Consider the following 57,671-nt stretch of genomic DNA (forward strand, 5'->3'; position numbering starts at 1 on the left):
TAGCCTCGCGCTTTCATGAAGTGGGCTGTCCGGCAGGCGGTCAGGAAAGCAGAAAGTGCCTCTGACCAGCAAGAATGAGGATTGTCGAGGTCCTTGTTCCTGCCATCGCCGGAGGCACTTCCCAGGTGAAGCACTCTACCGGGCCCTACCCCCGCGTCCGTGTCCAGGACGACGGCCGCCAGGTCGTCTCCCAGGCCGGGTCGGTCCTGCTCGTCGAAACGGTCCGCAAGACCGGTCTTGACCAGGCCATATCCGCAGCTCTGGCACCGTGGCGCAAACCGCGGGCCGTCCACGATCCCGGCAAGGTCCTTCTGGACGTCGCCCTGGCGGTCGCTCTGGGCGGAGACTGCCTCGCGGACGTTGCGGTGCTGCGGTGTGAGCCGGCCCTCTTCGGGCCGGTCGCCTCCGACCCGACCGTCTCCCGTCTGATCGACACCCTCGCCGCCTCCGGCGAGAAGGCCCTGACCGCCATCCGCGCCGCACGGTCCGAAGCCCGGCAGCGGGTCTGGTCGTTGGCCGGCGAGAACGCCCCGGACGCCGACGACCAGGTCACGGTCGATCTCGACGGCGTCCTCGTGGTCGCCCACTCCGACAAACAGGACGCGGCCGCGACTTGGAAGAAGACCTACGGCCACCACCCGCTGACGGCCTTCGTCGACCACGGCCCGGGCGGAACCGGAGAGCCGGTCGCCGCCCTGCTCAGGCCGGGGAACGCGGGCTCGAACACCGCTGCCGACCACATCACCACCGCCCAACTGGCCCTGGCCCAGCTGCCCAAGCAATACCGGCGAGGGCGCCGGACCCTGGTCCGCACCGACTCCGCGGGCGGCACCCACGACTTCGTGTCCTGGCTCGCCCGGCGAGGGCGGTGGCTGTCCTACTCAGTCGGCATGACGGTCACCGACGCGATCCACGAACACGTGCTGAAGGCCCCCGCCTCAGCCTGGACGGCGGCCGTCGAGACCGGCGGCGAGATCCGCGACGGGGCCTGGGTCGCCGAGCTCACCGGCAAGCTCCTGGACGGATGGCCCAAGGGCATGCGGCTGATCGTCCGCAAGGAAAGACCGCACCCCGGCGCCCAGCTGCGGCTCACCGACGCCGACGGCATGCGGATCACGTGTTTCGCGACCAACACCCCTGACCGGCCGATCGCCGAGCTCGAGCTCCGTCACCGGCTGCGGGCCCGGGCCGAGGACCGCATCCGGGCCGCCCGCACGACCGGCCTGCGCAACCTGCCCCTGCACACCACCGCCCAGAACAAGGTCTGGCTCGAGATCGTCCAGATAGCCCTCGACCTGCTGGCCTGGATGCCCATGCTCGCCCTCACCGGCACCGCCCGCCTCTGGGAACCCCGCCGCCTGCGGCTGCGCCTGTTCACCGCGGCCGGCCAGCTCGTCACCACCGGCCGCCGCCGCATCCTCCGCCTCGCCCGGCACTGGCCCTGGACCGGCCACATCACCGCCGCCCTCGAACGGCTCGCCCTCCTGCCCAACCCCGGCTGACCAGCGGATCCGCCTGTTCCTGCGAGCAGCACCACCCCGACCCGGAGCAGTGGAACCCGGCGCCCACCCGACGCGACAGCCGGGCCCTCGGCCTGCCCGGACTCAGAAACAGCACGCGTGAGGGCCCGCCGACTCCGTCGGCGGACCCTCACGAAAGATCGAGGCTAGACGGTGTCCCGTAAATTCTCAGGAACGTGTCGGCTGACCTGCTTGTTTGCTCGTCATCCGGCGAGGGTGAGGTTGTGCAGGCGGGCGATGCCGAGCATGGCGTGGTGGACGCCGTCGCCTCTGAGGCGGCAGTCGCGCAGGATCTTCCAGGCCTTCATGCGGGCGAAGGTGTGCTCGACGCGGGCGCGGACCCGGCGGTGGGAGGCGTTGTGCTCTTCCTTCCAGACGGGCAGGTCCTCGTCCTGGTGCCGGCGGTAGTGCGGGATGGTCAGGCCGGTGCCGCGGTAGCCGCCGTCGGCGATCACTGTGGGGGTGGTGCCGACGGCGTCCTCGGCGCCGGATTCCTCCCAGGCCCGGCAGTCGTTGCGGTTGCCCGGCAGCGGCCGCCCGACGGCGACGACCAGGCGGGTGTCGGCATCGATGACGACCTGGTGGTTGGTGGAGTAGCGGTAGTTCTTGCTGGAGGCGGCCACGTTCCGGTCGCGGGTGGGGACCAGGGTGCCGTCCACGATGAGCACGGTGTTCTTGCGGTACCGCTTGCGGGGCTGGAGCGCGAGGGCCGGACCGAGGTGGTCGACGATCCGGTCGGCGGCCGACTTGGAGATCCCGAAGAGCGGGGCGAGCTGGCGCAGGGTGAGGTTGGTGCGCCAGTACGCGGCCACCAGCAGCACCCGGTCCTCCAACGGAAGCGACCACGGCCGGCCCCGACGCACCGGATCGGCGCCCTCGCGCCGCAGCGCGGTGACCAGCTTGGCGAACTGCCGCGGGCTCAGCCCGGTGAACGGGGCTATCCAGGACGGCTCCGACGCCGTGATCACACCAGCCACCACAAGATCATCTCATCCGCGACCAGCGGTTACGGGACAGCCCTTAGGACGCACCTGACGGGGCTTCATATTTGCGGTCGCTCACTCCGATCCGAGTCGCATCAGACGATCACGACGCGACCCAATTCAAAGCGGCGGGGAACTCGATTATCCCGTTACCAGCTCACGCATTCGCGTGACGAGATCGCGAGATCCAAGATCTTCCGACAGCCAGACAAGCCGCTCGTAGTACTCCTCGCTAATCGACAACTCGTCCTCGTAAATCCATGAGCACATGGTGTCGAAAGCTAGGGCAAACTCTCCGGCCGTCAGAAGGTCGCGCACGTCGACTGCAACCGAAGGCGCAGTGATGGGAGATTCCTCTAGTAGTTCTTCGATCTTGGCGGCGTACTCTACAGCTTCCACGGTGCCTCCATCAGGGCCGGTACGGGAAACCGGTCACAATCCGGTCCGTTGCAGGTTCATAAATGACCCTGATGTTCACGCCGTCCACTACTCCTTCAACCTTCCACCGCGACGGATCCCCGTTCCTCGTGTACAGGGCTCCAGCTCGGCCTGTCTGCTGCGTCCTAACGCTGTTGGGACTAGTCGCCACGTCGACAATGCTGTCGAGAATTTTGTCGGTGTCCCAACCGCGCGGAAACACGGTCTTCCCAGGCTGTCCCGGCCACTTATGACCGCCACCCGTTCTGTCACCGTGAATGATATGGAACTGCTCTTGCCCACCAATCAATTCGCGGCCGATGCCGGGGCAGTTGCTGTTGTGAACGAGGACCGGTGTGGCGCCTGCCAGCACATAGTACGTGTGCGCGCTGGGTAGACGTCACCTGCGTTTTTGCAGGTCAGCGAAAGTTTGCTGGTCCGCTGGCGTCCATGGAAGTGTGCTGGGGTGCGTCTCGGTTGCCGTCATCGTTGCCGTCAGAACCGTGCATGGGCTGGAGACCATGCGTCAGCCTTCGGCAAGGTCGGCGGAGCGGGTTTGGGCGGTGTCCTGCCTGGGCTGGGGTCGGGCATGACCAGGGGGCCGTACGCTGGTTGGCAACTCGGGCAGGCTTTGGACCTGCCCGCAATGTGTCCGAGTGGCCCCCTGGGCTTGCCCGACGCGGGTCCCGGACCGGGCAGGTGCGTAAAGCCGTCGGAGCCGACCCCCAGCCACGACGGCGCCTGGTCAGCAACCCGGGGGCTGGCTGTTGGTGCGCGGCCGGCGGACGCCGGGGCGGAGCGGGACGAAGGCAGGAGCGCAGGCCCGGCGGGGAGCCGGGCCGCGCGCGGCGAGCGGAGCGAGCCGCACTTGACCGCCACCCTGCTCCTGGAACAAGGCGTCGAACTCGTCGTCATCAAAGAACTCCTCGGCCACGCCCACATCGGCGTCACCGCCACCGTCTACGCCCACGTCCGACTCCGCCTCCAGCGAGACGCCATCAACACCCTCAGCACCGCCCTTGACGGCCCCGCCAACAACGAGTCGACCCGCGACGACGGCAACGACCCGCCGCTGTGCGGAGCCACCGTCCACTGACGTTGCCGTCAACTACTGCCGTCACCCACCGCAGAAGCCCCGCCAGGACGTACCTGACGGGGCTTCAACTTTGCTGCTGCTATCCAGCGCGCGGGTTGCGGGATCGGGCAGCGGGGCTACACCTCACCCTCCAGCCAACGTTCGAATGGTGCGACCTCCGACAGTTCGGAATTGATCGCCTTCAACCCTCTGGCGAAGTCTTCGGCCAACTTGGAGAGCATCGCGACTAGCCCACTCTGTGCAATGCTCTCGCGCTCCGGGTTTGGAACCCAATTGGTCCGCGACTCGCAGTGAATCATCACGAGATCCCCGCTTGGGCGGAAAGTCAAAGTCCTCTCGATACCCTGTGTGTAGAGATCCACCTCGACTTCGCGACGGTCGCGTACACCCACCAGAAGCGACGGGAGTTGCTCCATGAAGGCAGACAAGTCATACGCGACATCGAGCGGCCACTCATCACTCCCGAAGCCGCCAATGTGGAATGTGCTGCCTCCAGCGTCAGACAGGACGCTACACGCCTCCATGACAAGGGTCTCGTAATCGTCACCCGGCTCCAGACTCGCTGAAGCAGGAGACACAGCGCCTGACGGCACGGCCGGATTGAACGACACAGAGAAGCTCATCTCTCCAGCCTCCTAGTTCGGGCCAATGATCGGGAATCCCGTCTTGTACAGCCCATTTGGACTCGGGACGATGGTAGCTGCCCGCGCTTGGACGATACTCCCATCCGGCATGATCACCTGCCCCAATCCATCCGGAATACGCACCGACCTGGGGCCGGCTCCTTCGACATGGAGGCCCTTCAAGAAATCTGCAGCGGCGTCATTATTCAGCCATTGACCCTGCTGATTCCCGGTGCTACGAGCGCGATCGGTCAGAGCCTTCGTGTTCTTCGCTCCGGCACCATGAGTCTTAAATGTGTGACCCCACGTTTTCACGCTGTTGGACGCCCAATTTATGCAGCCGTTGCTGTTGTGAACGAGGACCGGCGTCTGCCCCGCGAGCACATAGTACGTGTGGATGCCCTGGACAGTGAGGTCGTGGGTGCGCTGGCGCTTGGTGAAGGAGCGGACCTCGTCGACGGTGACAGTGGCCCCGTCGGGAGCGCGCAGGGACATGCCGGGGGTGAGTTCGCCGGCGTCCAGCCACTTCTCTTCGCTCTCCACCCAGAAGGGGTGGGTGGTGGTGGAGACGAGGGAGGCGGGGCCGTCTTCGGTGGTGATGGTGAGGTCGACGAAGTGCTTGTCGTCCTCGGTGAGGATGGTGGCGACGACCTCACGGGTGGCCGTCTCACCGGTCTCGGGATCGGTGACGACGACCTTGTCGCCTATCTCGACGTCTTCGATGTTCTTGGTGGTGCCGTCAGCGAGGAGTACGTCGGTTCCCGGGAGGAAGCTGTGTTTTCTCACGCATGACGCCGCATCGGCTGCCTCGTCGCCGTACTTGATCAGCTTGGCGGCCTTGGCAGCCGGCAGAAGACTGATGGCGCCGATGGCGCAGTCCATGCTGGCGATGTCCGCGCAGTCTTGTGGATCGAATACCAAGAATTTGAAAGCTTCTTTCGCCTTCGTCCACAAGTGGTGCTCCCCTACAGGAACTTCGTAGGGGATAAAACGCTTACTCTCCGGGAGGAAGGTCAAATGACTGACCGTCTTCTCCCCGCCCTCGGTATAGGTGTAGGTCCAGAGGGTGGTCCCATCGCTCCGGCCGCTGACTTGCGTCGTGACGGTGTGCTGGGTCCACGTTCCGTCGTCGTTCTGACTGAACCATTCGTCGACCTCTGTGTTATCCGTGTCGCAACCGACGAAGCCCTGACACATGCCCACCGGTATGAGGCCGGTGGGGTCGGACCAGGTGAAGGGGTTGTTGTTGGCGTAGGTGTAGCCGTGGATCTGCTGGGGGTCAGCGAGGTCCATGATCGGGTCGACGGAGATGAAACGACCGATCGCGGGGTCGTACTCGCGGGCGCCGAGGTGGGTCAGGCCGGTGGCAGTGTCGGTGGTGCCGCCGACGAAGCCCTTGGTGCCGGGCCAGACCTCCGGTTGCTCGCCGCGCGGGCCGCCGAAGGGCAGGCTGCGGCGCTGGGTCATCGACAGGTCGCTCGCGTCGATGGCGAGGTGGCCGGTGCCGTGGTGGTCGGCGATGGTAAAGGAGACCGTGCCGTCGTCCTCGATGACGGCCTGGTGGCCGCCGGGGAGGCCGACGTAGCGGGTGGCCTTCGGCTCCGTGGTGCCCTTGGCGAGGGTGATCTCGGTGTGGCCGAGGTAGAGGGTGGTCTCGGTCGGGGTCCGACCGATGAGCCGGTTGCCGTCGGCGTCGTAGAGGTACTCGATGACCTGGTCGTCCTCGCCCTCGACGGGTTCGGTGACCTTGGCCAGGTGTCCCTCGGGGTCCCAGGTCAGCCGCTGGGTGTCGCCGCCGAGGGTGCGGGCGGTGGTGTTGCCGGACTCGTCGTAGCCGTAGCTGTCGCGGGCCGTGCCGGTCGGTCCGGTGGTGGTCACCGAGGCCAGTGTGTGCGGCTGCGGGCTGCCGGGCGCGGGGTAGTCGTAGGCCCGCTCGATGTCCTTGGCGGTGTCGCCGGTGATGTCGTGCTGAGTTTCGGTCAGCCGGTTGCCGGTCTTGTCGTAGGAGTAGGAGTGCCAGTAGGGGGCCGGGCCGCCGAGCACTCCGGCGCTCGGGGCGTCGGCGCAGGTCTGGGTGGGCTGTGCCCACGCTTGGGTGAGGCGGCGCAGGTAGTCGTAGGTGAAGCACTGGTTGTCAGTGCCGGAGCGGGAGACGTCGGTGATGGACAGGACGTTGCCGGCCTCGTCGTAGCGGTAGGTGTTGTGCCGGTCGACACCGTTGATGTCCTGCCGCTCCACACGGGAGGTGGCCAGGCGCTGGGTGCCCTGCTCGTAGGTGTTGGTGATCTCGGTTCTCGGGCTGCTGCCGGATGCACCGAGTGAGTACACCAGCGGTTTGCCTGTGAGGCTGTAGGTGACGTCGGCGTCGTAGCCGCGCCCGTACACCGAGGTCGTGCGCAGGGTGCGGTTGTCGTAGAGGTAGGTGGAGCCGCCCCCGGGCAGGGAGCCCGCGGCCGAGTAGCTGACGCCTCCGATCAGACCGGAGGGCCTGTAGGAGGTGGCGGTGTGGTAAGTGCCCGCCAGGGCTCCCTCGGCGGAGGGGATCTCGACAGCGGTCCTGGCGGGCCGGTAGTGCCGGTCGTACATCGTCACCTTGGAGGTGTACGCGTTCCCGTCGTGGTAGCGGATGGCCTCGGCCAGGTGCCCCTTGGCGCCGCTGATGGTGTCGTAGACCCACTTGGCGCGCAGTGTGCCCGTGGCCGAGTCCTCGCGCAGTTCGGTCTGGCGGCCCAAGCCGTCGTAGACATGGGCAAGGGTGGTGTCGCGGGCGTCGGTGGTCGACGTGAGCTGGCTGCGGTCGTCGTAGCGGCTTGTCGTGGTGCCCTTGTCTGGGTCCTTGGCCGTGATCTGTCGGCCGAGCTGGTCGTAGGTGTACTCCCAGGTGTTGCCCTCGGGGTCGATGACCTTCGACAGCTCGCCCCGGGGGGTGTAGCGGTAAGCGGTGGTGTCGTGAGGGGCGTCGGCCGCGCGGTGGTGGTGCTGGCGCAGTTCGGTGGCCTGCCCGCGAGCGTCGGTGAGGGTGGTGGTGGCCGTCCCTCCGGCGGGCGGGATGACGGTGATGCGGTCGCCCCCGTACAGGGTCTTGGTGGTGTTCAGGACGGTGGTGTCGTCGCCGCTGCCCGCGATCTGCTGGACCTCGGTCTCCCGGCCGAGTCCGTCGTAGAAGTGGCGTGACTGGGTCTCCACCATCAGTGCGTTGTCGGGTGCGAAGAGGTTGATGCTCGGGTTGCCTTCGGCGTGGTAGGGGGCATAGGTCTTGGTGACCAGGCCGCGCTCGTCGTAGAAGGTGTCCGTGATGATCCGTCCGGCCTCGGGGCCGGGGGCCTGGGCCTGGCGTTCGCGCAGGAAGCCGTCGTAGATCGTGTAGGTGATGTACTGGCCGCCGCTGTGGTTGGGGATCCTGTTGGCCACTGCGACCGGCTGGTTCTCGTTGACGTAGTAGACGAACTCGTGGTCGGGGATGGACCCGGTGAGCTTGCCGGCCAGCCAAACCTTGCTGGAGCGGCCCAGTGCGTCGTAGGCGAAGGCTGTGCGGACGTTGTTGGCGTCGTAGACGGCGCTGGGCTGGCCGCGCAGCGGTTCCAGTTCCGTGGTCGTGGTCAGTGCCGAGGTGCTGTTCCCCTCGACCGCGGGCGGTCCTGTCTCGGTCAGCTTCGTCGGGATGCCGGTGGCCGGGCTGTACTCCTTGGTCGTGGTGCGGCCGTCGGTGCGCGGGGTGCGGACCAGTGTGCCGTCGCCGGTGACGGTGAGGTTCGCGGTCAGGTCGGTGGTGGTCAGTTCACGACCGTAGGAGTCGAAGGTCGCGCCGGATTCCAGGTAGGTGGCCGTGGTGCCGTCGTGCTTCTTCAGCACCGCGCTCGCGGTGGCGTCGCCCTTGGTGGGGGCGTCGCCGTAGCCACCACCGTCGTAGGCGGTGCGGATGTCGGAGATGACGTCACTGGAGCGGTCGGGCGTGGTGGCGCAGTCCTTGGTGACGGTCTCCACCCGGGAGGGCAGGGTGAGGATGTTCTTCTCGGTGTTGGTGGCGTAGGTGGTGCGGGTGCACCGGTTGTCGGCGGCGGTGGTGTTGTCGGCCCGGTCGTCCACTTCGGTGATGCGTCCGGCGACGGTGTCGTACGTCTTCGACGAGGAGGTGATGCGCCACTGGCTGCCGGCGCCGTCGTCCAGGGAGGTCCAGGTCCTGGTGTGGGAGGTGCCGGTGAGGTTGGCGGTCACCGTGCCCCAGTCTCGGACTTTCCTGGCGGTTTCGTGGCGCCAGGGCCGGTTGACCGTCTTGCCGAGGACCTTTCCGCCGGGCGCGGAGTAGGTGACGGTCTTGTAGGCGAACCCGCTGGCCGCCTCGTGGTCGGTGATGGGGTCGCCCTCGCCTTCGCCGAGGGAGACGGTGACGATCTTGGTGGTGTCCCCGGAGGTGTCCTTGCGGTCGCCGTGCATGCCGCGCAGGAAGTAGGTGTCCTGCTGCGTCTCCATGCTGTCGGCGTCCTGCCCGCCGGTCTGCACCCGCACGCGCCCGTAACCGCGCCACTGGGACCAGGTCTTGTGCTTCTCCTTGGTCAGGCCGTCGTCATCGTCGTAGTGCCAGGCGGCTCCGCCCAGATAGCTGTAGCGAGTGACTTGGTTCGGTGCCCCTCCGGTGCGGTCGGTGGCGGTGACGGAGGTGACGACGTACTTGTTGAACCAGTGCAGCTCCGGGTCCACCTCCGCCGAGCCGCCGATGTACTGCGGGAAGCAGCGGGTGGTGTTGGTCTGCGGGGTGGGCAGGGAGGCGGAGTCGCAGGCCGAGGTCGAGTAGTCGACGGTGATCTGGCCGCCGGACTCGTCGGCCACCGTCGACAGGCGCTCCTTGACGAACGGCGCGTACCCGTCTCCGGTCTCGTCCAGCCGGTTCTCCATCTGGGTGTAGTCGAGCGTGGTCTTCGGCAGGGTCACCGTCGGGCTGGCCGTGTGCCCGGTGCGCTGGATGCTGTCCAGCAGGAGCTGGTAGTCGATGTCTGCCATGCCCCAGCGGTGGCCGAGTTTCCAGGAGTCGACCTTGCCGTAGGAGCCGTCGGACTTGAGGACGTGGGTGGAGACCTCGGTCAGCCGCTTGCGGGTCCAGAAGGTGGGCGACAGGCGCCGGTCACAGTCCTCGTCGGCCTCGCAGTTGAGATCCCAGGGGGTGTCGTACCAGTAGAACGCCTGGTCATCGATGGTGTCCGCGGCGCAGCTCACCCCGGTCTTGGGCAAGCAGCGTTCCGAGCTGGTGAAGTCGACCTTGGCCAGCGGCCCGGCGGTGTACATGCTGGAGGACTTCAGCCCGTACTCGATACGGTCCAGGTGGCCGCCACGGTCGTAGCGGGTGTCGTCCGACGCCTTCAGGTTGCGGCCGTAGGAGTTGGTCTCCTTGTCGTAGTGGTAGGCGATGGCGTTGCCGTGCCGGTCGACGACGTAGTCCAGGTTCCAGCGCCATGCCTGCCGGCACCAGGAGTCGGCGAAGGCGGAGGCGTGACAGGGCTCGCCCGCATCGTCGCCGAAGACGGGAACGGTCCAGGTAGAGGCGGTGGTCTCCTTGCCCGACGCCCAGCCCGGGAGGCGGTTGTAGCCGAAGTAGTAGCGATTGCCCTGCGGGTCTGTCAGCCGCCAGTACTCACCGTTGTCGTCGCCGTTGCCCCGGTTGGTGGAGGTCAGCCTCTTGATAAGGGTTCCGTCGTCCTGCCTGAACTTCCACTCGTCGTCTCCGGCCGGGACCAGTTCGCCGCCCGTGCCGTTGAACGAGATGAACGCGTTGTCGTAGCCCCAGCACAGGTCGCCGGGCTTGTTGCCGTCGGCGTTCTTCACCCCGTCGTCGGAACAGGGCTTGTAGCGGCGCTCGATGTAGCCGGGCCACAGCTCGAAGCCGTCACCCACCCAGGAGGACTGGTTGTTGGTCGAGCCCGTACGGCCGTCGATCGTCGCCGAGGAGTAGGAGAGGCCGACGTTCGGCTTCAGACCGCCGGGCACCTCCGGCACCGGCATGCCGTAGGACCAGGTGAAGTCTCCGGTGTTGAGGTTGGTGTCCCAGGTGGCGGACGGGGAGAGCTGGGTGGCCTTGTAGTCGCCTTCCATTCCCTCGTCGTCGGCGACCGCGGCCAGCACGGTGGACGCGTCCGAATGGAGGGTGACGGTTTCGGCCGTCAGCTTCTGCTGTTCGACGTCGTTGGTGGTAGGGACCGTCCGGCGTGTCGAGCACCCCTTCTTCTCCGGGGTGGTCAGTGCGCACTCGGGCAGCTCCACCAGGGTCAGCCGGGAGGCGTAACCGCCGCCGTAGGACTGCGCGAAGGCCGAGTAGTCAACCGTCACGCTTGTCTTTCCGGCCTTGGAACCATCGCCGCTCCGGGAGGAGAGGCTGAACAGCAGGCCGTCAACGCCCGCCTCGGCCGCCCGCTTGCGTCCCAGGACACGTGCTTCGACCTTCCCTCCGGCCGCGGCCTCGGCGGCTCTGGCCCGGGCCCCAGGGTGTCCGGTCTTAGCCGCGGGGACGCCGAGCGCGATCGGTAGTCCCTTCGCCTTCTGCGGAGTGAGGACCGCGGAGCCGCTCGCCGTGGCCTTGGGGAGGGCCACTACCTCAGTGCCGGCCTTCGGCCAGGCCGCCTTCGGGGCTTCCTTGGGCGCCTTCGGCCCCCTGTACATCTTCCGAGGCTTGACCTTGATGCCGTCCTTGCCGGCAACGGTCTTCTCGGCCGTCGGCAGGCCGGAGCGACCTCGCCCGTCATCGGCCGCGACCGTGGGCGTGGCCACCGCCTGCAGCAGCGTCCCCACCATCACGGCCGACACCGCCAACGCCGTGTGGTGCCGCATTTTCATCACGAATCTGTTCGGTCTGCCGCTCATCCCTGCCCTCATCCCTCACCGCAAGCGCCGCTTCCGGGCAGAGGACTGCCCGTACACACGAAGGCGCGGAAAAACACGCGTGTCATGCCTGAAGGTCGCGCGGGTGTGCCGAGGGCCGGCCCTCGGCACACCCGCACTGTGGTCAGTCCGGATCGGGTACTTCGGTCGGTACTCCGTAGACCTGGTCGACCAGATAGAACACCTGGGCGTCGCTCAGGGCCCCCTGGAAGGTCCATACGTCGTCCACCAGGCCGGGCCAGTACTCGCGGCCCACGCCGGCGTCGGTCGTCCTGCCCACCTGGAGGGCCCCGGCGGCCTTGAACGACAGCACATTCTCCGCCCACGGAATCCGGTCGGTGCAGGAGGCGTCATCCGCGTTGCCGTCGTCGTCCGCGTCCACGCAGGCGACTTCCTCGAGTACGCCGTTGACGTACAGCCGTGCTTCCTTGGAGAAGCCGTCGTAGACGAGTGCCAGGTGATTCCACGACCGCACGTTGTAGAAGGAGGCTTCGTTCTCCATCGATGCCACCGGCGAGCCGACACTGTCCGTCTCGGAAACGGTGATCTGCCAGCGCCCCGGATGCTCCGGGTCGTCATCCGGCAGGTATCGCACGGCGAAGGCGCTTTGGTGAGAGCCTTCCGCACTGAGCAGGGTCACCGGGGCCTCGGGGATCGCGGCGGCCTTGGCCCAGGCCGTCGCGGTGAAACTGGCGCTGGTGTCCACCGGCACAACGTCGGTGGCGGCGTAGTCGTCCACACCGTCCAGTTCCAGGGAGCCGAAGTCGATCCACGAATCCATGCCGCCGACCGCGCCGCCGTGGAGGGTCATGGGGCGGCCCTCCGTGGAGGAGTCCGGGGTGGTGACCGGGGAGATCCCGTCGGTGGACTCGAAGTTCCAGCGGCCCTTGACCAGCGGACGCTGCTTGAACAGCTGCTGGATCTCGGCCGCGGAGGCGGGGCGGTCGAAGAGGCGGACATCGTCGATGGCGCCGGGGAAGAAGTTGCCCATGACGCCGCTGTAGGAGCCGGCGCCGAGGTACATGGACTGGTTGGCGTAGAAGGCGCCTTCCAGTGTGGTGGATCCGGCCTTGGTGCCGTTGACGTACAGGGTCAGGGTGTCGGCGACGGTGTCGTGGACGCCGGCCAGGTGGGTCCACTGCCCGGCGTGGGCGGTGGCGCCTTCCGGCTGCATGGCGCGGATGAGGCCGGAGCCCGCGCTGTCGGAGGCGTACTGGTTGACCGCCCACCGGTCGTTGGCGGCCGAGTAGTACAACTCGAAGCCGGGGCGGGCCTGGCCCGCCTGGGCGGCGATGATCGCCGCACGGTCGGGTTTGTCGTCCAGTTTGGCCCAGGCGGAGATGGTGAAGCTGCGTGCGGTGTTCACGTGCGGGCCGCTGGTCTGCCCGATCCCGGCGTAGGCGTCGGTGCCGTTGAAGTGGGCGGCCTTGCCCGCCACGCCGGGCTCGCCGGGGGTGACGCCGCCGTGGAAGCGGGCCGGCAGCACATCGCCGTGCCCGGTGATCTCGGTGGCGTCCGCCGCTTCGTCGAGGGGGAAGACCGCCACAGCGGGGCGTCCGGGGTCGCCGACCTGCTGGTGGGCGCCGAGCTTGCCGACCTCGTTGGCGGTGAGCGGCTTGTCGAAGAGCTGGAGGTCGTCGACGGCGCCGGGGAAGAAGTTGCCCATGACGCCGCTGTAGGAGCCGGCGCCGATGCTCAGGCCGCGGCGGGCGCTCCACGGGGTGGCGTACGGGGTCTGGCCGACCAGGGTGCCGTCGACGAACAGCTCCAGCATGTCCCGGGCGGAGTCGTAGGAGCCCACCAGGTGGGTCCAGGTGCCGGTGCTCACCCCGCCGGGGGTGTCGGCCATCGCGCGGACGATGCCCGCGCCGGCCTGGTCGGCGGCGTACTGGTTGAACACCCAGCGGTCGAACGCCTGGGAGTAGTACAGCTCGAAGCCGGGGCTGTGGTTGCCCGGCTGGGCGGCGACGATCGCCGCACGGCCGGGCATCGCGGAGAGCTTGACCCAGGCGGAGACGGCGAATCCGCGGCTGGTGTCGACCACCGGGATGTCGGTGGCCGCGTAGTCGTCGGTGCCGTCGAACTCCACGGCGGTGCCCTTCTTGCCCGCCGCTCCGGGGGTGGCGCCGCCGTGCAGGGTGGCGGTGCGGGCCGGGGTGGAGCCTTCGGCCTGGGTGGCGCCGGCCTCCTCGTCCATCTGCCAGGTGGCCCGCTCGGGCTGCCCGGCCTTGACCCGGAAGTGGTAGGTGCTGATCTCCGATCCGTTGCCGGCCGCGTCGAAGGACATCACGGTGACGAAGTTCGCCCCTGGTTTCGCCGGGAGCAGGTCGATGGTCCTGGCGTCGCCGCCTGAGGTGGTGACCTGATTGGACGGCAGGGGGTCGCTGTTGAGGCCGTACCGGTAGCGGGTCACATCCGTCGAGGAGGAGTCCACCGTGAAGGTGCCGTACTGGCCCACCCCGTCGTACCAGGGGTCGTCCGGGTTCTCCGGGTCCGAGGCCGGATACTCACCCGAGGAGACCGCCGGGGCCTTGGGCTTTTGGGTGTCGTAGACGAAGTAACAGCCGGTCGGATCGCCCGCGTAGGACCACGGCGAGTAGTTCCCGTACCCGGTCGAGTCCGTGTCCCGCACCCGCGCGTACCAGTGGATCTGCGTGTTCTCCGGGATCGTCGTCGGCAGTTTGACGGAGAAGCTGGAGCCGGACTTCTTGTAAGTGGACAGCGACGGTTTCCACCGTGCGATCAGACCCTTGCCGTCCCCGTTGTCCCACTTGGCCTGGAACTGCACCGCGATGTTGTCGCCGTCGGGGTCGGTGACGTTGCTGGCGTAGATCGTGCCCAGGCTGCGCACCCGTGCCGCGTCCGCCGGCCGCTTGCAGGTGCCGCCGTACTCCATCGTCAGCTGCGACATCTTCAGCTGGTACGGCGGACGGTTGTACACCACCCGCAGGAACGCCTTGTCGGAGAAACGCTTCCGTCCGTAGCGGTCGGTCTCGCTGGAGGCCCGCAGTCCGAACGTCATCGTCGACCACTTGCCGTTCGCGGCCTGCTGGACCGCCGACTTCACGTTGAACTCGGCATCCTTCGCGGCGCAACCCGAGTATCCGTAGGCGAAGGACTCCGTCTTCAGGTGGTCGATCCAGAAGTCGGAGTTGTTCTGGCTGTTCCAGGTCGTGGAGGAGGAGATGCCCTTGGTGCGCCACAATTGCACCCCGCGCGCCGTACATGAGGCCGACCACACGTTGCGGACGACGAACTCCGCCGACAGGATCGACTTGCCCGCGAACTTGGAGACCGGTATCCGGTAGAACAGCCGCTTGGTGTCGTACGGCTTGCAGTAGTCCCAGCCGCAGTAGCCCATACCGGAGTCCGGCTCGCCGTTGAACTTCCACTGCGGGGAGGAGGCCCAGTACTTCGACGCCATCGTCCAGGCCGAGGCGCGCGGCGAGTACCACTGCGGGTCGATGAACACCGGGTAGACCGTGTCCGCTCCGCGCAGCACCTCCTGGTCGGGGGTGAGGACCAGCTCGCTCCCGTCCTCGGGGACCTCCACGTCCAGCGGCGCCAGCTTGCCCGACTCGCCCGCGCCGGGCTCCCCGCCGGCCTCCCCGGTTTGGGCGGCCGTCTCCTGGGACGGAGCCTTCTGCGCCGCCGCCTCACCGGTCCCGCCGGTGCTGGAGTCCCACATCAGCGGCGTCGGCGCCTCGAAGACCACGCCCTTGGCGCCGTCGTCGATCGCCTCCAGCCCACCCTGGGCGGTCTCGCGGACGTCCATCCCGTCGGCCGCCAGGCTCAGGCGCAGCTCGGCCAGCTCAGGACTGGCCGCCGCCTGCGCCGACTTGACCACCAGCAGCTGGGTGAAGCCGTCCTCCTGGGCCCCCATCCGCAGGTCCACCCCGGGCAGAACCTCCGGATAGGTGGCCGTGTCACCGTCCAGCCGCGGCTCCGGGAGCTCCCCCGGCCAGGTCAGGGCCAGCTCGCGTCCGGCCTTCTCCATCCGCACCAGCGGGGCGTCACCGCCACCGGAGAACTCCAGCCCCACCGTGGCCGCCTTCGGCGCCACCGCCCCATCGGGGGTCGCGGCCAGACCGGTGTCGACCGGCTGCCACTTGCCCTTCACCCGGGTACGGACCGGACGCAGATACTCACGCGCCTCCAACTGCCCGTCCGGAGTGGCGTAGACATCGCTGCTCTCACCGCGCAGCGACAGGACCTCCACGCTCTCACCGGAACGTTTCGCCTCCGCCAGCGCTTCGTCCTCGGAGAACGCCGACGGCTGCTTCTGGCTTCCGTCCTCGGTGAGTAGCCGCTGCGGCCGGGGCTGAGCCGACGCCTCCTCGGCGAGGCCGGGCGTCAGCCCCGCGACCAGCACGGCCCCCAGTGCGATGGCCACCGGGCCACCGAAGCCGCGCACGCGGGCACGACGAAACATCCCCCGCCCCCCCAGAGAAGACATGAAGATCACGTAAAGGTCCGGAGGGGAACGTAAACGCCTCGCTGTGGACCGGCCAGCCCCATCAAGCGGACATCTAGCCCTCAATGAGACACCGAGCACGGAGAGTTACGTGATGTGCATCACGTGTGCGTGTTGGTCGCAGCAGGCCTCAGGCGCACTGCGCCTGGAAGTGCAACCCTCGCGGTTTGAGACATGAAAAGTCCGCCGTGCCCATGAGTATCGGTGTTCCCCCGCACGAGGCGTCGCGGTGGATGGGGCACCGGTCCATCAAGGCCACGGCGGACTGTCAGGGCGCCGGGTCAGCGGATGCCGAGGCTCCGTAGGGCGCGGCACTGGGCCGGGGAGGGCTTCGCCGGGAAGAGGATGTAGCAGATGCCTCCCGTACCGCTTCTGACCTGGCCTTTGGCGTTGTAGCGCTTGGTGCGCAGCCAGATGTTCTCGAACTGCCGGCGCTTGTAGACGTGGCGGACGGCCTCGTTGCTGTCGCTGGCCGGGTCGTTGGCGATGACGTCGCCGTCCTCCGTGAAGCCGATGACGGTCATCAGGTGGCCCGCGGTGCCGTAGCCCGCGCCGTCGAGTTCGGACTCCATGAAGGACTGGGAGGTGATCAGGGGGATGCCGGCACGGATCAGGAGCTCGGCGTCCGCGAGGGAGTCCAGGCGGGTCACGATGCCCTGCATGTCGCGGTAGGTGGCCGCGTAGGCGGTGTTGAACGGCCAGTTGCCGCAGCCGGAGTACTGGTAGTCGTAGGTGAAGCGGGCGGCGTGGCAGACCTGGGGGTCGGCGTAGTCGGGGTTGACCCAGGACAGGTCCTCGGCGGTGGGCCCCCGGCCCCAGTACTCGATGATCATCTGTGAGGAGGTGGGGCTGCACCACGCCTCGCCGCCGTTGTCGTACTCCGGGTACTGGCCGATGTGGGTGTTCTGCGAGTAGCGCGGGACGTCCAGCTCGACGCCCGCGGCCACGCCCGGCGCGGAGGCCGGGACCTCGAAGCGGGCGGGGACGTCGGAGCCCATGGCGCCCAGGCGCCAGACCACCGGGGTGGCGTCGGTGCCGGGGGTGCGGTGGAGGGTGGCGCGCAGCCGGTAGGAGGCCAGGCGCAGGCCGGTGGAGGTGTCGTCGACGGCGAAGGTGTCGGTCCAGACGCTGGACTTGCCGTCGCCCTGGTCGTCCACGGAGGTGCGGCGGATGTCCTCGTCGCCGGCGGCCCAGACGCCCATGGTGTACCAGGGGGTGTCGGTGCCGTCGGTGTAGGTGCCCCGCATCTCGATCCGGATCCAGGTGCCGGCCGGGGTGTGGGCGTTCCAGGAGGCGACGAGTTCGCTCGCGGGCACCGGCAGGCGGTGGACGGGCGAGGTCCACACGGCGTACTCCCAGGCGGCGGTGCGCCCGGTATGCGGGTCGGTGTAGTCGGTGGTGCCCGCGGGGGCGGCGACGGCGATGCCGGGGCGGCGGCCGGCCGCCACGCGGGTGCCCTGTCCGGTGCCGGAGCGCCAGTCGGCGGCGGAGGTCCAGGCGCGGTAGTCCACCGTGGAGCCGGCCCGCGGGCCGTTCCCCCCTCCGCCCCGGCTCGCGCCCGGGGCGGAGGGGGAGGCCGGGAGCGGGGAGGCGGCGGCCGGGGAGAGGGCGGTCTGGGATGCGACGGCCGCGGCGGCGGTGGCGACGGCGGCGGCGAGTACGGTGCGGCGGGTGGCCGGTCTGCTGTCGGTCATGGCGGTGGGTACCCCGGTCCTTCCGTGAGTCGGTGCGCGTGCGGTGTCGCGCGTGGGTGCTGCGCCGATACGGCGGCGGCGGTGGTGGTGCCGCGGACGCACCGCGGAGTGTCCACATCTTCCCGCCGCCGGATCTTCGGGGCCAGTGCTGCGGGCTCCGTACGCCCGAAAACATTGGTGTCGACCAGTGGCGTTGCCCGGCCGGTCGTAGGCTGGAGCGGTGATTCCCCGTGCCCGCTCCGATGCGGCCGGTCCGGATGGCCCGACCGGTCCGGCCGGCCTGGACGGTCTCGTCCGGCGGCTGCGCGCCCTGCCGCCGTCGTGCGGGCCGGTGCGGCTGGTGGCGGTCGACGGGCACGCCGGGTCCGGCAAGAGCACGCTGGCCGGGCGCCTGGCGGCTCGGCTGGGCGGGGCGCCGGTGCTCCATCTGGACGACCTGGCGAGTCACGACGCCCTGTTCGGGTGGACCGGCCGTTTTCTGGAGCAGGTGGCCGCCCCGCTCTCGCGCGGTGAGCCGGCCCGGTACGAGGTGTACGACTGGGAGCGCCGGGTGTTCGGCGGGGCGCGTACGCTGCCGCCCGCGCCGGTGGTGCTGGTGGAGGGGGTCGGCGCGGGCCGCCGCGCCCTGCGCCCTCATCTGGCCTGCGTCGTATGGCTGGAGGTGCCGCGCGAGGAGGCCTGGGCCCGGGGGCGGCACAGGGACGGTCCGGAGCTCGCGGGCTTCTGGGACGGCTGGGAGCGCGCGGAGGATCGGCACTTCGCCGCCGATCCCACCCTCCCCCACGCCGATCTCCTGGTACGGCGGTGCGTACGGGGACATCTGGTGCTTCCGGGGCCGCGAGGAGGGCGGGAGAAGTCCGCCGGGAACTACGGTGGGTGACGTGGCGTCAGCGGTGCGCGCTTCAGCCGTACCGGGCCGTGTGTTCCCTCCCGCACCGGCTTGACCGGCCCCCGGTCCTGGTTCTACGTTCTCCCTGGAAGGCCTGCACAGGCCGTTCCCCTGCGAAGCCCCCGGTTGTTCCCCCGTGATCGGGGGCTTCGTCCTGTCCGGATCCTGTCCGAATCCTGTCCGGGTTCCGTCCGGAGGGCTCCGGCGCGTTCTCACCCTCCGTCACCGAACGCCTGCCACCGGCCCGTCGGGGCTTGCCTTCCCCCCTCCGGCCCGCCCATACGCCGTCTACGCCCGAAACCGGGGCGCGGGTACCATGCCAAAGGCTGCGGACGGACTGGGTCCTGCCCTGCTGCCTGCGGCAACTCCCTTTCGCAGCATGGTCGTTGAGCGTCGTTGAGAACCACCGCCGCCGTCGGGTGACCGCCCGGCGCATACCTTCGGGGGACGTTTCGTGGGGGACGTGAGGGACTACGGCACGCAGGACGTCCACGGTCCGCAGGCCCCCGCCGATCTCGCCTGGCTGCGCGGCGTCGACGCGTACACCGTGGGCTCCTACACCCACGCCGAGGAGGAGTTCCGCGCCGCCGTGCGCATCGACCCGGGCATGGCCGACGCCTGGCTGGGGCTGCACGCCCTGCGCGTGGACACCGCCACCGCTCTGCTGCGGATGCACGAGCACCGCCACCGCTTCGGCGAGCAGCGCGCCCGGCACGGTCGTGCCCTCAACTCCTGGTACTGGCTGGGCTGGTGGGTGCAGCCGGTGCTGGAGAGCGAGCGCGACCTGCTGCTGGCGCACGCCTCGCACTGGCTGGACGGCCGCCGCATGGCGGATCTGGACCGGGCGCTGGCCGAGTGCCCGCCGGTGGAGGCCGACCCCCAGGTACGGTTCCTGCACGCCTGCCGCGCCTATCTGGCCAAGGACTGGGAGCTGCTGGTCCGGCACACCGAGCCGCTGGTGGGCGATCCGCTGCTGGGGGTGGAGGCGAGCCTGTTCGCGGGCATGGCCCGGGTGCGGCTGGAGATGTACGGGCAGGCCGAGCCGCTGCTGGCCGCCGCCCTGATGCGCTGCCGCAGCGAGCAGCCGCAGCGCAAGGAGCTGCGCTACTGGCTGGCCCGGGCCCGGGAGGGCACCGGGCGCAGCGCGTCGGCGCTGCCGCTGTACCGGGCGGTGTACCGGGTGGATCCGGCGTTCATGGACACCGCCGCCCGGCTCACCGCCATCGCCGAGGGCGACGGGCTGGACGACGCGCCGGAGGCGGCGTCCGCGGCCGTGACGGTCGTGGACGGCGCCGACGGGGCGGGGGACGTGCCGTTCGACGGCCTGCCGGGTGACATGCCTGCCGGCGGGGGGTGGTCCGCCGACGGTGCGGACCTCGCCGATCCGGCCGCCGGGGGCCTGCTCCCCGGGAGCGCGACGGGCGGCGGCAGGGGCGACGGCGTGAGCGGGCCCGTGCCGGTGGAGGCGGACTGGGCGCGGGAGCGGTCCTTTGGCCGCCGGGGGACGGCCGGGCGCTTCCCGGCGGGGCGCTTCCCGGCGGGGCCGGCCGACCCGGTGCTGCTGGCCCGCGCGATGGAGGAGCTGGAGCGCATGGTCGGCCTGGAGCCGGTCAAGCGCCAGGTGCGGGCGCTGTCGGCGCAGCTGCACATGGCGCGGCTCCGTGCCGAGCAGGGGCTGCCCGTCCAGCCGCCCAAGCGGCACTTCGTCTTCTCCGGCCCCTCGGGTACGGGGAAGACGACGGTGGCGCGGATCCTGGGGCGGGTGTTCTACGCGCTGGGCCTGCTGGGCGGCGACCATCTGGTGGAGGCGCAACGCTCCGACCTGGTGGGCGAGTACCTGGGCCAGACGGCGGTCAAGGCGAACGAGCTGATCGACTCCGCGCTGGGCGGGGTGCTCTTCGTGGACGAGGCGTACAGCCTGTCCAACACCGGTTACGGCAAGGGCGACGCCTACGGCGACGAGGCGCTCCAGGTGCTGCTCAAGCGCGCCGAGGACAACCGGGACCGGCTGGTGGTCATCCTGGCGGGCTATCCGGAGGGCATGGACCGGCTGCTGGCCGCCAACCCGGGCCTGGGCTCGCGTTTCACCACCCGGGTGGACTTCCCCAGCTACCGCCCGCCGGAGCTGACGGCCATCGGCGAGGTGCTGGCGGCGGAGAACGGCGACGTGTGGGACGAGGAGGCGCTGGAGGAGCTGAGCAGCATCAGCGGCCATGTGGTGGGCCAGGGCTGGATCGACGAACTGGGCAACGGCCGCTTCCTGCGCACCCTGTACGAGAAGTCCTGCGCCTACCGCGATCTGCGGCTGTCGGACTACCCGGGCGCGCCCTCCCGGGAGGAGCTGGCGACGCTGCGGCTGCCGGATCTGATGCAGGCCTACGGTGAGGTGCTGTCCGGCCGCGGCCCCGAGGGGCCGCGGCGCGAACCTCCCTCGTTCACCTGACCTCCGCTCCGTCCGCTCCGAGACGGTGTGGAGACCCCGTGCCGGGTCCGGAACGGCGGCGGGTCAGCGGGAGGACGGCCCCGTGCCGTGGTGCTCGGCCAGCGCGCGCAGCGCCTTCGCGTCCCGGATGGCCTGCTGTTTGGCGACGCCGGGCTGGATGCCCATGGCGGGCAGGGTGGTGCCGTCGGCGAGGTCGAGGAGGACCCAGGGGTCGCCGGGGCGGAGGTTCACCTTGATGATCTCCGCCCATTCCAGGTGGCGGACGGTGGTGAGGTTGACGACCGTGACGCCGCTCTCCTCGGCGACCACCTTCGGCCGGCTGAGCAGGGCGAGGACGCCGAGGAACAGCAGGCCGGTGAGGACGAAGGAGGCCCGCTCCCCCGCACCGAGCCCTTCCAGCATCATCGCGACCGTGGTGAGGGTGGCCAGGATCGCGACGCCGACCGACAGCAGGACGACGCGGGTGCGGGAGGGCCGGAAGGTCACCGGCAGTTCGGGGCCGGAGCCGGGGTCTGCGCCGGGCTCGGGGGCGGGGGCGGGCACGTGCGTCGCTCTTTCGGTGGGTCGGTGCTTCGTCGTCTCGGTGCCTCTGCGAGTGCCTGCGGCCTCAGAGGCGGCAGGCGTGGATGCCGGTGGTGAGGATCGCCCGGGCGCCCAGCTCGTACAGGTCGTCCATGATCCGCTGGGCCTCCCCGGCGGGCACCATGGAGCGCACCGCGACCCAGCCCTCGTGGTGCAGCGGCGAGATGGTGGGCGACTCCAGGCCCGGGGTGAGGGCCACGGCCTGCTCGACCTTCTCGGCGCGGATGTCGTAGTCCATCATCACGTAGCGCCGGGCGACCAGGACGCCCTGCATGCGGCGGAGGAACTGCCGCACCTTGGGGTCGTCGGCGGGGGCTCCGGTGCGCCGGATGACGACGGCCTCGGACTCCAGGATGGGCTCGCCGATGATCTCCAGTCCGGCGTTGCGCAGCGTGGTGCCGGTCTCGACGACGTCGGCGATGATCTCGGCGACGCCGAGCTGGATGGCCGTCTCCACCGCGCCGTCGAGGCGGACGACGGAGGCGTCCACCCCGTTGTCGGCCAGGTGCTTGGCGACCAGGCCGGGGAAGGATGTGGCGATGGTCATGCCGCCGAAGTCGCCGACGTCGCCCGCCGTGCCGGGGCGGGTGGCGTAACGGAAGGTGGAGCCCGCGAAGCCGAGCCGGAGGATCTCCTCGGCGGCGGCCCCGGAGTCCAGCAGCAGGTCGCGGCCGGTGATGCCGATGTCGAGCTTGCCGGAGCCCACGTAGACGGCGATGTCGCGGGGGCGGAGGAAGAAGAACTCGACCTCGTTGTCGCTGTCCACCAGGACCAGCTCACGGCGGTCCTTGCGCTGCTTGTAGCCGGCCTCATGGAGCATCGCCGACGCAGGCTCGGACAGTGAACCCTTGTTGGGGACGGCGATGCGCAGCATGGGGTGGTCTTCCTTCGCTTCTTCGGGCCGGTGCGAGCGGCGCGCGGTGAGGTCGTGCGGGCAAAGTGGTGCGGGTGGTGCCGGGGGGGGAGGCGCGGTCGGCGGTGACGGCGCCGGAGGGGGTCCGAGGGGGCGCTTCCTACAGGTGAGCGTATACGTCGTCGAGGCCGATGCCCCGGGCGACCATCATCACCTGAAGGTGGTACAGCAGTTGGGAGATCTCCTCGGCGGTGCGCTCGGCTCCCTCGTGCTCCGCGGCCATCCACACCTCGGCGGCCTCCTCGACGACCTTCTTGCCGATGGTGTGGACACCCGCGGCCACCAGTTCGGCGGTGCGGGAGGTGGCGGGGTCGCCGGTGGCGGCCTTCTGCTGGAGCTCGCCGAAGAGCTCCTCGAATGTCTTGTTCGCCATGGTGCCCCCTACCCTACGCCGGTCGCGGGCCCGCTCACCGCCAGGGTTCGGCGACGGTGCGCAGGACGGCGGCCGTGGCGACGGCGGCGGTGACCGCCTCGTGGCCCTTGTCCTCGCTGGATCCCTCCAGCCCGGCGCGGTCCAGGGCCTGCTCCTCGGTGTCGCAGGTCAGCACGCCGAAGCCGACGGGCACGCCGGTCTCCACGGAGACCTGGGTGAGGCCTGTGGTGACGCCCTGGCAGACGTAGTCGAAGTGCGGGGTGCCGCCGCGGATGACGACGCCGAGCGCGACGACCGCGTCGTAGCCGCGGGCGGCCAGCACCTTGGCGGCGACGGGCAGCTCGAAACTGCCGGGCACGCGCAGCACGGTGGGCTCGTCGATGCCCAGCTCGCCCAGGGCGCGCAGCGCTCCGTCGAGCAGGCCGCCCATCACCTTCTCGTGCCACTGCGCGGCGATCACGGCCACGCGCAGGTCGCCGCAGTTCTTGACGGTCAGTTCGGGGGCGCCCTTGCCGCTCACGTTGCTCCTCGTCGGTGGGTGGTTCGGTGGGTCGTTCGGCGGATGGTTCGGTGGCGGGCCGGGATGTCCGGTGGGGCCGGTGTCACTGGCCGCCGCAGACGGAAACCGGTTCCCCCTCCAGCCAGGGCAGATCGTGCCCCATGCGGTCCCGCTTGGTGCGCAGGTAGCGCAGATTGTGCTCGCCCGCCTGGACGGGCATCGGCTCGCGGCCGGTGACGCGCAGACCGTACCGGGCGAGGGCGCCGGTCTTGTCGGGGTTGTTGGTCATCAGCCGCAGGGAGCGCACACCGAGGTCGGTGAGCATCTGCGCGGCGGCGGCGTAGTCGCGGGCGTCGGCGGGCAGACCGAGCTCCAGGTTGGCGTCGAGGGTGTCGCGGCCCGCCTCCTGGAGCTGGTAGGCGCGCAGCTTGGACAGCAGGCCGATGCCCCGGCCCTCGTGTCCGCGCAGGTAGACCACCACGCCGCGGCCCTCGGCGGCCACGCGGCGCAGGGAGTCATGGAGCTGGGGGCCGCAGTCGCAGCGCAGCGAGCCGAACACATCACCGGTCAGGCACTCGGAGTGCACCCGCACCAGGACGTTCTCGGCGCCCTCGACGTCCCCGGCGACCAGGGCGATGTGCTCCACGCCGTCGGCGGTGGAGCGGTAGCCGTGGGCGCGGAAGTCGCCGTGGGCGGTGGGCAGGGAGGTGACGGCCTCCCGGCGGACTGCGGGGAGGCCCTGGGTGACGGGGACGGGGGCGGGGACGGCGGCGGGGGCGGATGCGGGCGTGGGAACGGCGGGGGCCGGCTGCTCACGGGAGCGGCGGTAGACGATCAGCGCCTCGATGGAGACGATCGCCAGACCGTGCTTGCGGGCGAAGGGCACCAGCTCGGGCAGGCGCAGCATGGTGCCGTCCTCGCCCGCGATCTCCACGATGGCGGCGGCGGGACGCAGTCCGGCCAGCCGGGCGAGGTCGACCCCGGCCTCGGTGTGGCCGGGGCGCTCCAGCACGCCGCCGGGGCGGGCGCGCAGCGGGAAGACATGGCCGGGGCGCACGAAGTCGCCGGCCCCGCGGGCCGGGTCGGCCAGCAGCCGGATGGTGGTGGCGCGGTCGGCGGCGGAGATGCCGGTGGTCACGCCGTGGGCGGCGGAGGCGTCCACGGAGACGGTGAAGGCGGTGCCCATCGACTCGGTGTTGTCGCCGACCATCTGCGGCAATTCCAGCCGCTCCAGCTCACCGGCCTCCATCGGCGTGCAGATCAGACCGCGGCACTCGCTCATCATGAAGGCGACGATCTCGGGCGTGATCAGCTCGGCCGCGACGATGAGGTCGCCCTCGTTCTCGCGGTCCTCGTCGTCGACGACCACCACCGGGCGTCCGGCGGCGATGTCGGCGATCGCGCGCTCGACCGGGTCCAGCGCCGGAGCGTCGCAGGCCGTATCGCCGAACGCGTCGGCCGATGCCTCGGGGTCGGCGGTGCGCGGGTTCCAGGTGTGCAGCACGGTCATGCCGGGGCTCCTTCCAGAGCGGGGTCGTTCGCCGCCTTCGCGCGGGAGCGCAGCCACCAGTCGCGCAGGCCCCACAGGACGAGGACGAAGTAGATGACGTAGACCAGGCCGGAGAAGGCCAGGCCGCTGCCGAAGGCGAGCGGGACGCCGACCAGGTCCACCAGCAGCCAGGCGAACCAGAACTCCACCCATCCGCGGGCCTGGGCGACCATCGCCGCCAGGGTGCCGACGAAGATGTAGGCGTCGGCCCACGGGCTCCAGGACAGCTGCGGGTAGAGGGTGAACAGTCCGCCGACGGCGAGGGTGCCGGCGGCCGTTCCGGCCAGCAGCCATCCGCGTTCGCGCCAGGTGGCGAACCGTACGGTGATCCTGCCGTCGGCGCTGCCGCGCTCCTCCGCGGAGGCCGAGGAGCCGCGCCGCCACTGGTACCAGCCCCATACGGCGACGCCGATGACCAGCAGCTGCTTGCCGACGCCGCCCGAGAGCTGGGCGGAGGCGTAGGCGGCGACCAGGATGGCTCCGGCCAGGAACTGCGCGGGCCAGGTCCAGATGGAGCGGCGCCAGCCGAGGGCGAGAGCGATCAGGCCCATGACGTTGCCGACCATGTCGGACCACTTCACGCTCTGGCCGAACGCCTCGAAGGCGGTGCCGTTGAGGGCTGTGTCGAGCCACTCCAGCGCGCTCATCGCAGGGCCTCTGCGGGCTCGGCGGTTCCGGCGGCGGCTTCGGCCGTTCCGACGCCGGCCGTTCCGACGCCGGCCGTTCCGGCTGCGGCGCGGTGGCCGAGCAGCCGCTCGACGTACTTGGCCAGGACGTCCACCTCCAGGTTGACCGGGTCGCCGACGCCCTTCACGCCCAGTGTGGTCAGGGCGAGGGTGGTGGGGATGAGGCTGACGGTGAAGTCCGCCTCGCCCGCCTCGACGACGGTGAGGCTGACGCCGTCCACCGTGATCGAGCCCTTCTCCACGATGTAGCGGGTGAGCCCGCCCGGGGCGGCGATCCTGACGATCTCCCAGTTCTCGCCGGGGACGCGCTCGGTGATGGTGCCGGTGCCGTCCACATGGCCCTGGACGATGTGGCCGCCCAGCCGTCCGCCCAGTGCCATGGGACGCTCCAGGTTGACGCGGTCGCCGGCGGACAGGGCGCCGAGGCCGGAGCGCTTGAGGGTCTCGGCCATGACGTCGGCGGTGAACTCGCCGTCGGCGGTGTCCACGACGGTCAGGCAGACGCCGTTGACCGCGATGGAGTCGCCGTGCCTGGCCCCCTCGGTCACCAGCGGGCCCCGTAGCCGGAAGCGGCTGGACTCGGCCAGTTCCTCGACGGCGACGACCTCGCCCAGCTCTTCGACGATTCCGGTGAACACTCAGGACTCCTTGGACAGGTGGACGGCGGGGGCGGAAGCGGACACGGCGGACACGGCGGGTGTGGCGGGTACGGCGTCGACGCGCAGGTCGGGCCCGATCCGGTCGACCGCGGTCACCGTCAGTCGCAACACATCGGCGATGGTGGCGATTCCGGCGTCGGCGAGGGCGGCGGGCCCGGCGCCCACGAGGGCCGGGGCGAGGTAGGCGGTGACCCGGTCCACGGCGCGGGCCGCGACGAAGGCCGCGGCCAGGGTGGCGCCGCCCTCCAGCAGCACGGACCGCACACCGCGGTCGTGGAGGGCCGCGAGCAGCGCGGCGACGTCCAGGCCGCCGCCTGTTCCGGCGGCGCGCGGCAGCCGCACCACCTCGGCGTGCCCGTCGAGATGGGCGGTGGCGGCGTCCGGCAGGTCGTCGGCGACGGCGATCAGAGTGGGGGCCTCGCCGTCCAGGACACGGGCGCCGGGCCGGACGGCGCGGGCCCCGGTGTCGGCGACGACGCGCAGCGGCTGGACGGCACCGGGGACGCCGCGCACCGCGAGGTGGGGGTCGTCGGCGCGGGCGGTGCCGGAGCCGACGAGCACCGCGTCGGCCTCGGCGCGCAGCCGGTGGACGTCGGCGCGGGCGGCGCCGGAGGTGATCCAGCGGCTGGTGCCGTCGGCGGCGGCGGTACGGCCGTCGAGGGTGGCGGCGTACTTCCAGCGCACGTACGGGCGGCCCAGGCGCACCGAGGTCAGCCAGGGGGCGTTGACCTCGGCGGCCTCCTCGGCCAGGAGGCCGCCCTCGGTGTCGATCCCGGCGGCGGCCAGGGTGTCCGCGCCGCCGCGGGCGTCGGGGGTGGGGTCGGCGACGGCGTAGACCACCCGGGTGACGCCGGCGTCGATCAGGGCGCGGCTGCACGGGCCGGTGCGGCCGGTGTGGTCGCAGGGTTCCAGGGTGACGACGGCGGTGCCGCCGCGGGCCGCCTCGCCGGCCTCGGCGAGGGCGTGGACCTCGGCGTGGGGGCCGCCGGCGCGCCGGTGCCAGCCCTCGCCGGCGACGCGCCCGGCGGCGTCGAGGACGACGCAGCCGACCACGGGGTTGGGGCTGGTGGAGCCGAGGCCTCGGGCGGAGAGGGCGACGGCGCGGCGCATGGCGTCGCGTTCGCGCTCCCGCGCGGTGGGCGCTGCGGCTTCGGTGGCCACCGGGTCCTCCTGCCTCTTCGGGCACGGACTCCGGGGCGGTACGGGAAACGAGCGGTCTCACGGGGCGGACGGGACGCCGGGGCGCGGGCCGGATTCTCCGGGCCCGGCGGGGCGCCCGAGGATCCGCCTGCGGCGGCGTACCGGCCGTCTCGCGGCCCGCCGCGCACTGCCTCCCATCCGGACTTTGACCGTCGGTCCAGGAATTTCACCTGGTCAACCGGCCGCTGGCAGCGGCCGGGTCGCGGACTGTAACCGCCGGTTCGGAATTTCACCGACCCCGGAGTGCGCTTGACGTTGGTACACGGCCAGTGTGCCACGTCAGGATCGGACGGCACCAGAGAGGGCCTGTGGACCGGCTCACAGCGGCCACCGGCGCCCTGGTCCGTACCCGCGCGGGCCGCCCGCTCCGCCGGGCCCGCGGCGGGAGCCGTCCACATCGCGTCACCGCGGGCTGAACAGCTCCCGCCGCGCCGCGTCCAGGGCCGTCACCAGGCCGCCGCCGAGCACCGGGCTTCCCTCGACCGTGCCGCACAGCACCTCGGTGGCCAGCGGGGACATCCCGGCCAGACGGCCGGCCACCCGTTCCGCGAGCGGTCGCCCTCCGGCCCGTCCCACCTCGCCGCCGAGCACCACGCAGCCGGGGTCGAGGACCGAGGCGACGGCGGCGGCGCCCACGGCGATCCGTTCGGCCAGCGCGTCCAGGAACGCCTCGGCGCCGGTTCCCGCCTCGCCGGCCACCGCGGCGCGGACCACCGCCTCCGCGGCGCGGACGCCGTCCCCGGGGGTGTGCCGCGGCGGCCGCAAGCCGTGCTCGCGCGCCAGTGCGCACACCGCCGCGGCGCCGGCCAGGGAGTGGAAGCCGCCGTCGCAGACCGTCGCCGACGGCAGCCCGGCGGTGCCCGGCACCGGCAGGAAACCGACCTCGCCGGTGCCTCCGGAGGCGCCGCGGCGCAGTGCGCCGTCCAGGATCACGGCGGCTCCCACTCCGTGCCCCAGCCAGAGCAGGACGAAGGTGTCGCGGCCGCGCGCCGCGCCGAGGCGGTGTTCGGCGATGCCCGCGAGGTTCACCTCGTTCTCCAGTACCACCGGGACGCCCAGCCGTTCGCGGATCACGGCCGGGACGCGGGCGTGCCAGGCCGGCAGCGTGGTGCTGCGGCCGAGGGCTCCGGTGGCCGGGTCGATCATGCCGGGGGCGCCGACGGTGACGGTGTGCAGCGTGGTGACGCCTGCCTCGCGCAGCGCCTCCCGCAGGGCGGTCACCGTCCGCTCCACGGGGTCGCCCCCGCGGTCCGCGGCGCCCTTGTCACCCCCACCGCCCCCACCGTCCTCGGCGTCCTCGGCGTCCTCGGCGTCCTCCATGGGCAGTTCCGCATCGCCGGCCGCGCCGCCCGCGAGGTCGGCCAGGGCGAAGGAGACGCCGCCGGTGCGGACGTCGACGGCCGCGACATGGACGCGGTCGGCGACGAGGCCGTACAGCCGGGCGTTGGGCCCGCGGCGGGTCTCCCCCGCCTCGCCGGCGTCCCGGACCAGCCCGTCCTCGGCCAGGCGCCGCAGCAGGTCGGCGACGCTGGGGCGGGACAGCCCGGTCAGCTCCTTGAGCCGGCCGGCCGTCAGGGGGCCGTGCTCCACCAGCAGTTCCAGCGCGATCCGGTCGTTGATGGCGCGAGCCGTGCGGGGCGAGGCGGTGCGCGCGGGACGGACCGGGGGGAAGGGGGCTTCGGGCTCGGGCCGTGGGGGCGTGGTCATGCGGGAATCCTCGCAGATTCCCTTTTCATTCAGGAAGCCTTCCTGATAGTTTGCGCGCATGCCCTCCTCCTCCATCGGCCGGGCCCGGCGCTCGGTCGCCCTGGTCTTCGCCCTGCACGGCGCGGTCTCCGGCGGTTTCACCACCCGCATCCCCTGGCTGCGGGACCAGCTCGACCTGAGCAACGGTCAGCTGGGGCTCGCCCTGGCCTTCCCCGCGATCGGCGCCTCGCTCGCCATGCCGCTGGCCGGGCGCGTCATGCACCGCCACGGCGGACGGGCGGCCGTACGCGCCCTGCTCGCCCTGTGGTGCGCCTCGCTCGCCCTGCCCGCCCTCTCCCCCCACCTGGCCGTGCTCTGCGCCGCGTTCCTCGTCCTGGGCGCCGCCGCCGGGATGGCGGATGTGGCCATGAACGCCCAGGGGGTGGAGGTGGAGCAGCGTCACGGCCGCTCGATCATGTCCGGGCTGCACGGCATGTGGAGCGTGGGCGCGCTGCTGGGCTCGGCGGCCGGCGTGGGCGCCGTCCACCTCGGTCTGGACGCCCGGATCCACCTCGCGCTGGCCGCCGCCGCCCTGGCCGCGGCCGTTCCGGCGGCCTGCCGCGGCCTGCTGGACGTACGTCCCGCACCGGGGCAGAAGGCGCCGCCGCGCTTCGCACTGCCGCCGCGTTCGGCCCTGCTGATCGGTGCGGTGGGCATGTGCGCGGTGCTCGCCGAGGGTGCCTCGATGGACTGGTCCGGTGTCTACCTCCGGGACGTCACCGGCGCGTCGGCGACGGTCGCGGCCGCGAGCTACACCGCGTTCGCCTGCACCATGGCCGCCGCCCGTCTGGCCGGCGACGCCGCCGTGCGCCGTATCGGCCCGGTGCGCACGGTGCGGATCAGCGGCGTCCTGGCCACCGTGGGCGGAGCGCTGGTGGTGACCGCGCCCGGCCCGGTGGCGGGCGTCGCCGGGTTCGCCCTCCTGGGCATCGGGATCGCCGTGGTGGTGCCGCTGGCCTTCGCCGCCGCCGGGCACAGCGGCCCGGCTCCCGGGCAGGCCATCGCCGGCGTCGCCACCATCACCTACACCACCGGGCTGGCCGCGCCGACCGTCATCGGTCTGCTCGCCGAACTGGTCTCGCTGCGGGCGTCGTTCGCCCTGGTCACCGCCGCCACCGCCGTCCTCGTCCTGGCCGCCGGAGTGCTGGGCGCCCCGCGCCGGGGCGACGTCGTCGCCCAGAGCGCCGGGGAGGCGCGGGCCGAACTGCGCTGAGGCCGACCGAAGCGGCACGGACGGGCGGCGGGCACGGACGGGCGGGCGGTCAGGAAAAGCCGTCCGTGAGACGGGCGGTCAGATCGTCCACCTCGGGCCGGCCGCTCCACCGGGCCGCCAGCCTGTCCCGCAGCCCCCGCAACTCCCGGCCGACCATCACGCTGGACGCGGCGGAGGCCTCCGCCAGTACCGGCCCGGCCACGGCCATCGCGGCCTCCAGGTCTCCGGCGCAGGCGTGTCCGTCGGCCAGCCGCAGTGTGAACAGCAGCCGTGTGGGGCGCGTACGCGGTCCCAGACGGTCCAGCGACGTCCGCGCCGCCTCGACGGCGAGACGGGCGGCCGACCTGTCCGAGGTCATGGCGGCGATGTCGCGCAGCGCCCCGGCGGCACCGGACTCCACCCGCACCGGCCCGGGGAAGGTCGCCAGCCAGGGCACCTCCGCGGTGTCCCGCTCCCCGAAGCGGTCCAGGCCGTCCCGGGCGAGGGCGATGTGCCGCAGGCACTGCCGTATGTCGCCGCCGAGCGTGTGACCGCGGGCCTCGCACAGATGGGCCATGGTGGCCGCCCAGTGGCGGCCGGGGGCCGCCTCCCTGATCGCGCGCGCGTAGGCCAGCGCCGAGGGGGCGTCGTTCTCCAGCTTCGCCAGCGTGCTCATGTCGATGAGCAGGGCGACCCGCATCGAGCTGTCCCCGCACGCGGCCGCCCAGCGGACCCCCTTGTCGAACCAGGCCATCGCCAGCCCGTTCTGACCGTGCAGCATCCGCAGCTCGCCCGCGAGCTCCGCGTAGGCCGCGGCGAGGCGGAGCAGTGCCCGCCTCGCCGGTTCCCGGCAGCCGGCCGTCTCCAGCCGCCGCACGATCGCGTGCAGGGTGTGCTCGACCTCCGCGGCCAGTGTGGGCGAGGGCCGCTCGTCACCGGCCCGCTCGTACACCGCCAGCAGGCCGGCCAGGACGTGCACGGTGTCGGCGCCGGCGCCCGGTGGGGCCCCGGGGGCACGGAAGGCTCCGTGGAGCGCGGACGCCTCCTCCAGGGGCGGCACCGCGCAGCCCTCCCCGCCGTGCAGCGGACACGTCATGGCGTAGCTGGGCAGGCGCGAGGGCCATACCAGTCCGTCCGGCACCGCCGGTCCGGTGCCGCGCGCCGCGCCCTCCCCGGGCAGCGGGGCCGCCCGGAGCACGCCGGCGGCCGGGGCGCAGGAGCGCGCCTCGGCCACCGCCGTCCAGACGGCCACCAGTTCACCGCCCGCTCCCAGAATCTCGTCCAGGCGGCGTACCAGCGGGGGCAGCGGCTGACGTACGCCGCTCTCCAGTTTGCTGATCGCGCTGTGGTCGTAGCCGACCCGGGCACCGAGCTGGGCCTGCGTCAGTCCCAGACTCCGCCGCCAGTGGCGCAGCCTGCCGCCGAACTCGGCCCACGGCTCCGGGACGCGGGACGGGGGTGTGCGCTTCGGTGTCTCGCCGTCGTCCACCGGACCTCCTGAGCGCCGCGGGGAGGGGGGGAGACGGGGTGATGTCCGCCCCGCCGCCCGCGCGCTGGGCCGGGGATTTTAGCGCGCACGGCCCCCGGCCGGAACCGCCCCGCGCCCGGCCAGGGGCGCGGGGCGCCGTCTCAGGGCACCGCGGTCGTCCCGGACCGCTGCCGGGCTCGACCGGCGGTCTCGTCGCGGAGCGCCGCCAGGTACCGCTCGGCGTCCAGGGCGGCCGCGCATCCGCTGCCGGCCGCCGTGACGGCCTGGCGGTAGGTGTGGTCGACCACGTCCCCGGCCGCGAACACCCCCGGCACTCCGGTACGGGTGGACGGGGCGTCCACCAGCACGTACCCGGCCTCGTCGAGGGCGAGCTGACCGGTGACCAGCTCACTGCGCGGATCGTGGCCGATCGCGACGAACAGCCCCGTCACCGACGTCTCCTCCGTGGCCCCGGTGACCGTGTCCCGCAGTGTGACGCCGGTCAGGCCGGTGTCGCCGTGCAGGGCCGTCACCTCGCGTTCGAAGGCGAAGGTGACCTTGGGGTCGGCGAAGGCCCGCCGCTGCATCGCCTTGGAGGCCCGCAGGGCGCCGCGGCGGTGGACGACGGTGACCGAGCGGGCGTACCGGCTCAGGAAGGTGGCCTCCTCCAGAGCGGTGTCGCCGCCGCCGACCACGGCGACGTCGTGGCCGCGGAAGAAGAACCCGTCGCAGGTGGCGCACCAGGACACCCCCCGTCCGGACAGCTCGTCCTCGCGCTCCAGGCCGAGTTTGCGGTAGCCCGACCCGGTGGCGACGATCACCGTCCGCGCCCGGTGCCGCCGGCCCGCGCCGTCGGTGATCTGTTTGACCTCCCCCGCCAGGTCGACGGCGGCGACGTCCTCGTCGACCAGTTCGGCGCCGAACCGTCCGGCCTGCGCGCGCATGGCGTCCATCAGGTCCGGTCCCTGCACGCCCTCGGGGAAGCCCGGGTAGTTCTCCACCTCGGTGGTGGTCGCCAGCGATCCGCCGATGAGGGCCCGGCCGCAGAAGACCAGCGGGCGCAGCGCGGCGCGGGCGGCGTAGAGGGCGGCGGTGTAGCCGGCGGGGCCGGATCCGATGACGACGACCTCCCGGATCCCGGCGCTCACCGGTCGCCCCGCCCGTCCGTGCCCTCGGGCCGGCCCGTGTACAGCAGCAGGTTGCGGGAGTCCGGTCCCGCGTCGCGCACCCGGCCCCCGGTGGCGGCTTCGGCGAGCGCCTCGTCCAGTTCCTCGGGGGTCGCCCCGGGGTGCTCGGCCAGGTGGACCGCCGCGGCGCCGGTCACATGGGCGGTGGCGGCGGAGGTGCCGGAGAGTCCGGTGTAGTGGCGGTCGCCCCGGGAGCCGGCCGTGGTGATGCCGGTTCCGGGCGCGAACAGGTGTACGCAGTAACCGTGGTTGGACCAGGCGGGACGGCTGTCGTCGCGGTCGGTGGCGGCCACGGTGATGGCGGTGGTCTGCCGGCCCGGGGTGGTCTCGCAGGACTCGGTCCCGTTTCCGGCCCCGTCGCCGTTTCCGGCGGCGGCGGTGTACGCGATCCCCTTCCGCGTCATCTCGTAGAGCTGGAGGTCGAGCACCGATCCGGGCTCGCCGGAGAAGCCCAGGTTGACCACCGCGGGCCGCCGGGCGTTGGCGGTGATCCAGTCGACGGCGGACATGATGTGCTCCATCGTCCCGGTGCCGTCGCAGCCGAGGGCGCGCACCGACTCCACCGTGGCGCCCTTGGCGACACCGGTCCACCGTCCGGCCGCGATGGCCGCCGTCGCGGTGCCGTGCCCGTGGCAGTCGCCGCCGCCGCCCGGCCCCGGGGTGATCGCGTCGTACGCGCCGCGCGCCCGGCCCGCGAACTCCCCGTGGCCGGTGCGGACTCCGGTGTCGACGACGTACACATGCGTCCCGGCTCCGGTGCCGTGGAAGGCGTGGACGCCGTTCAGCGGCAGGTCCCGCTGGTCGATGCGGTCCAGGCCCCAGGAGGGCGGCCATATCTGGACGCCGCCGCCGGCGGCGGACACCGCACCCCCGTGCTGCCGTCCGGCGACCCGGTAGAGGCGGTCGCCGGTGATGGAGCTGACGCGGGTGTCCCTGTAGTAGCCGGCCAGCTGCTCCTCGGTCAGCGAGACGGAGAACGCCTGCGAGGCCGCGTAGTACACCCGGCGCAGTTCGCCCCCGTGGTCGGCGGTCAGCTGCCGGGCCCGTTCGGTGACCGCCTCCCGTGTCGCCTCCGTGTCGTGGACCTGGATGATGTGGACGGCCGGCGTGGAGGGGGCAAAGGACGCGGAGGAGGGCCGGTCGGCCGGGGCCGCGAGGGCCACCGGGCCGGCGGCCGGCAGGGACAGTGCCGCACCGACCGCGGCGGCCACCGCCACGGCGGCCCTCGGCAGGGATCTCTTCATGGGGGGTCGGGCCTTTCGCTTACGGTCGCGGGGAGCTGACCCGCGAGAGTGGAGGACGGGCGCACACTCCGCGCCGCCGGAGGGCGAGGGAGCGTGCCGGCCGCCGCGGCGGCCGGCACGCGGGGGCGTCACAGGTTGTTCAGCCAGATGCGCAGCGAGGTCGGCCCGTCGTAGCCGACCATGCGGCTGCCGGCCTCCCGGCCGTCTTGGATGTTGAGCAGAGCCGGGATGCCGCGGACTCCGTAGCTCCGCGACAGGTCGGGGTTGCGGTCGACGTCGACGCGCGCCCAGATCCAGGCGCCGTTGTCCTCGGTGTTGTACTTCTGGAGGTACGGCTTCTGCCGCTGGCACCAGTAGCACCAGGATGCGGTGAAGTCGAGCACCACGGGCTTGGTGTACGACCACTCCATGACCTGGGCGTAGTTGGCCGGGGTCACGTCGACGACGCCGGGGATGCTGGCGGCGGATGCCCGGGCCGCCGTCGCCTCCGGGGCGGCGGGAGCCGCGGCGGCCTGCGCGGCCGCGCCCGTGAACAGCAGCGCGGCGGCGGCCGCCGCGGCGGCCAGTCTGCGAATCATGATCCATCTCCTTCTCGTGGGGTGGAGCGCGGGGTGGAGCGGGGTGGGACGTGCACGGCGGCTGGAAGCCGCCGCACAGATGGGGGGTGGACGGGTCCCGGTGGGGAACGGGGCCCGGGCCAGCGTTCAGGCCGCGGAGGTCTCCGTGGGCAGGCCGTGGGCGACCCAGTCCTCGATCCCCTCGCGGTACTTGCGCACGTCCGTGTAGCCGAGCGCCACCAGACGGGCGCCGACGAGTTCGCTGTTGCGGCACGGCACGTTCGCGCAGTACACGACGATGGGGACGGTGCGGTCCGGCAGTACGGCGGGCGCGAGTTCGTCGGTGAACCGCTGCGCGTCCTCGTAGGGGAACCCGGGGATGTTCACCGCGCCGGGCAGGTGCTCGCGTTCGTAGTAGGCCGCCGGCATCGTGTCGACCACGACGGTCTTCCCGGCGTCCATCCCGGCCTTCAGTTCGTCCCTCTTCACCAGGGGTAGCACGTCAGCCTCCTGTCTTCGTCATGCCGCTTTCGGGAAGGTCCGGGAGCTCGGGACGGCCGGGAGGAGGGGCCCCTGGGGCGCCGGAGGGCCGCGGCCGTCTGCGGGCCGCCGCCCGGCCCGCCACCGCGTAGAGCGCGAAGGCGGCCACGACGGCGTTGACGGCGGGGATGCCGATGCCCGCGTACTCGCCGGCCAGCGCGCCGGCGGCCCAGCACACCAGGGACAGGGGCATCCAGTCGGCGATCCCGCCGGGCAGCCCGCCGTGCGAGCGGGCCCGGTCGAGGTCCGCGCGGAACCGCCGCACCACGTAGTACTCGGCGATGATGATCCCGGCCACCGGCGGGGCGAGCACCCCGACGGTCTCCAGGAAGCCGGTGAAGTCGTCCATCAGACCCGCGGCGGACAGGGCCGTGCCCACCGCACCGATCACCAGCGTCACCGTCCGGCGGCCGACGCGTCTGCCGAAGATCACATCGATGCTGTTGACGGTGGCCAGCGCGGACGAGTACAGGTTCCAGTCGTTGATCTTCAGGATCGCCGTCGCCAGGATCAGCGTGCCCAGCAGGCCGGAGGAGGTGGTGATGATGCCGACGATGTCGGCGGTGCGGGCCGCGTGGCCGAGCAGCACCGCGGTGAGCCCGATCAGGTACTCCCCCAGCGTCACGCCCAGGAGCGTCTGCTTGACCACGTCGGACGGTCTGCGGTTGAAGCGCGTCATGTCCGGGGTCATCAGCGCCCCCAGGATGAACGCCCCGGCCACCAGCGTCGTGCCCTCGGCCAGGGACAGCGCCGGCCCCGGCGGGGCCGCGGTCACCAGATGGCCCAGCGAGTGGTCGGCCAGGGTGTCCACCACCGACCAGCCGGCCAGCAGGAGGAACGCGGGGACGGTCAGGTAGGCCGTCCACGCCATCGTGTTGAAGCCGAACACCGAGACGGCCGTGACCGCCGCGCCGCCCGCCAGCGCCCAGGCCCACGGCGGCACCCCGCCCGCGAGGCTGTGCATGCCCTGCGCGAACACACCGTTCTGCACGCCGAACCAGCCGGCGAGGCTGAACGCCACCAGCATGCCCACCGCCGCGGAGCCCTTGCGGCCGAAGCCCGACCAGCGTGCGAGCACCGAGGTCGACAGGCCCTCCTTCACCCCGGCGACGCCCAGCAGGATCGTGACGGCCTCCAGCATCACCGAGCCGACGGTGATGGCGATCACCGCGTCGGTGAACGTCATCCCGTAGCCCAGGACCGCGCCCACCATGAACTGCTGGAAGGAGGAGACCTGCCCGAACCGCTGCACCGCCACCGAGATCCACGAGTAGCGCGCCTCCTCGGGGACCCGGCTGAGCGAGTAGTCGTCCAGCGCCTCGTCCCGGCCGGGCTCGCCGGCGGCTCCCCGCCCGGCCTCAGCGGGCGCCACGGGGCACCTCCGCCACCGGGACGGCTCCGGGCACGGCTTCCGGCACGGCTCCGGGCACGGCTCCGGCCGTGCCGGCCTCCGGTGCCCGCTCGCGGACCACCGCGAAGCCCTGCCCGGGTACCGGTCTCCAGCTCAGCTCGCGCCGGTAGAAGCGCTCCAGGAAGGCCACCCGCTGGTGGTAGACGAAGAACGACGAACCGTTCCCGGCGATCCCGGCGACTCCGGCGGAATCGGCGAAGAGGGGCAACTCCGCCAGGAAGTACCGCACCGCACGCCGCAGTTGCTCCTCGCCCGGGACGGTGCCGGGCGGCAGCCTCCGGTCCAGTACCCAGTGGGACGCCTCCATGCAGGCGGCGCGGAAGGAGACGTCTTCCCGGAACAGCAGGTGCGCCTCCGCCAGGAGCTGTCCGTAGCGCGCCGAGCCGCCCAGCCGCTCCATGCCCAGGACGAGCCTTCGCGGTTCCTCGACCCCCAGGCTCCGCAGCGCGGTGGTGATCTTGTTGTGGACGTACCGGCCCTGGCTCCGCGCCTTGTGGCGCGCGCGGCCCGGCTCGCACCCCAGCGCTTCCAGCGTGTACGCGGCCACCGTGTCCGGCACGAAGAAGCGCACCCGCTCGAAGCGCTCCATCCCCCAGCCCGCCAGGGCGGTCAGCCGCCGGGTACTGAAGTAGCTGTTGAACGGGCTGACCCCGATGCAGGCGACGGCCGCTTCGGGGAGTAATTCACGGCAGTTCTCGGTAAGTGGTTCGATCTCAAACACAATCCACCTCGGGTCGTGGTTCGGACAGCCCCCCCATCCGATCGGGTCACGGCCTGCAAGCCGATGAATGGGATGATGACGGCCGGACGGGAGGCCGGGTAGTGCCGACCGGTTATGCCGTCCGCGCGCACCCGCCCGGGCGGATCCGCTCACCTGCCGACGGAATCCCACTGCCCCGCACGCGCGAAAATCGACAGAATTTGCATCGTGCTCGATCCGGCTCTGGCGCGGGCGGACGGAATCCGCTTAGCCTCCGATCATGGAATTACAGATCCGCCATCTGCGCCTGCTGCGCGTCGTCGCCGACACAGGGAGCCTCAACAGGGCGGCGGCGGCGCTGGAACTGCCCCAGCCGGCCCTGAGCCGCCAGATACGGAGGCTGGAGGAGCTGCTCGGCGGGACTCTGTTCGAACGCGGCCCCCACGGCGCCCGGCCCACCGCCCTCGGCAGCACCGTCCTCGACCACGCGGAGTCCGTCCTCCGCATCCTCGACGACTTCGGGCGGCGGTTGCACGACCACCGCGAAGTCCGGAGCCGGGCGCTGCGGGTGGGCTGGGCGAGCAGCGTGCTCCACCAACCCCTGCTGGACTCCCTGCGGCGGCTGCCGTGCGGAGAACGCCCGCGGATCGTGGTCACCGGCTCCACCCGGGAACTGGTGGACCTGCTGCGGGCCAGGGAGATCGACATCGCGCTGCGCGACCACGTCTCCGGGCAGGACGGCCCGCTCCCGTCCGCGGACGGCCCGGTCGCACAGATCGCCTGGGGACACAGTCCGGTACTCCTCGCGGTCGCCGCCGACCGGCCGCAGGCCACCGCGGAACGGCTCACCATGGCCGACCTGGCGCATGAGGAGTGGATCTCGGTCACCGGCCCCGACGGCTGCGACGGCAAACTCCGCGCCCTCTGCGCCTCCTACGGATTCACACCGCGCATCACCCACGACATCCCGGTCTCCGGGCCTCGCTGCGATGTGATCCGGATCCGCGGCTGCGTCGCCCTGAGCCAGGCGTGCCGGCCGCTTCTGCCCGGGGTGGTCCACCGCTCCGTGGACGACCTCGGACTGCGGGTCAGCCATCTGGTGGCGTTCCGCAGGGACAGCCGGATCGCCGCACAGGTTCCGGCGCTGGCCTCGGTCCTCTCCGCGGCGCGTCCGCTGCCGGTCCCCGCATGACCGCCGTGGACGTGGAGATCCAGGATCTGCGGGTGCTGCGCGCGGTCGCCGACACCGGAAGCCTGGCCGGCGCCGCCCGGGCGCTCGGCCTCAGCCAGGCCGGCGTCAGCCGCCGGATCCAGCGCGCCGAACGGGCCACCGGCCTGGTCGTCCTGCGCCGCGACCACCGCGGTGCCCTTCTCACGGCGGCCGGCCGGCTGCTGCTGGACTGCGCCGACGAACTGCTTCCGGTGGTCGACCGGCTGCTGGCCGCCGGCGCGCACGGGGACCCGCCGGGCCCGGCGGCGGAGCGCCTGCGCATCGGGGCCGTCCCCCACCCCGCTCTGCCGCTCGTCACCGCCCGTGCCCGCGCCCTGCTGCCGTCGGCCGCCGTCGAGGTGCGCACCGTGGACTGCGGCGCCGTGGACTGCGGCGCCGCCCTGCCGGACCTCTTCCGCCTGCACCGCCTGGACCTGGTCGTGTTCCGGCACTTCCCCCAACTGGACGGGCCCCTGCCGGACACCCTCGGCACGGCCGTGCTCGCCGAGGAGAGCCTGCTCGTCCGGACCGCGGCCGACCACCGGCCGGCGGAGCGGGCCTCGGTCTCCCTCTTCGACATCGACGGCCGGACGTGTCTGCTCCCCGCGGGTCGCCGGCACGCCGCCCTGCACCACCGCTTCATGACCGCGGTGCGGCGCCGCGGCGTGCACGTCGAAGTGCGCTGGGCGGCCGACGAGGCCGAGGCCGCGGCGCTGGCCTGCGCCACCGGCGGCGTACTGCCCGCCTACCCGCTCCCGGCCCCGGCGGCCGGGATGGTCTGCCTCCCGCTGGACGACGACGCCGTCCGCCACCGGCTGCTCCTGGCCTGGCGGCCCGGTGACCGCGCCGCCGCCTGGGCGCACCGGCTGGCCGGGGCGGTCCGGGAGTCCTACACGGGCGGGGGCGCGGGCGGAATCTGAACCGGAGCCCCGGTTCCGAGGGCCGCCCCGCGACCCCCGGAACCGGCCCGTCGCCGCTTCAAGCGGCGACGGGACCGGCCGGAGGTGGAGACAGGATTCGAACCTGTGTGAACGGCTCTGCAGGCCGCCGCCTCGCCTCTCGGCCACTCCACCGAAAACGGACTCCCGGGGTTCTCGTCATCGAACGGGAAAATGCGGCCGACCGCACCGCTTTCCGCCGACACCCTGAACGCTAGCAGAATTCCCCCCGCTCGGGAACAGATGACTTCCAGCCGCTTTTCCATGCGAACACTCAGCCTCTTTCCCACATAACACCCTATGCCTTTACGGTGGATTCCATGCCACCCCTTCACACCCTCGGGCACATTTCAGGGAAATCTGCTCCGACATTCTCGCGCACCTCGGCTTCCGGGTTTTCTCCCGGATCGGTGAAGGGGCGGCGGGCGTTCGCCGCCCGGGGCCGGGGGCATGGCGGGGTCGCTCCGGCCGCGCACCGCCCGCTGACATCCCCGAAGGCGCCCCGTACCATGTGGGCCGATCGATTCCGGTCACATCCGATCACACCCCCGGCGCGCCCCGAAGCACTCCGAAGCGCGCCGGAACGCACCACCGCGCGAGCACGAAACGGAGCACCCATGGGCCTCGGTCTGCGCTGGACCCTGCACGGCGACGGTCGCACACCGGCGCCCGGAGCCGTCGTACGGCCCGACGAGCGGCTGTCGTGGCCGCGGACGGCCGGGCTGGGAGCCCAGCACGTGGTGGCGATGTTCGGGGCCACCTTCGTCGCTCCGGTGCTCATGGGCCTGGACCCCAATCTGGCCATCATGATGTCGGGCGTCGCCACCATGGTGTTCCTGCTCATGACGCGCGGCCGGGTGCCGAGCTATCTGGGCTCCAGCCTCTCCTTCGTCGGCGTCGCCGCGGCGATCCGGGCCTCGGGCGGCGACAGCGGGACGATCACCGGGGCGCTGCTGGTGGTCGGCTTGGTGCTGCTGCTGGCCGGCCTGGTGGTGCAGAGGTTCGGCGCGCGGGTCATCCACGCGGTGATGCCGCCCGTGGTCACCGGTGCGGTCGTGATGCTGATCGGCTTCAACCTGGCGCCGGTGACGGCCTCGACGTACTGGCCGCAGGACCAGTGGACGGCGCTGCTGACCATGCTCTTCACCGGGCTCGCGGTGGTGGCGCTGCGTGGTTTCTGGTCCCGTGTGGCGATCTTCCTCGGGCTGGTCTTCGGCTACGTCGTCTCCTGGGCCATGGACCGCCTCTTCGGGAAGATCCACTCCCCGGCGGGCGGCGGGGAGGCCGTCGACCACTGGCGGCTGGACCTCTCGGGCGTCTCCGAGGCCGACTGGATCGGGCTGCCCTCCCTCCACGCCCCCGAGTTCCAGTGGTCGGCGATCCTGGTGGCGCTGCCGGTGGTGATCGCGCTGATCGCGGAAAACGCGGGCCATGTGAAGGCCGTGGGCGAGATGACCGGCGATCCGCTCGACGACAAGCTGGGCACCGCGATCGGCGCCGACGGCGCGGCCACGGTGCTGTCCACCGCGGTCGGCGGCCCGGCCACCACCACGTACTCCGAGAACATCGGCGTGATGGCCGCGACCCGCGTCTACTCCACCGCCGCCTACTGGGCCGCCGCCTGCTTCGCCGTGCTGTTCGGGCTCTGCCCGAAGTTCGGCGCGGTGATCGCCGCGATCCCCGGCGGTGTGCTCGGCGGGATCACCGTGATCCTCTACGGCATGATCGGCCTGCTCGGCGCGCAGATCTGGCTCGCGGGCCGGGTGGACCTGCGCAACCCGCTGAACCTGGTGCCGGTCTCGGCGGGCGTCATCATCGGCGTCGGCGGCGTCAGCCTGGAGATCACCGACAGCTTCGAACTGAACGGCATCGCGCTGGGCACCATCGTCGTCCTCACCGGCTACCACGTGCTGCGGGCGCTGGCCCCGGCGCACATGCGCGTCCAGGAGCCGCTGCTGGACGAGGGCACCTCCTCCTACGACACCGAGACCGCGGACGGCGGCGCGGACGGCGCCGGCGGCGCGGAGGACACGGACGGCACCGGGCCCGGCAAGCGGTAGGCGGCGGTACGGCCGCCCGCCGCCTGTCCGCTGCCGCCCGCCGCCCGCCGTTCCTGCGCGGCAGGTCGCGGACAGTGGTTCGCCGTCCGTTCGGGGGTCGCCCGATCCGGGGGACTTCCCACTCCGCCCCCTGCGCCCGTCCTCTTTCTGCCACGCTGAGCGCATGACGATGACGCAGTCCGGGTCCGCCGCCGGACCCGCCGCCGCGGACAGGACGGACGAGGCGGGCGGGGCGGAAGGGATGGACGGAGTGATCGCGCGGATGCGCGCGCTCCAGGAGGAACTGCCGCCGCACGACGGGGTGGCGGCCTTCAACCGGGTCTATCTGGCCGTGACGCTGTCGGTGCGCCACAGCCTCGTCGACGGCCTCCTGCCCCGCCCCCGCTCCGCGGCGGCCCTGGCGGCGGTCTTCGCCGGACGCTACCCGGCCGCCGTCGACCTGGCCTCCGCCGGAGGGCCCGTCCCCGCCTGCTGGCGCCCGCTGTTCCGGGCGCGCCACCACACGGGCGTGCACCCCGCGCAGTTCGCGCTGGCGGGGGTCAACGCGCACATCGGGTACGACCTGGCACTGGCCGTGGTGGACACCGCCCGGGCGCACGGGTGCGAACCCTCCGCGCTCCAGGGCGCGTTCGACCGGATCGGAGACGTCCTGGTGGAGCTGGAGGAGCGGATCCGCGAGGACCTGGCGCCCGGCCCCGGTCCGCTGGACGTCGCCGACCCGCTCACCCATCTGATCGCCGGCTGGAACATGGAGCGGGCCAGGGATTCGGCCTGGTCGGCGGCGCGGCTGCTGTGGAGCATGCGGCGGCTGCCGGAGCTGGCCGAGGAGTTCACCCGCCGGCTGGACACCGGGGTGGGCCTGGTGGGCCGCTTCCTGCTCACCCCGCTGGAGCGCCGCCCGGACGCTCGGCGGGAGAGGTCCCTCCAGGCGTCCGGATGCGCTTCCCGGCCGTCCCGGCCCGCGCAGCCCTCCCGCCCCGCGCAGCCCTCCCGGGCCGCTCAGTCCTCGGAGAGTTCGACCGGGGCGATCTCGTCGTAGACGTCGCCCGGCCCGGGGTTGGCGGGGTCGGTGGAACCGCCGAGGTGGTGCATCACGCCCCACACCGCGTTGAGGGCGGTCTGCACCGCGCCCTCGGCCCAGCCGGCCGTCCAGGAGATGTCGTCGCCGGCGAGGAAGACGCCGCGCTTGTCCTCGGGCAGCCGGTCCTGCGCGAAGTGGGTGAACAGCCGCCGCTGGTAACGGTAGTGGCCCGGCAGGTTGGCCTTGAAGGCCCCCATGAAGTACGGCTCGTTCTCCCAGGAGACGGTGACCGGGTTGCCGGTGATGTGCTTGCGGATGTCGACGTCCGGATAGATCTCGCGCAGGGACTTGAGCATGACCTCCAGCCGCTCCTGAGGGCTGAGCGGCAGCCACTTCAGGGAGTCGTCGCACCAGGTGTAGGACAGGCACATCACGGCCGGCCGGTCCGGGCCGTCGTCCAGCAGGTAGGTGCCCCGCGTCATGCGGTCGGTGAGCGTCATGCTCATCACGTCCCGGCCGGTGTGCTCGTCCCTGTCCAGCCAGAACGGCCGGTCCACCGGCACGAACAGCTTGGAGGACTCCATGTAGTGGGTCCGCTCGATCGCCGTCCAGTGGTCGATGGGGAACAGGTCGTCGTCACAGTCGATCTTCGACAGAAGCATCCACGACTGGGCGGTGAAGACCGCCGCCCGGTAGGTGCGCACGTCGCCGGTGGCGTCGGTGACGGTGATGCGGTTGCCCGCGGTGCGGTGCAGCCGGGTCACGGCCGGGCGCGGGTCGCCACCGTGCAGGGACTTCAGTGAGGTGCCCTTCGGCCAGTGCACCGGCTTGGCCGGCTCGCGCTCCCACAGCCGCAGCGGGAGCTGCTGGCTGCCGCCGACGATGCCGCGGTGGTCGTCGTCGGCTCCGGTGTAGACGACCCGCAGGATCTCCAGGATGGAGTTGGGGAAGTCGGTGTCCCAGCCGCCGGTGCCGAAGCCGACCTGGCCGAAGATCTCCCGGTGGCGGAAGGAGGAGAACGCCGGGGAGTCGCACAGGAAGCCGTAGAAGGTCTGGTTGTCGAGCTTCTCCACCAGACGCGACCAGATCTCGCGGATGCGCGGCACGTCGCGCGTCCGTATGGCCCGCTGCATGCCGGAGAAGTCGGCGCCCTCCTCCAGGCAGGCGTTCCAGGCCTCCATCACCTGGTGGTAGACCTCCGGCAGGTCGTCCAGGGTGCGGGCGTAGTGGGACTCGCCCTTGAGGTCGACGACGGTGGAGGGGGTGTCGGGCGCCAGCGGGTTGGGGAAGGGCTTGGTCTCCAGCCCCACCAGGTCCGCGTAGTGCCAGAAGGCGGTGGACGAGGGCGGGAAGCGCATCGCGCCCATCTCGGCGGTCAGTTCGGGGTCGCAGCCCTCGAAGCGGGCGGTGCGCAGCCGCCCGCCGATCCGGTCGGCCTCGTAGACCACCGGCTTCAGGCCCATCTTCATCAGCTCGTACGCGGTGATGATCCCCGACAGTCCGCCGCCGACGACCGCGACCTCGGTGCCGTGCTCGGTGGCGGGCACCTGGCCGAGGCCGGCGGGGTGGGCGAGGTAGTCGTCGTAGGCGAAGGGGAAGTCCGGGCCGAACATGGTGACGGGCGGTTCGGTCCGCGCCTGTGCGTGCTGCTCGTCGTGGACGGCGGCGGGCACCGTGGAGGTCATGGGTGGTTCTCCTGGTGGTACGTGGCGGGCCGTGTCCGGGCGGTCGGCCCGGACCGGCGGCCGGCTGCGGTATCGGGTGGGGCGGGGCGCGGGGTGTGTGGTGCCGGTGCCTCAAGTGAGGGAGGCGTACAGCTCGGGGCGGCGGTCGCGCAGATAGGGGTTGTCCGCGCGCGACGCCCTCAGCCGCCCGGGGTCGACGTCGGCGGTGATCAGGTCCTCCCCCGCGCCCGCGCGGGCGCGGACCGTGCCGTCGGGCGCGGCCAGGCAGCTCAGCCCGGCGAAGGTGATCGCGCCGTCGTCCCCGTCCCCGTACCCGTTCCCGCCCGCGCCTTCGGTGCCGCAGCGGTTGGCGTAGGCGATGTAGAGCTGGTTCTCGAAGGCGCGGGCCGGCAGGAGGGTCTCGGCGACGATCTCGTACGGCCGCATCAGTGCGGTCGGCACCAGCAGCAGCTCGGTGCCGGCCAGCGCGTGGGCGCGGACGTTCTCGGGGAACTCCACGTCGTAGCAGACCAGCATCCCGACACGGACACCGTCGAGGTCGGCCTGGACGACGGGGGTGTCGCCCGGCCGGAAGGCGGAGGTCTCGAAGCCGCCGTACAGATGGGTCTTGCGGTAGTCGGCCAGCCGGGCGCCGTCGGGACCGACGAGCCCGGCGGAGTTGTACACCGCGTCGCCGTCGCGCTCGGGGTAGCCGTAGACGACGGCGATCCCGTGCTCGGCGGCGATGCGGGACACCGCCTCGGCGCCGGGGCCGTCGGCGGGCTCGGCCAGCTCCGCCACCCGCTCCCCGATCGCGTACCCGGTCAGGTACATCTCGGAGGCGACCAGCAGCCGGGCCCCTCGCGCGGCGGCCTCGCGGGCGGCGCGGTCGAGGGCGGCCAGGCTGTCCGCGGTGGAGCCGGGGACACCGCCGGGGCCCTGGAGCAGCGCGGTGCGCAGCGGCGTCATGGGACCTCTTCGCGTTCACGTCGGACAGCCGTACCGGGCGTGCCGGGGTACGGCTGCGGGATCTGGGGACGCCTCGACGGTACGGTCCGCCCGCCGCGTCCCACAAGCCGCACTCGTTGCGCATCAGGCATCGATCCGTTGCGCGTTGAGGCCGTGGTGCGTCGATTCGTTGCGCAGCCGGCCGTACAGCCCCGGAGCGCCTCAGGCCGGCGGCCCCGAACCGTAGCGCCGCAGCAGCGGGGAGAGGACGAGCACCGACCGGGTGCGCTCGACGAACGGCTCCCCCGCGATCCGCTCCAGCACCCGCTCGAAGTGCCGCATGTCGGAGGCGAAGACCTGGACGACGGCGTCCGCGTCGCCGGTCACGGTGGAGGCGGAGACCACCTCCGGATAGCGCGCCAGTCCCCGGCGGATGTCCTCGGGTGAGGTCTTGTGGCGGCAGTACATCTCGACGAAGCCCTCGGTCTCCCAGCCGAGCACCGCCGGGTCCACCCGTACGGTGAAGCCGGTGATGGCGCCCTGCTCGCGCAGCCGGTCCACCCGGCGTTTGACGGCGGGGGCCGACAGCCCCACCTCGGCGCCGATGTCGGCGTAGGAGCGCCGGGCGTCCTCGGCGAGGGCGCGGACGATGCGTTCGTCGAGCTCGTTCAGTCGCACTGCGGGTGGGCCACTTCTGTCGTGCGGGCGGTACTTAGGGCGCCGCGGTGATCGCGCCGCCCCGGCAGCGAAGTACAGCACACCGGACCGGCGGGGCGTCCCTCCGGCGGCACCGGGCCGCGGCACGGAAGGCCGGGAAATCCTCACCGATGCATCACACGGGGCGGCGGCGCGGCCCGGGAGGGCGCATATCCGGATTTCCGGGCGCCCCTTTCCGGCCGCACCCCCGCGAACCGGGCGTCCTGGTGTCCGTCGGCGGCCGCACGGCGGCCCCGTCCCGTTCCCCTTCCCCGCGGCTCTCACTGGCGACCGGAAGACGCGCTTCTATACGGTGTGGCCCAACAGACGGAGCCGGACGCGGGGGAGAGAACGTGTCGTTCGACGATGAGTGGAAACAGCTGGTGGAGGCCGCCGGCGAGCGGAAGGCCACACAGATGCGCCTGAACCGGCTCGACGGCGGCGGAGGCGGGGGCGTCTCGACGTCCTCCGGCGAGCTGGAGGTCTCGCAGAAGGACCTGGCCGCCGTCGGGGACGCGGCGTTCGAGCTCCACGGACGGCTGCGCAGGGACGGCGACCTCGCCCGGGAGAGCAGCAACAGCGCCGCCGCGGGCCTGAAGGGCGATTTCGAGATCGGCGCAGCCCTGGACCACGTCGCGACCCGGTGGCAGGAGCAGCTGCGCACCCTCACCGACGCCTGCGCCCACATCTCCAACCACATGGAGTACAGCAACAAGGAACACGCCAACGACGAGCAGCACATCAGCTCGCTGTTCAACAGCGTCTCCGCGCTCGACGAGGGCTTCGACGAGAGGACCCGGCTCCAGTGAAGCTCGACGCCCTCCGCCACGCCGACTTCTCCAAGCTGAACAAGGCCGTCTCCGACTGGTCGGAGATGGTCGGGAAGCTCAGCACCCTGAAGGACGACGCCCGCTCGCAGCTCAAGGGCAGGGCCGACAAGGCCGACTGGACCGGCCTGAACGCCGCCGTCACCCGGGAGTTCGTGGCCAAGACCACCGGTGAGTTCGCCGACGCCCACACCCAGGCGTCCTCCATCCACAACATCCTCAAGGACACCCACGACGAGCTGGTGGAGTACCGCAGGCAGCTCAACGACGCCATCGAGCGCGGCCTGAAGAAGAACCTGACGGTCATCGCCAACACCGACGGCAGCTTCACCGTCACCATGAACATCCACCCCGACCGCGCCGCCGAGGGCACCGACGTACCCGACCACACCCCCGAGAACGTCACCGCCCTGCGCGACGAGGTGCAGGGCATCCTCAGCAAGGCCGCCGAGAGTGACTCCAGTGCCGCCAGGGCGCTCAGGGCCCTGGCCGACCAGACGCCCTACGGCTTCTCCGACGCCTCCTACGCCGACCGCGACTCCGCCGCCGAGGCGATGGAGGCCGCCGACCGGGCCGTCGAGCTCGCCGAGGACCCCGCGGGCATGTCCCCGCAGGAGTTCGACGACTTCAACTCCACCATGGCGCGGTACAAGGACGATCCCCTCTTCGCCGAGCGGTTCGCCACCGGGCTCGGCCCCCAGGGCGTGCTGGACTTCTGGGCGGGCATCAACGACCCGCACACCAACATGCAGCTCGGCCAGGCCCGGGTGGACAAGTACGGCGCCCTGCAGGAGAACCTCGGCCTGACCCTGGCCACCGCCACCCAGTCCGACAGCCCGGCCATGCAGCGCTGGGAGCGGGACATGGTCGGGCTGACCGGCGAGTTCGTCCCGAGCAAGGACAACCCCCGGGCCGTGGGCGCCCAGGTGATGAGCAACCTGATGCGCTGGGGCGACTTCGACGACAAGTTCCTCAAGGACTACGGCGACGAGCTCATCCGGGTCGAGAAGGAGCGCAGCGGCAACGGCCGCAGCGCGGAGCTGGCCTGGCACTTCCCCATGGGACCGATGCTCAACCGGACGGGTACCGACGAGGGGTCGGACCCGATGACGGGCTTCATGATGGCTCTGGGCAGGAGCCCGGAGGCCGCCACCGACTTCTTCAACGGCACCTTCGTCACCAAGGACGAGGACCACGACTTCACCCGGGACACCGACGGCAACGGCAAGGAGGGCAAGGTCGGTCTGACCAACTTCCAGTACCTCTTCGAGGAGCGCGACTGGCCCAAGCAGTACGACTCCGAGTTCGAGGAGAGCATCGCCGGGCAGAACGCCATGGGCTGGGCCCTGGAGGCGGCGGCGACCGGCCATCCGGCCGGTGAGCAGCCCGGCCCGGACACCCCTCCGCACAGCCCGGAGCAGGCCCGGCTGGTGGAGCAGATCTTCGACTCCGTCTCGGACGACACCGAGCGCCTCACCGAGCGCGGCTACCTGTCGGACAGCATGGGCCAGATCGCGGCGGAGTACCTGCCCGACATCAACCGGGCCATGGCCGACGACAGATACGGGAACACCAACCTGCTGTTCCCCGTCGCCGGCACCGCCGCTGAACTGGACCACAACGACGTCACGCGCTTCCTCGTCAGCGTGGGCCAGAACCCGGAGGGGTTCGCCAAGGTCGAGATGGGACAGAAGGCCTACATGACCAACCTGATGGACTACCACCTGAACCCCGACCTGCCGGAGGACAGGCGGTACCCACAGAACCCCCAGACCACGATCGAGGACATCGCGCGGAGATCCGGGGAGATCAGCGGCACGTTGTCCATCGGCCGTCAGGAGGCGGTACTGGCAGACGCCAGTCAGCAGGACGAGGACTACAAGAAGTCGATGGGGCAGGTGAAGAACATCATCTCCGGCACCATCGGGACCGGTATCGGTGTGGGGACGAGTTTCGTCGCAACGCCCGTCGCGGGGGCCGTCGCGGGCGGGGCCGCCAACACGGTCAGCAGCGTCGTCCTGGAGCAGATCTTCGGTGATCTGGAGCCGAGCAACCTCAAGGACGCCGGGGAGAACGTGGGCGAGAGGTGGGAACGCTCCAGGGAGAACAGCCTGTGGCACGGTCAGACGGCCGCCATGGAAGCTGCCAAGGCACACGACCGGCCGTACGCCGATCAGGTGGCGGACTGGGTGAGGCGCGGCAACGAGGACGGTTTCGACAGCGCCTCGGTCAATGTCTCCCAGATGGCGGACGACCTCGACACGGAGATCCCCGGATGACCATTCGGCGCGGCCCCGTCGTTCCCTCTCCGCCCGCCGGGGCAGGAATCGGACCGAGACGTCCGGGAAGGCGCATGCGATCAGGATCCCGGCTCGCGGTCTCGGCCGCCTTCGTGCTGCTCCTCGGCCTCGGAACGGCCTCCTGCTCCGCGCAGGAGAAGAACTACGAGATCCCCTCATCGCTGTGCGGCACGGCCGTGTCCCCGGATCTCACGGAGCCTCTCCTGCCCCCGGGGGAGGAGATCTCCACCGCCGTCTCCGACAGGGCGGACGGGATGACGCGCTGTCTCGTCTACGTCGACGACACGCAGGTGCTCACCTTCAACATCGAGTGGTGGAAGAAGGGGACTTCGCCGGCCAGGTTCGCCTCCGTGTTCCCCAACGTGGAGCCCGGCGACAAGGAAACGGAGGACGGCAGGTTCATCTACTCCGGCACCGGAGCCGTCGGGAAGGTCACCTGTCCCGAGCCGCGGAAGCCCGATGACGACCTCTTCGTCGCGGCCAGGGTCGACGAGCCGGGCAAGCCCGACGAGGCGGCGATGAAGAAGCTCATCGCCGCCTACGCCGAGGCCGTCGGGAAGTCCGGCGAGTGCGTCTGAGGCCCGCCGGGCCGGCTGCGGCCGGGCGCTACCGCCCGGCCCGGTCGGTGGCGGCCGGCCCGGCCGGCCCGCCCGGTCCACCCGCTCCGCCCGGCTCGTTGAGGCGCGAGTGGCGGATGCCGTAGGAGAAGTAGAGCGCCAGGCCGCCGGCCAGCCAGAGGCCGAAGACGGTCCAGGTGACCGCGTCCAGGCCGGCCATCGTCCACACGCAGAAGCCGAAGCCCAGCGCGGGCAGCAGCGGTGAGAGCGGGACGCGGAAGCCCCGGGGCGTTTGCGGGTGGGTGCGGCGCAGGACGACGACGGAGACGTTGACCAGCGCGAAGGCGAACAGCGTGCCGATGCTGGTGGCGTCGGCGAGCCGGCCCAGCGGGATCACGGCGGCCAGGGTGCCGCAGAAGGCGGCCACGATCAGGGTGCCCGCGCGCGGGGTGCCGGTGCGCGGGTGCACCCGGGAGAACACCTGCGGGATCAGTCCGTCGCGGGACATGGAGAACAGGATGCGGGTCTGCCCGTACAGGACGGCCAGGACGACGCTGGCGATGGCGACGACGGCGCCGAGGGCCAGCAGGACGGACCAGAAGGTGCGTCCGGTGACCTCCTCCATGATCCCGGCGAGGGCCGCCTCGGTGCCGGTGAAGTCCTGCCAGGGCAGGGCGCCGACCGCGACGGCCGCGACCAGGCAGTACAGCACGGTGACGATCACCAGCGACAGGACGATGGCGCGCGGCAGGTCGCGCCGGGGGTCCCTGGCCTCCTCACCGGCGGTGGAGGCGGCGTCGAAGCCGATGTAGGAGAAGAACAGCGTCGCGGCCGCGGCGTTGATCCCGGCCACCCCCAGGGGCGCGAACGGGGTGTAGTTCCCGGCGCGTACGCCGGTGGCGGCGACGGCGCAGAACATCAGCAGCGCGCCGATCTTCACCGCGACCATGGCGGCGTTGGCGCGGGCGCTCTCGCGGGCGCCGCCGAGCAGGAGGGCCATGGCGAGCAGGACGACCAGCAGGGCCGGCAGGTTGACGATCCCTCCGTCGCCCGGGGGTGCGGAGAGTGCGGCCGGGATGGTGACGCCGACGGTGCCGTCGAGCAGTTCGTTGAGGTACTCGCCCCAGCCGACCGCGACGGCGGCCACCGACACCCCGTACTCCAGGATCAGGCACCAGCCGATCACCCAGCCCAGCAGTTCGCCCATGGTGGCGTAGGTGTAGGTGTAGGAGGAGCCGGACACCGGGATGGCGCCGGCCAGTTCGGCGTAGGACAGGGCGGAGAACAGCGCGGTCAGCCCGGCGAGGGCGAAGGAGACGGTGACGGCCGGACCGGCCTCGGGCACGGCCTCGCCCAGGACGACGAAGATGCCGGTGCCCAGGGTGGCGCCGATGCTGATCGCGGTGAGCTGCCACACCCCCAGTGAGCGCCTCAGCAGGCCGCCCTCCCCGTGGCCGCTCTCGGCGACGAGCCGTTCGACGGGTTTGCGGCGCGTCAGCCGCGAGAGGGGCCTGCCGGGCCCTGGGGAGGGAGAGGAAACGGGGGAAGCGGCACCCTGGTCCATCGCGGGACGACTCCTCGGGAGATCTTTCGCATACCGGTCACACGCGGAACCCCCTGAGCCTCGCACACCTCCCGGCGGTGGCCGGCGCAGGCGCGTACGCGCCGGTCCGCCGCCGCCCCGTACTCACCCCGTACGTCACCCGGCGGGCAGGGCCCTCACCCAGGTTCGGCCGTCGGTGAGGCAGGCGTCGACGGCCAGTGCCGCGGCGGCCGGCGCCTCCTCGGTCTCCTCCCGGTCCAGCCGCCGGGAGAGGAACGTCCGGGTCCGGGCGGCGTCCGGGAAGATGCACTCGGAGCAGCCGCGGCCCGCCCGGTCCTCTTTCCCGGGCGGGCCGCGGGGGCGCAGGTCACCAGCTGGCGTGCAGCGGCTTGCCCTCGGCGTAGCCGGCGGCGCTCTGAACGCCGACGACGGCCTTCTCGGCGAACTCCTCCAGGGTGGCGGCCCCGGCGTAGGTGCACGAGGAGCGCACCCCGGCGATGATCGAGTCGATCAGGTCCTCCACCCCCGGCCGGGCCGGGTCGAGGAACATCCGGGAGGTGGAGATGCCCTCCTCGAACAGGGCCTTGCGGGCCCTGTCGTAGGCGGACTCCTCGGCGGTGCGGTTGCGCACCGCGCGTGCGGAGGCCATGCCGAAGCTCTCCTTGTACAGGCGCCCGTCGGCGCTCTGCTGGAGGTCGCCGGGGGACTCGTGGGTGCCGGCGAACCAGGAGCCGATCATGACGTTGGAGGCTCCGGCGGCCAGCGCCATGGCCACGTCGCGCGGGTGCCGCACACCGCCGTCGGCCCAGACGTGCTTCCCGTGCCTGCGCGCCTCGGCGGCGCACTCCAGGACGGCGGAGAACTGGGGTCGGCCCACACCGGTCATCATGCGCGTGGTGCACATGGCGCCCGGCCCGACGCCGACCTTGACGATGTCGGCGCCGGCCTCGATCAGGTCCCGGGTGCCCTCCGCGGAGACGACGTTGCCCGCCACCACGGGGACTCGCGGATCCAGCGCGCGGATCGTCTCCAGGGTGGAGAGCACGGACTCCTGGTGGCCGTGGGCGGTGTCCACGACGAGGGTGTCCACCCCGGCGGCGAGCAGCCCCTCGGCGCGGCCGGCGACATCGCCGTTGATGCCGACGGCGGCGGCCACCCGCAGCCGCCCGGCCTCGTCGGTCGCGGGGGTGTAGAGGGTGGCGCGCAGGGCGCCCTTGCGGGTGAGGATGCCGACCAGGCGGCCCTCGGCGTCGACGGCGGGGGCGAACTTGCGGTGGGCGCCGTCCAGGCGGGTGAACGCCTCGCTCGGATCGATGCCGGCGTCCAGGAGCAGCGGGGCGCGGGACATGACCTGGGCGAGCTGGGTGAAACGGTCCACGCCGGTCAGGTCGGAGTCGGTGACGACGCCGACCGGCCGCCGCTCCCCGTCGACGACGACGCCCGCGCCGTGCGCCCGCTTGGGCAGCAGGGACAGCGCGTCGGCGACGGTCGCGGAGGGGTCCAGGACGATGGGGGTGTCCAGGACCAGATGGCGCTGCTTGACCCAGGAGATGACGTCGGTGACCACGTCCAGGGGGATGTCCTGGGGGATGACGGTGAGGCCGCCGCGGCGGGCGACCGTCTCGGCCATCCGGCGCCCGGCGATCGCGGTCATGTTGGCCACGACGATCGGGATGGTGGTGCCCGTCCCGTCCGGCGCGGAGAGGTCCACGCCCTGCCGGGAGCCGACCGCGGAACGGTTGGGCACCATGAAGACGTCGTCGTACGTCAGGTCGTACGCGGGCCGCTGATCGTTGAGAAATCGCACGTACTTCATTGTTGCACGCCCGCCCCGGCCCCCGGTCATGGAGAAAAGGCCAGGTGAACGGGGATGTCGTCGTACGTTCCCACCAACGTCTGAGGGCCTGGGCCGGACTCGGACCGGCGCCGGCCCGGGCCCTCAGGGCGCGCTCTCGTCCGGGTCGGCCCGCTCCAGCGCGGGCCGGGGGCCGGGGCCGGTCTCGTGCAGCAGGTAGTCGGCGGCGGCGGTGTCGGTGACCAGGCTGGTCACCAGCCCGGAGCGGAGTACCGCGCCGATCGCCTCGGCCTTGCGGCGGCCGCCGGCGATCGCGATGACCTCGGGGATGCGGCGCAGCCGGTCGGCCTCGACGGTGATGCAGCGCTCGCCCAGGTCGCGGCCGATACGGCGGCCCTCGGCGTCGAAGAGGTGCGCGGACATCTCGGCGGCGACCCCGAGGGAGGCGTAGTGGGCGCGCTCCTGTTCGCCGAGCATGTCGTGGACGGTGGAGACGCCCGGCTCCCAGGAGCCGATGGAGACCGCGGCCACGGTCACCTTGTCGAAGTACTCGAACGCGGCGGCGATGCTCGTCTGGCCGCGCAGCGCGGCGGCGGTGGCCGCGTCCGGCAGCAGCATCGGCGCGTAGATCGGGTGGGCCTCGCCGCCGGAGACGGTGGCGGCGCGGCGCACGGCCTCCACCGAGCCGCGCTCGGCGGTGCCCGCGTCGTAGACGCCGGTGAGCTGGACGACGGTGCACGGCGGGAGCCGGTGCAGCGCGGTGGCCATGTGGATGGTGGAGCGGCCCCAGGCCAGCCCCAGGACGTCCCCCTCGGTGACCAGCTCGCCCAGCAGGTCGGCGGCGACCTCGCCGAGGTTCTCCGGGTCGGCGGCGTCCTCGGCGGCATCCGAGGGCGACTCGACGACCACCGCGTGGCGCAGTCCGTAGCGGGCACGCAGCGCGTCGGACCGCTCGGCGTCCAGTTCGGCCGGGACGCGGATCTCGATGCGCACCAGATCCCGTTCCAGCGCGGTCTCCAGCACCCGGGCCACCTTGAAGCGGCTCACCCCGAACTCGTCCGCGATCTGGATCTTGGACTTGCCCTCCAGATAGAAGCGGCGCGCCATGGCCGCCGCCTGCATCAGCTCGGCGGGACCCATTCTCGTGGCTGACCGCCCGGTCGACACCGCACTCACCTCGCTACCGTTCCGCCGTACTCGTGTACGCGCCGTTCCTCACTCTGCGCGTTCATCCTCGCAGATCCGCGGCGGTCCTGATCCACTCCGTGCACGGTGCACCCATGCCCGCCTCTGCCCGCCTCCGCGCAGCCGCCCTCGGGCTCCCCGGGCCGGTCCTCAGTGGGCGCACGTGCCGGCGGCCCCGTTCACGGCCTCCCGGGCCTGGGCGCGCAGCGCCTGCACCGCCGCGGCCGGGTCGTCCGCGCCGTAGACGGCCGAGCCGGCCACGAAGACGTCCGCGCCGGCCTCGGCGCACCGCTCGATGGTGGAGGCCGACACCCCGCCGTCCACCTGGAGCCACAGCTCCAGGCCGTGCTTGTCGATGAGCTGCCGGGTACGGCGGATCTTGGGCAGCATGACGTCGAGGAACGCCTGACCCCCGAAACCGGGCTCGACGGTCATCACCAGCAGCATGTCCAGCTCGGGCAGCAGGTCCTCGTACGGCTCGATCGGCGTGGCGGGCTTGAGCGCCATGGAGGCGCGGGCGCCCTTGGCGCGGATCTCGCGGGCCAGCCGCACCGGCGCGGCGGCGGCCTCGGCGTGGAAGGTGACCGATCCGGCCCCCGCCTCGACGTACTGCGGCGCCCAGCGGTCGGGGTCCTCGATCATCAGGTGGCAGTCCAGCGGGGTGTCGGTCGCCTTGCGCAGCGACTCGACGACCGGGACACCGAGCGTGAGGTTGGGGACGAAGTGGTTGTCCATCACGTCCACATGGAGCCAGTCGGCGCCCTCGGGCCCTCCGACGCGCAGCGCCTCCTCGGCCAGGCGTGCGAAGTCGGCGGACAGGATGCTGGGGTTGATCTGAACCATGGCCCCAGTATGTCGTGTCACCTGTCCGGCCCCGCCGCCAGGTGCGCCCCCGCGCGCACCGGCGCCGGCCCGCGGCTCAGGTGCGGCGCAGCAGGGCGAGGTACATCGCGTCGGTGCCGTGCAGATGCGGCCAGAGCTGGATGTCGGGGCCCTCGCCCAGGGAGGGCACATCGGGCAGCAGCGGGCGGGCGTCGATCAGCTCGGCGCTCTCGTGCCTGCGCACGTCGTCGACGACCGCGCGGGTCTCGGCCGGGTGCGGTGAGCAGGTGGCGTAGCCGACGACGCCGCCGGGCCGGGCCGCGCGCAGCGCCTCGGTCAGCAGTCCGCGCTGGAGCGGGGCGAAGCCGGCCAGGTCCTCGGGGCGGCGGCGCCAGCGCGCCTCGGGGCGGCGGCGCAGGGCGCCCAGCCCGGTGCAGGGCACGTCGACCAGGACGCGGTCGAAGGAGCCGGGCCGCCAGGCGGGGCGGGTGCCGTCGGCGGTGACCACCTGGTAGGGGCCCGGGTTGCCGCGCAGGGCGCGGGCCACCAGGCGGGCGCGGTGCGGCTGCTTCTCGGCGGCGAGCAGGGCCGCGCCGCGTCCGGCCGCCAGCGCGCCCAGCAGCGCGGCCTTGCCGCCCGGTCCGGCGCAGCCGTCCAGCCAGCGTTCGTCGGGCCCGTCCAGGGGCGCGTTCGCCAGCGCGAGGGCGACGAGCTGGCTGCCCTCGTCCTGCACCCCGGCGCGCCCCTCGCGCACCGCCTCGATCGCGCCGGGTTCGCCGCCCTCGGCGAGCCGGACCGCGTACGGCGACCAGCGGCCGGGCGCCGCCTCACCGGTCAGCAGTTCCCCGGCGGTGGCGCGGCCGGGGCGGGCGACCAGGGTGACCTCGGGCCGGTCGTTGTCGGCCTCCAGCAGCGCCTCGACGTCCTCGCGCCCGCCGCCGAGCGCGTCCCACAGGGCGGAGACGATCCAGCGGGGGTGGGCGTGGACGATCCCCAGGTGTTCCTCGGGGTCGTCCTCGTAGGGCGGTGCGACCTTCTCCAGCCAGCCGTCCAGGTCGTCGGCGGCGATCCTGCGCAGTACGGCGTTGACGAACCGCGCCCGTCCGTCGCCGAGCACCACCCGGGCCAGTTCCACGGTGGTGCTGACCGCGGCGTGGGCGGGGATGCGGGTGCCCAGCAGCTGGTGGGCCCCGAGCGAGAGGACGTCCAGCACCGGCGGGTCCACCTCGCGCAGCGGGCGGTCCACACAGGCGGCGATGATCTCGTCGTAGGTGCCCTGCCGGCGCAGCGTGCCGTAGACCAGCTCGGTGGCCAGGGCCGCGTCCCGTCCGTCGAGGTCGCCGCGCTCGCGGCCCTCGCGCAGCAGCGGAGGCAGGACGAGGTTGGCGTATGCGTCGCGCTCGTCCACGGCCCGCAGCGCCTCGTAGGCGATCAGGCGTACGGGGTCCTTCTTGGGGCGGCGGTAGGGCTTGGCGGGACGGCGTGGCCGGCTGCTCACGGAAAAGGTGCTCCGGGTGGTGTCGGGGGTGGCGCGCGGCAGGGGGGCGCGGCGTTCCAGCCTAATCCCACCCGGCCGGGCGGGGCGCCTCAGTCCCCCAGCGTCTCCCCCTGGGCGATGCGCACGCCGCGCGCCCAGTCGGCGGCGGCCATCGGCTTCCTGCCCTGCGGCTGGACCCACAGCAGCTCGACGGCGTGCGAGCCGGTGCCGGCGTGCACGGTGTTCTTGCCGACGGCCAGCTCACCGGGGCCCAGACCGGTGCGGTCGGGGGCGAGGGCGGTCTGCCGCAGCTTGAGCCGCTCGCCGCGGAAGAGCGTCCAGGCCCCGGGCGCGGGCGAGCAGCCGCGCACCACGCGGTCCACGCGCAGGGCGGGGGCGGCCCAGTCCACGCGGGCGTCCTCGACCGTGATCTTGGGGGCGAGGCTGACGCCCTCGGCGGGCTGGGGGACAGCCCGCAGCGTGCCGTCCTCGATGCCGTCCATGGTGGCGGCCAGCAGTCCGGCGCCGGCGAAGGCGAGCCGGGTCAGCAGGTCGCCGCTGGTGTCGGTGGGCCGGATCTCCTCGGTGACCACGCCGTAGACCGGTCCGGAGTCCAGCCCCTCCTCGATCAGGAAGGTGGAGGCTCCGGTGACCTCGTCCCCGGCCATGATCGCGTGCTGGACGGGCGCGGCGCCGCGCCAGGCGGGCAGCAGCGAGAAGTGCAGGTTGACCCAGCCCCTGGCCGGGATGTCGAGCGCGACCCCGGGCAGCAGCGCGCCGTAGGCGACGACCGGGCAGCAGTCCGGGGCGATCTCGCGCAGCCGGGCGAGGAAGTCCTCGTCGCGCGGGCGGGCGGGCTTGAGGACCTCGATGCCGGCCTCCTCGGCCCGCTGGGCGACCGGGCTCGCCACCAGGCGGCGCCCGCGCCCGGCCGGCGCGTCGGGCCGGGTGACGACGGCCGCGACCTCGTGCCGCTCCGATGCGATCAGTGCGTCGAGGGCGGGTACGGCGACCTCGGGGGTGCCGGCGAAGACGAGCCTCATCGGTGCGGGACTACCTCTCGAAGACGGGTGCGTCGGTAACGGGTGTGGTGGGCGGACGCGCCGGGGGCGGGCA

The 57,671-nt window shown here is 72.1% G+C and carries 42 protein-coding genes, 1 tRNA gene, 2 pseudogenes and 1 riboswitch; of the genes and pseudogenes, 12 read left to right on the top strand and 33 right to left on the bottom strand.

Features of this window, described 5'->3' with window-relative positions:
* Window positions 1–125 precede the first annotated feature (125 nt).
* On the top strand, window positions 126–1,502 hold the full coding sequence (locus tag CUT83_RS13315) for an IS1380 family transposase (protein ID WP_101255530.1): 1,377 nt from the start codon (window positions 126–128) through the stop codon (window positions 1,500–1,502).
* A 221-nt stretch (window positions 1,503–1,723) separates the two neighbouring features.
* Here CUT83_RS13315 and CUT83_RS13320 read toward each other — a convergent pair whose 3' ends face one another.
* The 3 genes from CUT83_RS13320 to CUT83_RS31590 all read right to left on the bottom strand — a co-directional run bounded on the left by CUT83_RS13320 (window position 1,724) and on the right by CUT83_RS31590 (window position 3,293).
* Window positions 1,724–2,497 carry a transposase gene (locus CUT83_RS13320; protein WP_101256086.1) on the bottom strand — a complete coding sequence of 258 codons (774 nt, stop codon included), beginning with the start codon at window positions 2,495–2,497 and terminating at the stop codon, window positions 1,724–1,726.
* A gap of 147 nt (window positions 2,498–2,644) precedes the next feature.
* Window positions 2,645–2,902: a MafI family immunity protein gene (locus CUT83_RS13325; protein ID WP_101256052.1), complete on the bottom strand. Its 258-nt coding sequence runs from the start codon at window positions 2,900–2,902 to the stop codon at window positions 2,645–2,647.
* A 10-nt stretch (window positions 2,903–2,912) separates the two neighbouring features.
* Window positions 2,913–3,293 carry an EndoU domain-containing protein gene (locus CUT83_RS31590; RefSeq protein ID WP_101256053.1) on the bottom strand — a complete coding sequence of 127 codons (381 nt, stop codon included), beginning with the start codon at window positions 3,291–3,293 and terminating at the stop codon, window positions 2,913–2,915.
* 492 nt (window positions 3,294–3,785) lie between these two features.
* Here CUT83_RS31590 and CUT83_RS13335 point away from each other — a divergent pair.
* Window positions 3,786–4,016: pseudogene (locus CUT83_RS13335) on the top strand (site-specific integrase); the annotation flags it as partial.
* Between the two features lie 116 nt (window positions 4,017–4,132).
* On the opposite strand, the gene CUT83_RS13340 reads toward CUT83_RS13335, so the two are convergent.
* The 4 genes from CUT83_RS13340 to CUT83_RS13355 all read right to left on the bottom strand — a co-directional run bounded on the left by CUT83_RS13340 (window position 4,133) and on the right by CUT83_RS13355 (window position 17,674).
* Window positions 4,133–4,639, bottom strand: a complete 507-nt coding sequence (locus CUT83_RS13340; RefSeq protein WP_143688548.1) for a hypothetical protein — start codon at window positions 4,637–4,639, stop codon at window positions 4,133–4,135.
* Between the two features lie 12 nt (window positions 4,640–4,651).
* Entirely contained in the window at window positions 4,652–11,488 is a 6,837-nt protein-coding gene (locus CUT83_RS13345; RefSeq protein ID WP_240958518.1) for an RHS repeat-associated core domain-containing protein, read from the bottom strand.
* A gap of 142 nt (window positions 11,489–11,630) precedes the next feature.
* Window positions 11,631–15,938 (bottom strand): LamG-like jellyroll fold domain-containing protein, encoded by a 4,308-nt coding sequence (locus CUT83_RS13350; RefSeq protein WP_101256055.1) that lies wholly within the window; start codon window positions 15,936–15,938, stop codon window positions 11,631–11,633.
* Between the two features lie 323 nt (window positions 15,939–16,261).
* Window positions 16,262–17,674: a C39 family peptidase gene (locus tag CUT83_RS13355; RefSeq protein ID WP_101256056.1), complete on the bottom strand. Its 1,413-nt coding sequence runs from the start codon at window positions 17,672–17,674 to the stop codon at window positions 16,262–16,264.
* 280 nt (window positions 17,675–17,954) lie between these two features.
* Here CUT83_RS13355 and CUT83_RS13360 point away from each other — a divergent pair, with 280 nt between their 5' ends.
* Window positions 17,955–18,554, top strand: coding sequence for a uridine kinase family protein (locus tag CUT83_RS13360; RefSeq protein ID WP_101256089.1), 600 nt, complete (start codon window positions 17,955–17,957; stop codon window positions 18,552–18,554).
* Window positions 18,555–19,017: 463 nt separating this feature from the next.
* A complete protein-coding gene (locus CUT83_RS13365) occupies window positions 19,018–21,006 on the top strand; it encodes an AAA family ATPase (protein ID WP_101256057.1) in 1,989 nt (662 codons plus the stop codon).
* Between the two features lie 63 nt (window positions 21,007–21,069).
* Here the strand turns inward: CUT83_RS13365 and CUT83_RS13370 are convergent, their stop codons facing one another.
* The 9 genes from CUT83_RS13370 to CUT83_RS13410 form a co-directional block, all read right to left on the bottom strand.
* The gene (locus CUT83_RS13370) at window positions 21,070–21,549 is read right to left on the bottom strand and encodes a PH domain-containing protein (protein ID WP_101256058.1); all 480 of its coding nucleotides are present in this window, start codon (window positions 21,547–21,549) and stop codon (window positions 21,070–21,072) included.
* Between the two features lie 64 nt (window positions 21,550–21,613).
* Complete coding sequence (gene hisG / locus CUT83_RS13375; protein WP_093849277.1) at window positions 21,614–22,462, bottom strand: ATP phosphoribosyltransferase; 849 nt, start codon at window positions 22,460–22,462, stop codon at window positions 21,614–21,616.
* A 139-nt stretch (window positions 22,463–22,601) separates the two neighbouring features.
* Complete coding sequence (locus CUT83_RS13380) at window positions 22,602–22,874, bottom strand: phosphoribosyl-ATP diphosphatase (protein ID WP_093656614.1); 273 nt, start codon at window positions 22,872–22,874, stop codon at window positions 22,602–22,604.
* A 34-nt stretch (window positions 22,875–22,908) separates the two neighbouring features.
* Complete coding sequence (gene ribH, locus CUT83_RS13385; protein WP_101256059.1) at window positions 22,909–23,394, bottom strand: 6,7-dimethyl-8-ribityllumazine synthase; 486 nt, start codon at window positions 23,392–23,394, stop codon at window positions 22,909–22,911.
* An 82-nt stretch (window positions 23,395–23,476) separates the two neighbouring features.
* Complete coding sequence (gene ribA, locus CUT83_RS13390) at window positions 23,477–24,883, bottom strand: GTP cyclohydrolase II (RefSeq protein WP_101256060.1); 1,407 nt, start codon at window positions 24,881–24,883, stop codon at window positions 23,477–23,479.
* Window positions 24,880–25,569 (bottom strand): nicotinamide mononucleotide transporter family protein, encoded by a 690-nt coding sequence (locus CUT83_RS13395; protein WP_101256061.1) that lies wholly within the window; start codon window positions 25,567–25,569, stop codon window positions 24,880–24,882. Before CUT83_RS13395 ends, ribA begins: the two co-directional genes overlap by 4 nt.
* Window positions 25,566–26,246 carry a riboflavin synthase gene (locus CUT83_RS13400; protein ID WP_101256062.1) on the bottom strand — a complete coding sequence of 227 codons (681 nt, stop codon included), beginning with the start codon at window positions 26,244–26,246 and terminating at the stop codon, window positions 25,566–25,568. Before CUT83_RS13400 ends, CUT83_RS13395 begins: the two co-directional genes overlap by 4 nt.
* A complete protein-coding gene (gene ribD, locus CUT83_RS13405; protein WP_338104319.1) occupies window positions 26,247–27,428 on the bottom strand; it encodes a bifunctional diaminohydroxyphosphoribosylaminopyrimidine deaminase/5-amino-6-(5-phosphoribosylamino)uracil reductase RibD in 1,182 nt (393 codons plus the stop codon).
* Between the two features lie 159 nt (window positions 27,429–27,587).
* Window positions 27,588–27,718: riboswitch (FMN riboswitch) on the bottom strand.
* Between the two features lie 151 nt (window positions 27,719–27,869).
* The gene (locus CUT83_RS13410) at window positions 27,870–29,174 is read right to left on the bottom strand and encodes an ROK family transcriptional regulator (RefSeq protein ID WP_101256063.1); all 1,305 of its coding nucleotides are present in this window, start codon (window positions 29,172–29,174) and stop codon (window positions 27,870–27,872) included.
* Between the two features lie 58 nt (window positions 29,175–29,232).
* Here CUT83_RS13410 and CUT83_RS13415 point away from each other — a divergent pair, with 58 nt between their 5' ends.
* Window positions 29,233–30,426: an MFS transporter gene (locus tag CUT83_RS13415; RefSeq protein WP_101256064.1), complete on the top strand. Its 1,194-nt coding sequence runs from the start codon at window positions 29,233–29,235 to the stop codon at window positions 30,424–30,426.
* A 49-nt stretch (window positions 30,427–30,475) separates the two neighbouring features.
* On the opposite strand, the gene CUT83_RS13420 is transcribed toward CUT83_RS13415, so the two are convergent.
* The 7 genes from CUT83_RS13420 to CUT83_RS13450 form a co-directional block, all read right to left on the bottom strand.
* Window positions 30,476–31,894: a helix-turn-helix domain-containing protein gene (locus CUT83_RS13420; RefSeq protein WP_101256065.1), complete on the bottom strand. Its 1,419-nt coding sequence runs from the start codon at window positions 31,892–31,894 to the stop codon at window positions 30,476–30,478.
* A gap of 140 nt (window positions 31,895–32,034) precedes the next feature.
* Window positions 32,035–33,021, bottom strand: coding sequence for a thioredoxin-disulfide reductase (gene trxB / locus CUT83_RS13425; RefSeq protein ID WP_101256066.1), 987 nt, complete (start codon window positions 33,019–33,021; stop codon window positions 32,035–32,037).
* Complete coding sequence (locus CUT83_RS13430) at window positions 33,018–34,304, bottom strand: S8 family serine peptidase (RefSeq protein ID WP_101256067.1); 1,287 nt, start codon at window positions 34,302–34,304, stop codon at window positions 33,018–33,020. Before CUT83_RS13430 ends, trxB begins: the two co-directional genes overlap by 4 nt.
* A gap of 128 nt (window positions 34,305–34,432) precedes the next feature.
* Window positions 34,433–34,882, bottom strand: a complete 450-nt coding sequence (locus CUT83_RS13435) for a thioredoxin family protein (RefSeq protein ID WP_101256068.1) — start codon at window positions 34,880–34,882, stop codon at window positions 34,433–34,435.
* 126 nt (window positions 34,883–35,008) lie between these two features.
* Window positions 35,009–35,362 (bottom strand): rhodanese-like domain-containing protein, encoded by a 354-nt coding sequence (locus CUT83_RS13440; protein WP_101256069.1) that lies wholly within the window; start codon window positions 35,360–35,362, stop codon window positions 35,009–35,011.
* A 1-nt stretch (window position 35,363) separates the two neighbouring features.
* Complete coding sequence (locus CUT83_RS13445) at window positions 35,364–36,773, bottom strand: purine-cytosine permease family protein (protein ID WP_173915069.1); 1,410 nt, start codon at window positions 36,771–36,773, stop codon at window positions 35,364–35,366.
* On the bottom strand, window positions 36,760–37,533 hold the full coding sequence (locus CUT83_RS13450; RefSeq protein WP_101256070.1) for a tRNA-dependent cyclodipeptide synthase: 774 nt from the start codon (window positions 37,531–37,533) through the stop codon (window positions 36,760–36,762). The genes CUT83_RS13445 and CUT83_RS13450 overlap by 14 nt, the downstream gene beginning before the upstream one ends.
* A 259-nt stretch (window positions 37,534–37,792) precedes the next feature.
* Between CUT83_RS13450 and CUT83_RS13455 the strand changes: the two genes are divergently transcribed.
* Together CUT83_RS13455 and CUT83_RS13460 are read left to right on the top strand one after the other, a co-directional pair.
* Window positions 37,793–38,704 (top strand): LysR family transcriptional regulator, encoded by a 912-nt coding sequence (locus CUT83_RS13455; protein ID WP_101256071.1) that lies wholly within the window; start codon window positions 37,793–37,795, stop codon window positions 38,702–38,704.
* Window positions 38,701–39,642 carry a LysR family transcriptional regulator gene (locus CUT83_RS13460; protein WP_101256072.1) on the top strand — a complete coding sequence of 314 codons (942 nt, stop codon included), beginning with the start codon at window positions 38,701–38,703 and terminating at the stop codon, window positions 39,640–39,642. Before CUT83_RS13455 ends, CUT83_RS13460 begins: the two co-directional genes overlap by 4 nt.
* Before the next feature lie 82 nt (window positions 39,643–39,724).
* Here the strand turns inward: CUT83_RS13460 and CUT83_RS13465 are convergent.
* A tRNA-Cys gene (locus CUT83_RS13465) sits at window positions 39,725–39,795 on the bottom strand.
* 482 nt (window positions 39,796–40,277) lie between these two features.
* On the opposite strand from CUT83_RS13465, the gene CUT83_RS13470 reads away from it, so the two are divergent.
* Both CUT83_RS13470 and CUT83_RS13475 read left to right on the top strand, forming a co-directional pair.
* A complete protein-coding gene (locus CUT83_RS13470) occupies window positions 40,278–41,720 on the top strand; it encodes a uracil-xanthine permease family protein (protein ID WP_101256073.1) in 1,443 nt (480 codons plus the stop codon).
* A gap of 241 nt (window positions 41,721–41,961) precedes the next feature.
* A pseudogene (locus CUT83_RS13475) lies at window positions 41,962–42,609 on the top strand (DUF5995 family protein); the annotation flags it as partial.
* A gap of 110 nt (window positions 42,610–42,719) precedes the next feature.
* Here CUT83_RS13475 and CUT83_RS13480 read toward each other — a convergent pair.
* The 3 genes from CUT83_RS13480 to CUT83_RS13490 all read right to left on the bottom strand — a co-directional run bounded on the left by CUT83_RS13480 (window position 42,720) and on the right by CUT83_RS13490 (window position 46,031).
* Window positions 42,720–44,426, bottom strand: coding sequence for a flavin monoamine oxidase family protein (locus tag CUT83_RS13480; protein ID WP_101256074.1), 1,707 nt, complete (start codon window positions 44,424–44,426; stop codon window positions 42,720–42,722).
* Between the two features lie 111 nt (window positions 44,427–44,537).
* On the bottom strand, window positions 44,538–45,374 hold the full coding sequence (locus CUT83_RS13485) for a carbon-nitrogen hydrolase family protein (RefSeq protein ID WP_101256075.1): 837 nt from the start codon (window positions 45,372–45,374) through the stop codon (window positions 44,538–44,540).
* A 201-nt stretch (window positions 45,375–45,575) separates the two neighbouring features.
* On the bottom strand, window positions 45,576–46,031 hold the full coding sequence (locus CUT83_RS13490; protein WP_101256076.1) for an Lrp/AsnC family transcriptional regulator: 456 nt from the start codon (window positions 46,029–46,031) through the stop codon (window positions 45,576–45,578).
* A 371-nt stretch (window positions 46,032–46,402) separates the two neighbouring features.
* Here CUT83_RS13490 and CUT83_RS13495 point away from each other — a divergent pair, with 371 nt between their 5' ends.
* The 3 genes from CUT83_RS13495 (at window position 46,403) to CUT83_RS13505 (ending at window position 49,754) form a co-directional block, all read left to right on the top strand.
* Complete coding sequence (locus tag CUT83_RS13495; protein WP_240958517.1) at window positions 46,403–46,858, top strand: hypothetical protein; 456 nt, start codon at window positions 46,403–46,405, stop codon at window positions 46,856–46,858.
* Window positions 46,855–49,155: a DUF6571 family protein gene (locus CUT83_RS13500; RefSeq protein WP_101256077.1), complete on the top strand. Its 2,301-nt coding sequence runs from the start codon at window positions 46,855–46,857 to the stop codon at window positions 49,153–49,155. Before CUT83_RS13495 ends, CUT83_RS13500 begins: the two co-directional genes overlap by 4 nt.
* Window positions 49,156–49,229: 74 nt before the next feature.
* Entirely contained in the window at window positions 49,230–49,754 is a 525-nt protein-coding gene (locus CUT83_RS13505) for a hypothetical protein (RefSeq protein ID WP_101256078.1), read from the top strand.
* 28 nt (window positions 49,755–49,782) lie between these two features.
* On the opposite strand, the gene CUT83_RS13510 is transcribed toward CUT83_RS13505, so the two are convergent.
* The 6 genes from CUT83_RS13510 to fmt all read right to left on the bottom strand — a co-directional run bounded on the left by CUT83_RS13510 (window position 49,783) and on the right by fmt (window position 57,598).
* The gene (locus tag CUT83_RS13510) at window positions 49,783–51,297 is read right to left on the bottom strand and encodes an amino acid permease (protein ID WP_101256079.1); all 1,515 of its coding nucleotides are present in this window, start codon (window positions 51,295–51,297) and stop codon (window positions 49,783–49,785) included.
* 346 nt (window positions 51,298–51,643) lie between these two features.
* On the bottom strand, window positions 51,644–53,083 hold the full coding sequence (locus CUT83_RS13515; protein ID WP_101256093.1) for a GuaB1 family IMP dehydrogenase-related protein: 1,440 nt from the start codon (window positions 53,081–53,083) through the stop codon (window positions 51,644–51,646).
* 132 nt (window positions 53,084–53,215) lie between these two features.
* Window positions 53,216–54,211 carry a sugar-binding transcriptional regulator gene (locus tag CUT83_RS13520; RefSeq protein ID WP_173915070.1) on the bottom strand — a complete coding sequence of 332 codons (996 nt, stop codon included), beginning with the start codon at window positions 54,209–54,211 and terminating at the stop codon, window positions 53,216–53,218.
* Between the two features lie 195 nt (window positions 54,212–54,406).
* The gene (rpe, locus tag CUT83_RS13525) at window positions 54,407–55,099 is read right to left on the bottom strand and encodes a ribulose-phosphate 3-epimerase (protein WP_101256080.1); all 693 of its coding nucleotides are present in this window, start codon (window positions 55,097–55,099) and stop codon (window positions 54,407–54,409) included.
* Between the two features lie 76 nt (window positions 55,100–55,175).
* Window positions 55,176–56,576, bottom strand: coding sequence for an RsmB/NOP family class I SAM-dependent RNA methyltransferase (locus tag CUT83_RS13530; RefSeq protein WP_101256081.1), 1,401 nt, complete (start codon window positions 56,574–56,576; stop codon window positions 55,176–55,178).
* Window positions 56,577–56,665: 89 nt separating this feature from the next.
* Window positions 56,666–57,598: a methionyl-tRNA formyltransferase gene (gene fmt, locus CUT83_RS13535; RefSeq protein ID WP_101256082.1), complete on the bottom strand. Its 933-nt coding sequence runs from the start codon at window positions 57,596–57,598 to the stop codon at window positions 56,666–56,668.
* Window positions 57,599–57,671: the final 73 nt, after the last annotated feature.

The sequence above is a fragment of the Streptomyces barkulensis genome (genome assembly GCF_002843305.1).
GTDB classification, from domain to species: Bacteria; Actinomycetota; Actinomycetes; order Streptomycetales; family Streptomycetaceae; genus Streptomyces; species Streptomyces barkulensis.

Bases quoted from the DNA above. Each gene is read 5' to 3' on its own strand.
- CUT83_RS13340 (WP_143688548.1), bottom strand. From the start codon at position 4,639: ATGAGCTTCTCTGTGTCGTTCAATCCGGCCGTGCCGTCAGGCGCTGTG.
- CUT83_RS13345 (WP_240958518.1), bottom strand. From the start codon at position 11,488: ATGAGCGGCAGACCGAACAGATTCGTGATGAAAATGCGGCACCACACG.
- CUT83_RS13350 (WP_101256055.1), bottom strand. From the start codon at position 15,938: ATGTTTCGTCGTGCCCGCGTGCGCGGCTTCGGTGGCCCGGTGGCCATC.
- CUT83_RS13355 (WP_101256056.1), bottom strand. From the start codon at position 17,674: ATGACCGACAGCAGACCGGCCACCCGCCGCACCGTACTCGCCGCCGCC.
- hisG (WP_093849277.1), bottom strand. From the start codon at position 22,462: ATGCTGCGCATCGCCGTCCCCAACAAGGGTTCACTGTCCGAGCCTGCG.
- CUT83_RS13380 (WP_093656614.1), bottom strand. From the start codon at position 22,874: ATGGCGAACAAGACATTCGAGGAGCTCTTCGGCGAGCTCCAGCAGAAG.
- ribA (WP_101256060.1), bottom strand. From the start codon at position 24,883: ATGACCGTGCTGCACACCTGGAACCCGCGCACCGCCGACCCCGAGGCA.
- CUT83_RS13395 (WP_101256061.1), bottom strand. From the start codon at position 25,569: ATGAGCGCGCTGGAGTGGCTCGACACAGCCCTCAACGGCACCGCCTTC.
- CUT83_RS13410 (WP_101256063.1), bottom strand. From the start codon at position 29,174: ATGACCACGCCCCCACGGCCCGAGCCCGAAGCCCCCTTCCCCCCGGTC.
- CUT83_RS13415 (WP_101256064.1), top strand. From the start codon at position 29,233: ATGCCCTCCTCCTCCATCGGCCGGGCCCGGCGCTCGGTCGCCCTGGTC.
- CUT83_RS13430 (WP_101256067.1), bottom strand. From the start codon at position 34,304: ATGAAGAGATCCCTGCCGAGGGCCGCCGTGGCGGTGGCCGCCGCGGTC.
- CUT83_RS13435 (WP_101256068.1), bottom strand. From the start codon at position 34,882: ATGATTCGCAGACTGGCCGCCGCGGCGGCCGCCGCCGCGCTGCTGTTC.
- CUT83_RS13455 (WP_101256071.1), top strand. From the start codon at position 37,793: ATGGAATTACAGATCCGCCATCTGCGCCTGCTGCGCGTCGTCGCCGAC.
- CUT83_RS13460 (WP_101256072.1), top strand. From the start codon at position 38,701: ATGACCGCCGTGGACGTGGAGATCCAGGATCTGCGGGTGCTGCGCGCG.
- CUT83_RS13470 (WP_101256073.1), top strand. From the start codon at position 40,278: ATGGGCCTCGGTCTGCGCTGGACCCTGCACGGCGACGGTCGCACACCG.
- CUT83_RS13480 (WP_101256074.1), bottom strand. From the start codon at position 44,426: ATGACCTCCACGGTGCCCGCCGCCGTCCACGACGAGCAGCACGCACAG.
- CUT83_RS13485 (WP_101256075.1), bottom strand. From the start codon at position 45,374: ATGACGCCGCTGCGCACCGCGCTGCTCCAGGGCCCCGGCGGTGTCCCC.
- CUT83_RS13505 (WP_101256078.1), top strand. From the start codon at position 49,230: ATGCGATCAGGATCCCGGCTCGCGGTCTCGGCCGCCTTCGTGCTGCTC.
- CUT83_RS13510 (WP_101256079.1), bottom strand. From the start codon at position 51,297: ATGGACCAGGGTGCCGCTTCCCCCGTTTCCTCTCCCTCCCCAGGGCCC.
- CUT83_RS13520 (WP_173915070.1), bottom strand. From the start codon at position 54,211: ATGGGTCCCGCCGAGCTGATGCAGGCGGCGGCCATGGCGCGCCGCTTC.
- rpe (WP_101256080.1), bottom strand. From the start codon at position 55,099: ATGGTTCAGATCAACCCCAGCATCCTGTCCGCCGACTTCGCACGCCTG.
- fmt (WP_101256082.1), bottom strand. From the start codon at position 57,598: ATGAGGCTCGTCTTCGCCGGCACCCCCGAGGTCGCCGTACCCGCCCTC.